Annotated in this window: 34 protein-coding genes and 7 tRNA genes (1 of these 41 running past the window's edge); 20 read left to right on the top strand and 21 right to left on the bottom strand. The window is 13.9% G+C overall.

Annotation, left to right across the window (positions count from 1 at the left end; translation table 11 throughout):
- Positions 1-9: 9 nt before the first annotated feature.
- From rpoC to N2590_RS00840, 3 genes are all read left to right on the top strand, one after another.
- Positions 10-4,095 (top strand): DNA-directed RNA polymerase subunit beta', encoded by a 4,086-nt coding sequence (gene rpoC / locus N2590_RS00850; protein ID WP_318165771.1) that lies wholly within the window; start codon positions 10-12, stop codon positions 4,093-4,095.
- Entirely contained in the window at positions 4,092-4,436 is a 345-nt protein-coding gene (gene rsfS, locus N2590_RS00845) for a ribosome silencing factor (RefSeq protein WP_318165770.1), read from the top strand. The genes rpoC and rsfS overlap by 4 nt, the downstream gene beginning before the upstream one ends.
- A gap of 83 nt (positions 4,437-4,519) precedes the next feature.
- The gene (locus N2590_RS00840; RefSeq protein ID WP_318165769.1) at positions 4,520-5,080 is read left to right on the top strand and encodes a 50S ribosomal protein L25; all 561 of its coding nucleotides are present in this window, start codon (positions 4,520-4,522) and stop codon (positions 5,078-5,080) included.
- A 10-nt stretch (positions 5,081-5,090) separates the two neighbouring features.
- Here N2590_RS00840 and rpmH read toward each other — a convergent pair whose 3' ends face one another.
- The 8 genes from rpmH to N2590_RS00800 all read right to left on the bottom strand — a co-directional run bounded on the left by rpmH (position 5,091) and on the right by N2590_RS00800 (position 12,440).
- On the bottom strand, positions 5,091-5,249 hold the full coding sequence (gene rpmH, locus N2590_RS00835; protein WP_318165768.1) for a 50S ribosomal protein L34: 159 nt from the start codon (positions 5,247-5,249) through the stop codon (positions 5,091-5,093).
- Positions 5,250-5,324: 75 nt separating this feature from the next.
- Complete coding sequence (locus tag N2590_RS00830) at positions 5,325-5,714, bottom strand: 50S ribosomal protein L19 (RefSeq protein ID WP_318165767.1); 390 nt, start codon at positions 5,712-5,714, stop codon at positions 5,325-5,327.
- A gap of 2 nt (positions 5,715-5,716) precedes the next feature.
- Positions 5,717-8,209 carry a DNA gyrase subunit A gene (gene gyrA / locus N2590_RS00825; RefSeq protein ID WP_318165766.1) on the bottom strand — a complete coding sequence of 831 codons (2,493 nt, stop codon included), beginning with the start codon at positions 8,207-8,209 and terminating at the stop codon, positions 5,717-5,719.
- Positions 8,210-8,285: 76 nt separating this feature from the next.
- Positions 8,286-9,152, bottom strand: coding sequence for a hypothetical protein (locus N2590_RS00820; RefSeq protein WP_318165765.1), 867 nt, complete (start codon positions 9,150-9,152; stop codon positions 8,286-8,288).
- 82 nt (positions 9,153-9,234) lie between these two features.
- Positions 9,235-10,242 (bottom strand): DUF933 domain-containing protein, encoded by a 1,008-nt coding sequence (locus tag N2590_RS00815; protein WP_318165764.1) that lies wholly within the window; start codon positions 10,240-10,242, stop codon positions 9,235-9,237.
- Between the two features lie 4 nt (positions 10,243-10,246).
- On the bottom strand, positions 10,247-11,548 hold the full coding sequence (hisS, locus tag N2590_RS00810) for a histidine--tRNA ligase (RefSeq protein WP_318165763.1): 1,302 nt from the start codon (positions 11,546-11,548) through the stop codon (positions 10,247-10,249).
- Between the two features lie 26 nt (positions 11,549-11,574).
- Complete coding sequence (locus N2590_RS00805; RefSeq protein WP_318165762.1) at positions 11,575-12,363, bottom strand: hypothetical protein; 789 nt, start codon at positions 12,361-12,363, stop codon at positions 11,575-11,577.
- Position 12,364: 1 nt separating this feature from the next.
- Positions 12,365-12,440, bottom strand: a tRNA-Asp gene (locus tag N2590_RS00800).
- Between the two features lie 45 nt (positions 12,441-12,485).
- On the opposite strand from N2590_RS00800, the gene N2590_RS00795 reads away from it, so the two are divergent.
- From N2590_RS00795 to N2590_RS00780, 4 genes are all read left to right on the top strand, one after another.
- A complete protein-coding gene (locus N2590_RS00795) occupies positions 12,486-13,610 on the top strand; it encodes a hypothetical protein (protein ID WP_318165761.1) in 1,125 nt (374 codons plus the stop codon).
- Complete coding sequence (locus N2590_RS00790; protein ID WP_318165760.1) at positions 13,607-15,823, top strand: phenylalanine--tRNA ligase beta subunit-related protein; 2,217 nt, start codon at positions 13,607-13,609, stop codon at positions 15,821-15,823. Before N2590_RS00795 ends, N2590_RS00790 begins: the two co-directional genes overlap by 4 nt.
- Positions 15,824-15,937: 114 nt before the next feature.
- Positions 15,938-17,044 carry a tRNA guanosine(34) transglycosylase Tgt gene (gene tgt, locus N2590_RS00785; RefSeq protein WP_318165759.1) on the top strand — a complete coding sequence of 369 codons (1,107 nt, stop codon included), beginning with the start codon at positions 15,938-15,940 and terminating at the stop codon, positions 17,042-17,044.
- Positions 17,045-17,101: 57 nt separating this feature from the next.
- A tRNA-Arg gene (locus tag N2590_RS00780) sits at positions 17,102-17,175 on the top strand.
- Positions 17,176-17,252: 77 nt separating this feature from the next.
- Here N2590_RS00780 and dnaK read toward each other — a convergent pair.
- Entirely contained in the window at positions 17,253-19,238 is a 1,986-nt protein-coding gene (gene dnaK / locus N2590_RS00775; protein WP_318165758.1) for a molecular chaperone DnaK, read from the bottom strand.
- Positions 19,239-19,286: 48 nt separating this feature from the next.
- Between dnaK and rplM the strand changes: the two genes are divergently transcribed.
- The 8 genes from rplM to trpS all read left to right on the top strand — a co-directional run bounded on the left by rplM (position 19,287) and on the right by trpS (position 24,504).
- Entirely contained in the window at positions 19,287-19,727 is a 441-nt protein-coding gene (gene rplM / locus N2590_RS00770; protein ID WP_318165757.1) for a 50S ribosomal protein L13, read from the top strand.
- Between the two features lie 2 nt (positions 19,728-19,729).
- Positions 19,730-20,131, top strand: a complete 402-nt coding sequence (gene rpsI, locus N2590_RS00765; protein WP_318165847.1) for a 30S ribosomal protein S9 — start codon at positions 19,730-19,732, stop codon at positions 20,129-20,131.
- A gap of 13 nt (positions 20,132-20,144) precedes the next feature.
- Positions 20,145-20,834 carry a 30S ribosomal protein S2 gene (gene rpsB / locus N2590_RS00760; RefSeq protein ID WP_318165756.1) on the top strand — a complete coding sequence of 230 codons (690 nt, stop codon included), beginning with the start codon at positions 20,145-20,147 and terminating at the stop codon, positions 20,832-20,834.
- A 27-nt stretch (positions 20,835-20,861) separates the two neighbouring features.
- Positions 20,862-21,611, top strand: a complete 750-nt coding sequence (locus tag N2590_RS00755) for a hypothetical protein (protein WP_318165755.1) — start codon at positions 20,862-20,864, stop codon at positions 21,609-21,611.
- Positions 21,602-21,674 (top strand) — tRNA-Phe (locus N2590_RS00750). The genes N2590_RS00755 and N2590_RS00750 overlap by 10 nt, the downstream gene beginning before the upstream one ends.
- Positions 21,675-21,687: 13 nt before the next feature.
- Positions 21,688-23,136: a glycine--tRNA ligase gene (locus tag N2590_RS00745; RefSeq protein ID WP_318165754.1), complete on the top strand. Its 1,449-nt coding sequence runs from the start codon at positions 21,688-21,690 to the stop codon at positions 23,134-23,136.
- Positions 23,137-23,153: 17 nt separating this feature from the next.
- Positions 23,154-23,474 carry a 50S ribosomal protein L21 gene (gene rplU / locus N2590_RS00740; protein ID WP_318165753.1) on the top strand — a complete coding sequence of 107 codons (321 nt, stop codon included), beginning with the start codon at positions 23,154-23,156 and terminating at the stop codon, positions 23,472-23,474.
- A 52-nt stretch (positions 23,475-23,526) separates the two neighbouring features.
- Positions 23,527-24,504 carry a tryptophan--tRNA ligase gene (gene trpS, locus N2590_RS00735; protein ID WP_318165752.1) on the top strand — a complete coding sequence of 326 codons (978 nt, stop codon included), beginning with the start codon at positions 23,527-23,529 and terminating at the stop codon, positions 24,502-24,504.
- A 19-nt stretch (positions 24,505-24,523) separates the two neighbouring features.
- Here the strand turns inward: trpS and dnaE are convergent, their stop codons facing one another.
- From dnaE to mutS, 5 genes are all read right to left on the bottom strand, one after another.
- The gene (gene dnaE, locus N2590_RS00730; RefSeq protein WP_318165751.1) at positions 24,524-27,298 is read right to left on the bottom strand and encodes a DNA polymerase III subunit alpha; all 2,775 of its coding nucleotides are present in this window, start codon (positions 27,296-27,298) and stop codon (positions 24,524-24,526) included.
- Positions 27,274-28,593: a 3'-5' exonuclease gene (locus tag N2590_RS00725; RefSeq protein WP_318165750.1), complete on the bottom strand. Its 1,320-nt coding sequence runs from the start codon at positions 28,591-28,593 to the stop codon at positions 27,274-27,276. Before N2590_RS00725 ends, dnaE begins: the two co-directional genes overlap by 25 nt.
- Positions 28,560-28,648, bottom strand: a tRNA-Leu gene (locus N2590_RS00720). Before N2590_RS00720 ends, N2590_RS00725 begins: the two co-directional genes overlap by 34 nt.
- 3 nt (positions 28,649-28,651) lie before the next feature.
- Positions 28,652-28,724 (bottom strand) — tRNA-Gly (locus N2590_RS00715).
- A 65-nt stretch (positions 28,725-28,789) separates the two neighbouring features.
- A complete protein-coding gene (mutS, locus tag N2590_RS00710; protein ID WP_318165749.1) occupies positions 28,790-31,213 on the bottom strand; it encodes a DNA mismatch repair protein MutS in 2,424 nt (807 codons plus the stop codon).
- Positions 31,214-31,258: 45 nt separating this feature from the next.
- Between mutS and N2590_RS00705 the strand changes: the two genes are divergently transcribed.
- Positions 31,259-32,176: a ribonuclease Z gene (locus tag N2590_RS00705; protein ID WP_318165748.1), complete on the top strand. Its 918-nt coding sequence runs from the start codon at positions 31,259-31,261 to the stop codon at positions 32,174-32,176.
- Here N2590_RS00705 and rplT read toward each other — a convergent pair.
- The 4 genes from rplT to tilS all read right to left on the bottom strand — a co-directional run bounded on the left by rplT (position 32,173) and on the right by tilS (position 35,744).
- A complete protein-coding gene (gene rplT, locus N2590_RS00700) occupies positions 32,173-32,514 on the bottom strand; it encodes a 50S ribosomal protein L20 (RefSeq protein ID WP_318165747.1) in 342 nt (113 codons plus the stop codon). The two genes, N2590_RS00705 and rplT, sit on opposite strands and share 4 nt — an antisense overlap.
- A gap of 47 nt (positions 32,515-32,561) precedes the next feature.
- Positions 32,562-33,038: a translation initiation factor IF-3 gene (gene infC, locus N2590_RS00695; RefSeq protein WP_420095089.1), complete on the bottom strand. Its 477-nt coding sequence runs from the start codon at positions 33,036-33,038 to the stop codon at positions 32,562-32,564.
- A gap of 121 nt (positions 33,039-33,159) precedes the next feature.
- Positions 33,160-34,401, bottom strand: a complete 1,242-nt coding sequence (gene thrS, locus N2590_RS00690; protein WP_318165746.1) for a threonine--tRNA ligase — start codon at positions 34,399-34,401, stop codon at positions 33,160-33,162.
- A 2-nt stretch (positions 34,402-34,403) separates the two neighbouring features.
- Positions 34,404-35,744 (bottom strand): tRNA lysidine(34) synthetase TilS, encoded by a 1,341-nt coding sequence (tilS, locus tag N2590_RS00685; RefSeq protein ID WP_318165745.1) that lies wholly within the window; start codon positions 35,742-35,744, stop codon positions 34,404-34,406.
- 87 nt (positions 35,745-35,831) lie between these two features.
- On the opposite strand from tilS, the gene N2590_RS00680 reads away from it, so the two are divergent.
- A tRNA-Lys gene (locus tag N2590_RS00680) sits at positions 35,832-35,904 on the top strand.
- A 23-nt stretch (positions 35,905-35,927) separates the two neighbouring features.
- The gene (locus N2590_RS00675) at positions 35,928-36,854 is read left to right on the top strand and encodes a methionyl-tRNA formyltransferase (protein ID WP_318165744.1); all 927 of its coding nucleotides are present in this window, start codon (positions 35,928-35,930) and stop codon (positions 36,852-36,854) included.
- Positions 36,855-36,859: 5 nt separating this feature from the next.
- Here the strand turns inward: N2590_RS00675 and N2590_RS00670 are convergent.
- A tRNA-Gln gene (locus tag N2590_RS00670) sits at positions 36,860-36,930 on the bottom strand.
- 41 nt (positions 36,931-36,971) lie between these two features.
- Here N2590_RS00670 and rpsP point away from each other — a divergent pair.
- Entirely contained in the window at positions 36,972-37,211 is a 240-nt protein-coding gene (rpsP, locus tag N2590_RS00665) for a 30S ribosomal protein S16 (RefSeq protein ID WP_318165743.1), read from the top strand.
- Positions 37,212-37,214: 3 nt separating this feature from the next.
- On the opposite strand, the gene N2590_RS00660 is transcribed toward rpsP, so the two are convergent.
- Positions 37,215-39,125 carry a DNA gyrase/topoisomerase IV subunit B gene (locus N2590_RS00660; RefSeq protein WP_318165742.1) on the bottom strand — a complete coding sequence of 637 codons (1,911 nt, stop codon included), beginning with the start codon at positions 39,123-39,125 and terminating at the stop codon, positions 37,215-37,217.
- 108 nt (positions 39,126-39,233) lie between these two features.
- Between N2590_RS00660 and miaA the strand changes: the two genes are divergently transcribed.
- On the top strand, positions 39,234-40,145 hold the full coding sequence (gene miaA / locus N2590_RS00655; RefSeq protein WP_318165741.1) for a tRNA (adenosine(37)-N6)-dimethylallyltransferase MiaA: 912 nt from the start codon (positions 39,234-39,236) through the stop codon (positions 40,143-40,145).
- Positions 40,146-40,165: 20 nt separating this feature from the next.
- On the opposite strand, the gene proS is transcribed toward miaA, so the two are convergent.
- On the bottom strand, positions 40,166-41,580 hold the 3' portion of the coding sequence (gene proS, locus N2590_RS00650) for a proline--tRNA ligase (RefSeq protein WP_318165740.1). It continues 16 nt past the right edge of the window; only the last 1,415 of its 1,431 coding nucleotides appear in the window; its start codon lies beyond the right edge, outside the window — the gene reads right to left on this strand; the stop codon is at positions 40,166-40,168.

The following is a 41,580-nucleotide window of genomic DNA, read 5'->3' as shown; positions in this document are numbered from 1 at the left end:
ATGAATAATATGAATAATATTAATAAAATTTATATTAAATTAGCTTCCCCTAAATATATTTTAAAACAATCATATGGGGAAGTATTATCCCCTGAAACTATAAATTATAAAACTAAAAAACCTGAAATTAATGGATTATTTTGTGAAAAAATATTTGGTCCTATAAAAAATTATGAATGTTCATGTGGAAAATATAAAAATAAATTATATAACGGAATTATATGTGATATATGTGGTATTAAAATAACTAAAAAAAATGTAAGAAGAAAAAGAATGGGACATATTAAATTATGTGTTCCTATTGTGCATATATGGTATTTTAGATGTTTACCGAATAAAATTTCTTATTTATTAAATAAATCTTCTAAGGATATAGAATCAATTATTTATTATGAAAAATATATAGTTATAAAAATAAAAAATTTAAAATTTAAAAAACAAAATGGTCATTATTTAAATAAATTAGATCTTATTAATGAAGAAGAATATTTAAATATAAAAAAATATATTTATAAAAATAAAAATAAAAAAAATATTAAATTTATTGCTACTACTGGGGGAGAAGCAATTTATAAATTATTAAAAAATATTAATATTACTAAATTATTTACAAATTTTAAAAATAATTTTGAAAAAGAAAAAAATAATATTAAAAAAATTAAATTATTAAAAAAATTAAAAATTATTGAATTATTCCATAAAGGAAAAAATAAAAATAAACCTCACTATATGATAATTAAAATTTTACCTGTTATTCCACCTGATTTAAGACCTATTATTACATTAGATGAAGGTAAATATGCTAGTTCAGATTTAAATGAATTTTATAGAAAAATTATTATTAGAAATAATAGATTAAAAAAATTAATATCTATTAATGCTCCTAATGTAATATTAAAAAATGAAAAACGTATATTACAAGAATCTATAGATTCATTATTAGATAATTCAAGAAAATTATTTGCAGTAAAATCTGACTCTAATAGAATTTTAAAATCATTATCAGATATTTTAAAAGGTAAACAAGGTAGATTTAGACAAAATTTATTAGGTAAAAGAGTTGATTATTCTGCTAGATCAGTAATTATTGTAGATCCTAAATTAAAATTATATGAATGTGGTTTACCAAAAATTATTGCTTTAGAATTATACAAACCTTTTTTAATTAATAAATTAATCAATAAAGGTTTTTCTATAAATTTTGCTAATCAAATTATTAAAAATAAAAACAGTTTTATATGGCAATATTTAAAACAGATTATTAAAGGACATCCAATTTTATTAAATAGAGCCCCTACATTACATAGATTAAGTATACAAGCTTTTCAACCAATATTAATAAACGGTAAAGCAATTAAATTACATCCTTTAGTATGTGGTGCATTTAACGCTGATTTTGATGGTGATCAAATGGCAATTCATTTACCTTTATCAACAGAATCTATAATAGAAGCTAAATTATTAATGGGGTCACCTATAAATATTATAAATATTGCTAATGGGTCACCTATCATTATTCCTTCACAAGAAATTTTATTAGGTTTATATTATTTAACTAAAAAAATTAAAAGTAATAAAAAAAAATTAAAATTATTTTCAAGTTATAAGGAAATAATTATTGCACATAATTTAAAAATATTAAATATCCATGATAATATAAAATTTAAATATAATAATGAATTTATAATTACTACAGTAGGTAGAATAATATTTAATCAACTAATACCTAATAAAAAAAAAGTAGGATTTATAAACTTATTAATAGATAATAAAAATATTAAAATATTAATTAAAAAAGTATTATATTATAACAATATATTTATAACATCAAATTTTTTAGAAAAATTAAAAAAAATAGGATTAAAATATTCTTTTTATTCTGGTACATCTTTCAATTTAAATGATATTAGACCGCCAAAAGATAAAAAACAAATAATTTATAATACTATTAAAAATATTAATGATATAATAAAGCATTATAATATGGGATTAATATCAAATAATGAAAAAGATAATAAAATAATAGATGAATGGAGTAATACTAATTCTAAAATAACTAATAAAGTAATTAATAATATTAAAAATAAAAAAAATGGTTTAAATAATTTATATATGATGTTAGATTCAGGTGCTAGAAGTTCTATTGAACAAATAAGACAATTATCAGGTATGAGAGGCTTAATGACTAAACCTCAAAAATATAATTTAGATTATACTAAAATAATAGATTTTCCTATAATATCTAATTTTTATGAAGGTTTATCTATATTAGAATATTTTATTTCTACACATGGTTCTAGAAAAGGATTAGCTGACACAGCTTTAAAAACTGCTGATGCTGGTTATTTAACTAGAAGATTAGTTGATGTTGTACAAGATGTAATAATAAAAGAAAAAGATTGTAATACATTTAATGGAATAAACATTTATAATTATAATAATAAAATAACTGAAAATGAAATATTAGGAAAAGTAGTTATATATAATATATCATTTAACAATAAAATAATAATTAAAAAAGGAGAATTAATTGATTATAATAATTTTAATACTATTAAAAAATATAAAATTAAATATATTACTGTTCGTTCACCATTTACATGTGAAAGTAAATTTGGTATATGTTCAAAATGTTATGGTTCTAATTTATCAAATGGTAAATTAATTAACATTGGTGAAACTGTTGGAGTTATTGCAGCCCAATCAATTGGTGAACCAGGTACTCAATTAACTTTAAGAACATTCCATGTAGGTGGTTCTACAAGTTATATAGCTAAAAAAACAAAATTAAAATCTAAATATAAAGGTAGAATATTATTAAATTCATTAAAATATATTAAAAAAAATAATAAATATATAGTAATTTCTAGATATACAAATATTAAAATTATTGATATTAAAAATAATAATATTTTATATAATAGTTATATTCCTTATGGTTGTACTTTATATATTAAAAATAATGATATTGTAAATATAGGAGATAAAATATATGAAATAAATCCATATTATTCTATAGTAGTATCTGAATATAATGGTATAGTAAAATATAAAAACATTTCATATAAATCAAAAAATAGTGAAAAATTTATAATTAAAAGTAAAAATAGAAATCCGACTTTATTAATTTTAGATAATAATGGTAAATTATTAAAAAATTATAATTTATCTATAGGTTCATATTTAAATGTAAAAAATAATGAAAAAATAAAAAAAGGTAAAATATTAATAAAAATTCCTAGATTAAATAATAATTATAAAGATATTACTGGTGGATTACCTAAGTTATCTGAAATATTTGAAGCTAGAAATCCTATTAATAAATCAATAATTTCTGAAATTGATGGAATAGTAAGTAATATAGTATATAAAAAAAATTATGTAAAAATTTATATTACTAATAATTTAAAAAAAAAAATAATATATGTAATTAAAAATAATAAACAAATAATAGTTCAAAAAAATGATATTATTAAACATGGGGATAAATTAACTGAAGGTATAAAAAATTTTAATGATATACTTAATATTAATGGTTTAAATAAAATTCAAAATTATTTAATTAATAATTTACAAAATATTTATAAATCTCAAGGAGTACAAATTAATAATAAACATTTTGAAATAATTATTAATCAAATGCTTAAAAAAGTAATTATTATTGATGGGGGAGATACTAATTTAATAAAAGGTAATATTATTAATAAAGAAGATTTTTTAAAAATTAATAAAAAAATTAAAAATATGGTAATTATTACTAAAAGTAATAATAAAAAATATTATATAGGTAAAATAATTAATAAAAATAAAATAGATTTATATAATGAATATTTAAAATTTAATAATCTTAAACTAATAATTACTAAAAAATTATTACCTGCAATTGGAAAACCAATATTATTAGGAATTACTAAATCTTCTTTACTTACTAACTCTTTTATTTCTTCTGCTTCTTTTCAAGAAACTACTAAAATATTAAGTGAAGCTGCTATTAGTGCTAAATATGATAATTTAAAAGGATTAAAAGAAAATATTATAATTGGTAACCAAATACCTGCTGGAACTGGTTATTATTATAATAAAATTAAAAAATGAAATTAAATAAAAAAAAATTTATAATTACTATTATTAATATTATTAATAATAATAAAATAAAAATTATAGATAATAGAAAAACAATAAATAATTTATTTGATTTTTTTATCATATGTGAAGGTAAATCTTATTTACATGTAAAATCAATTTATAATAAAATAGAAAATACTATATATAATATTTTTAAAATTAAACCTTTTAATATAGAGGGAAAAAATAATAATAAATGGATATTAATTGATTATAGATTTATTATTATTAATATATTTTTAAAAAAAATAAGAAAATATTATATGATTGATAAATTATTTAAAAATTTACCTATTTTATATATTAATTAAATATTAAATATTTAAATTAAATAATTTAATTAAAAATAAATTTATTATTTGTTTTTAATTAAATTATTAATTTAATTATAAAGATGAAAATAAATAAATTATTAAATATCAATTGTAAAAATAAAATTAAAAAATATAAAAATAATAATTATATTCCTGGAGTTATATATAATAAAAATTTAAATTTCCCATTTTATATATCTTTATCTGAAATTAATAAATTAATTAATAAAAAAAAATATATTATTTATTTAACTATAAATAATAATAAAAAAAAACATATATGTTTAATTAAAGATATACAATATAATGTTTTTAGAAATAAAATTCTGCATATTGATTTATATAAAATTAACGTAAATAAACCATTTATTGCTTTTATAAATATAAAAATTATAGGTAATTCAATAGGTGTTTCAAAAGGTGGAATATGTAATAATCCATTAAAAAAAATTAAAATAAAAACTTTATTAAAATATTATCCTAAATATTTTAAAATTGATATTACTAATTTAGATATTGGTGATAAAATATATATAAAAGATATTTTAGAAAATAATAAAAATATAAAATTTTTACATCCAATTAATCAAATTATAGTATCAATTAAAATGTTAAAAATAACTAAAGAAGATGTAAAATAAAGATTAAATTTTAATATTTATATTTATTTTTATTACTTATTGTTAAAAATTTTCTTTTTTTTAATCTTCTTCTTTGTAATATTTTTTTTCCATTTTTACTATTATTTCTTTTTAGATATCCAAATTTTCTTAATCTTTTTATTTTTGATGGATTATAAGTTCTTTTCATATTATTTATATTATGTTAATTTTAAATTAAATCAAAGTAAGGTTTTGTTAAATATTTATTACATTTAATAGAAATTTAAATTTTATTTAAATTTCTATTAATTTTTAAATTTTTTATTTTATTAAAATTATATTTTCTTATATAATATATTTTAGATTTTCTTACTTTACCTTTTTTATTAATTTTTATATTTTTTATATATGGACTATATAAAAAAAATGTTATTTCTACTCCTATATTATAAATTGTATTTCTTATTATAAATGTTTTATTAAATTTATTATTACCTTTTTTACTTATTACATATCCTGTAAAAAATAAAATTTTTTTTTTATTTTTTTTATTTATTGTACTATAATAATATACTGTTATATTATCCCCTACATTAAATTTATAATGTTTATTTTTATTTTTAATTAATTCTTTTTCTAACATTTTTATAATATTATTACTATTATTTTTCATTTTTATTTATCTTTATTTATTATTATAATATCAGCAATTTTATCATTTTTATTTATTTTTATTAATTTTACTCCTTGTGAATTTCTTCCAGTAATTCTTATAGTATTTATATTAAATCTTATAATATTACCATATTTTTTAATTATTATTATTTCATCCTCATTACTTACTTTTTTTATTGCTATTAAATTTCCTGTTTTTTTAGTTATATTAATAGTTTTTATTCCTTTTCCCCCTCTATTAGTAATTTTATAATTTTTTATTATTGAACGTTTTCCATAACCATTTTCAGTAACTACTAAAATATATTTATTATTTTCATTTTTTTTAATACATAATATACCTATTACTTTATCCTTTTTGTTTTTTATTTTAATTGCTTTTACACCTACCGAATATCTTTCAGTTAATTTTATATTATTTTCTTTAAATATTATTAATTTACCACTTTTTATAGCTATTAATATTTGACCATTAAAATTATTTAATTTAGCATCTATTAAACTATCGTTTTTTTTTAATTTTATTGATTTTATTCCATTTATTCTAGGTTTATAATATTTTATTAAAAGTGTTTTTTTTACAATTCCTTTTTTAGTAGAAATTATTATATAATTATTTTTTAAGTAATTAATATTTTTTAATTTATTATTATCAATTAATATTGAAGATTTTATTATTTCATTATTTTTTATGTCAATAAAATTTTGTATTGGTCTTCCTTTAAATATTTTATTTCCTTGAGGTATTATTAACATTTTAATTAAATAACATTTTCCTAATTTTGTAAATAATAATATATAATTATTAATATTACCTATTTTAATATTTTTTATATAATCATTATCATTTACTATAATTCCTTTATAACCTTTCCCACCTCTTTTTTGATTTTTAAATTCTTCTAATAATGTTTTTTTTATATAACCATTATGAGTAATAAACAATAAATATTTTTTATTTTCTATTTTTATTTTATTATCATTATCATTATCATTATCATTATCATTATCATTATCATTATCATTATTATCGTTATCGTTGTTATCATTATAATTAATTAATGTTTTTCTTTTATCTCCATATAATTTTTTTATTTGATACAATTCTTTTTTTATTATATTCATTCTAATTTTTCTTAAATTAATTATTTTTTTATTTTTTATAATTTTTTTTTTTAATTTTTTATATTTATTTATTAAATTTTTAATTTCTTTATTTGTAAATTTATATAATTTAATATTTAAAATAAACTTTATTTGTTTTTTCGTTAAATCATAATTTTTTTTTATTTTATTATATGATTCTATATAAGATGAAGATTTTTTAATTAAATTAAATAATTTTTCAATACTATTGGAAATTTTTATAAATCCTTTTAATACATGTATATTGTTTTTTAATTTTTCTAAATTATATTTTGATTTATTTATTATTACTTTATTTCTATGTTCAATAAAATAATATATTATTTTTTTTAACTTTAATCTTTTTGGTTTTCCATTTACTAGTGCTATATTATTTATATGATAACTAATTTGTAAATCAGTATATTTTAATAATTTATTAATTACTATTTTAGTATCACAATCTTTTTTTAAAGTTAATAATATTCTTATTCCTTTTTTATTAGATTCATCCTTAATATTTTCTATTTCATTAATTTTATTATTTTTTATTAAATAAAATATTTTTTTTATTAAATTACTTTTAATTACTTGAAAAGGTATTTCATTAATTATTATATATTTTTTATTTTTTTTTTCTATTACAGAATATTTTGATTTTATTATTATTTTACCTTTTCCTTTTTTATAAGCATCTTTAACTCCTTTATATAAATCTATTATTCCCCCAGTTGGAAAATCAGGTGCTTTTATAGTTTTTATTAATTTTTCTGTACTTATTTTTTCATCATCTATATATTTACATATTGTATTTATAGTATCCTTTATATTATGTGGGGGCATATTTGTTGCCATTCCTACCGCAATTCCAGATATCCCATTAATTAATAAATTTGGTATTTTAGTAGGAAAAATAACCGGTTCTTTTAATGTATTATCAAAATTTGATCTCATTTCAATGGTTTTTTGGTTTATATCTTTTAACATTTCTTCGGTAATTTTAGCTAATTTAATTTCTGTATATCTCATAGCAGCTGGTGGATCATCATCTATAGATCCAAAGTTTCCTTGACCACTTATTAAAGTATATCTTAAATTCCATGGTTGAGCCATTCTTACAATACTATCATATACTGATTTATCTCCGTGAGGATGATATTTACCTAATACTTCTCCTACTATACGAGCAGATTTTTTATAACCTTTTGTAATACCTAATTTATACATTGAATATAATATTCTTCTATGTACAGGTTTTAAACCATCTCTAACATCTGGTAAAGATCTTGAAATTATTACCGACATAGCATAATCAATATAAGATTTTTTAATTGCCTCATTAATATTGATTATTTTAATTTTGTTCATTTATTAACTTTATTTTGTTATAATATTAAAAATAATTTTTTATTTTATTAAAATTATAATTAATTTAATTAAATATTTAATTATAAATAATATTAAATATATTTACAATTTTATTATATAATTTTATATTATCAATTTTATTACATGGTAATTTAATAAAAAATTTACAAATTTTTATGTAATTTAATAAATATTTAACGCCTGAAATAGGATTAATTTTATTATATAAAATATTAATTAATTCAATAAATTTATAATATTTTTCATCATATTCTATATATTGATTATTATTAATTTTTATAATAATTTTATTATAAATAAAATTAAATATAATATTTAATAATGGTGAAATAATACCATCTATATTATTAAATATTTTATTATTTAAAAATAACTCTATATCATTATTTATAAAAATTTTTATTTTATTAATTAATTCATAATTTTTTATTAAATTATTATTAATTATTCCTATAAAATTATTATTTTTATTTTTTATTTTTAATAATATATCATCATTAATTTTTTTTTTTATATTAATAATAAAAAATAAATATTTAAATTTATTAAATATTTTATTAAAATTATTTATTATTTCTTCTTTGTATATATTATTAATATTTGGATAATCAATTATTATATAATTTATATTATTATATATATTTTGACTTAATTGCTCTTCAATATCCTTATAATTATAAATATTGTTAATTTTTAATATTATTTTTATATTTTTATTATTATTTTTAATACAATTTATTATGTCTATTTTTTCATTATTAGAAATAAAACTATATTCTGAAAAATTACTAAATAATATTATATAGTTTATATATTTTAAATTGTTTATATATAATATCAATTTTTCTAAAGAAAAAAAATCAATATTATTATTATTATCAAATGGTGTTATTAAAGGAATAAAAAGTTTTAATTTTTTCATTTTAATATATGTTAAATTTAATTAATATAATTATTTTAATTTTAAAAATATTTTTTATATTTAAAATTATTTACTAATAAATTTATTTTTTTAATTTAAAATATAATATATCCCCATCTTTTACGATATAATTTTTATTTTTTATAGATAAATATTTTTTATAATTTATTATTTTATTATTTATTATTTTTTTACTATTAATTACTTCTACTTTAATAATTTTCTTACTAAATGTTGAATGTATTTTTTCTGATGCTTTATAGGCATATGAATTTTTTTTTATTTTCCAAGAACATATAATTTTTTTATTATTATCAATAGTAAAATATGTGTTATAATTCAATTTATAATATATTTTATTTATTAATTTATTAATTATTTTTTTATTCTTATTTTTATTTTTTATTATATCTTTAATATTTAAAAATAAAATATTTTCTTTTTTATTATTAAAATATTCTTTAATATACGATATTTCATCAATTTTAGTATTTTTATCAATATTACATATATAATATATTGGTTTTAAACATAAAAAATTAAATTTTTTTATTATTTTTTTTTCCTCATTACATATTTTTATTATATCATTTTTATTTTTTTTTTTAAAAATATTTAATATTTTGTTTAATTTATTAATATTATTTTTTTTAATTTTTATATTTTTTTCTATTATTTCAATATCTTTCATTATTAATTCATTAAATATTATTTTTTTCTCATATATTGGATCAATAATTTTATTAATATTAATAATTTTATTATTATAAAAAAATCTTAATATATTAATTAATATTTTTGTTTCTCTTATATATGATAAAAATAAATTTCCTAAACCTTTACCTTTATAAGAATTTTTTATTATTCCTGCTATATCTATTAAATTAATATTATTATATTGCAATTTATTATAATTTAATAATTTTGATAATTTTATCAATCTATCATCATATACATTAATTTTTGATTTATTTGGGGAAATTGTACTAAAAGGATAATTTTTTATAATATCTTTTACATTTGAATTAGATAATAACTTAAATAACGAAGATTTTCCAACATTTGGTAAACCTATAATTCCACAATCCATAATTTTAATAATTTATATATTTTATTAAATCTTTTATATTATAAAATATATTTTCTTTTTTATTCTTTAAATTTTTTATTTTTATTATATTTTTATTTATTTCTTTTTCCCCTATTATTATTAAATAATTAAATTTATTTCTTATTGCATATTTTATTTGTTTTTTTATTTTTTCTTTATATAAAAAAATTTCAGTAATTATATTATTATTTCTTAATATATTTGCATATTTATTTATTAACACATAATTTTTTATATCAAAATTTAAAATTATTACTTTTTTATTTTTATTTTTTGTAAATACATTATTATTATATAACTTTAATGTATTATATATTCTATATAATCCTAACGAAATTCCTATTCCATGTATCTTTTTATTATTTATTTTTATTATATTATCATATCTTCCTCCTCCACCTAATGATAAATCATTTTTTTTATTCATTAATTTAATTTCAAATATTGTTTTTGAATAATAATTTAACCCTCTTGAGAGACTTAAATTAAATTTTACTTTTATTCTTTTTAATTTTATTTTCTTTATTATTTTAAATATATTTAATAATTTTTTTATTCCATATTTACCATATAATTTATTTTTATTAAATTTTTTTTTTAAATATAATAAATAATTAATATTATTTTTTTTTATTTCAAATATTTTAAATATTTTTTTTATATATTTTTTATCTATTTTTTTTATTAAAATATTTTTAACATTTTCTTTACCAATTTTATTTAATTTATCTATTGTCTTTATTATAAATTCCCATTTATTTTTATGAATTAATAAATATTCACATAATCCATATAATATATCTTTATGATTAATTAAAAAATCTATATTTAATTTAATATCATTAAATATTTTATCACAAAGTGATATAATTTCTATTTCTTCTAGGTTATATTTATAACTTATTATGTCTACATCGCATTGATAAAATTCTCTATATCTATTATTTTGTGGTTTTTCACCTCTCCATACTTTTTGTATTTGATATCTTTTAAACGGAAAATTAATATTATTAGTATTAGTTAATAAAAATCTAATTAATGAAATAGTTAAATCAAAAATTAAAAATTTATTATTTTTTTTTTCTAAAATAGAATAATATAAAGGAATATTTAAATTTTTTTTAATTAATTTAATTATATTTTTATTTTCTATAGATGGAGTTTCTATATTTTTAAATCCATATAATATAAAATTATTTTTTATTATATTTTTTAATTTATTAATATTATCAATATCATTATTAAATAAATCTAAAGTTCCTTTAATTTTTTTTATATTATTCATTTTATTTTTATTATTTTATTATTTTATTATTTTATTATTTTCTTTATTAATTTATTTACTCTTTTATTTATTTTATTTGCTAAATAAGTATCAATTAATATTTTTCCTGTATATATATCATAATTAATATATTCATAATTTAATAAATCTATATATTTTTGTATCGGTATTTTCAAGTTTACATTATTTACTACTCTATTATAATCTACCGATAATATTCCTTTTTTATCTTTTGAATTATTTTTTATATAATTATAAATTTTATAAATTTCTAATTTTTTTACTTTTTTTTTATTTAAAATAATATTTAAAATAAATTTTAATTTATATTTTATTTTATTTAATTTTTTTTTTAATTTATTATTTTTTTTTTTATAAAATATTAAAAATATTATAATATTATTTTTTTTTTTATTTATTATTTTTTTTTGTTTATTTAAATATTTTAATATCTTATTATATTTATTATTTATTTTATTATTTATTTTTTTTTTTATTTTAAAATATTTTATTTCTTTTTTTATTATTATTAATTCAATATTATTTTTAATATTTAATATTTGTTTTTTATATTTTTTTATTAATTTATTATAATAATTGTTTTTTTTTATTTTTTTTTTTATTTTTTTTAATATTATTTTTTTTTTATTTTTAATTGATATTAATAATTTATATAATTTTTTAAATAACTTATTTGTTAAATATTTATAATTATTATTTAATTTATAATTTATTAGTTTATTAATATTTTTAATTTTATTCTCTATAATACTTATTGTATATATTTTAGCTATAGTTTTTTTTATCTTTTTCATACGGTTTGGACGGGATTTGAACCCGTAACCTCGTGCGTGACAGGCACGTATTCTTACCAAATTTGAACTACCAAACCAAAAATATATTTATAATATTAATATAATTAATAATTAATAATTATATGAATATTATTATTAATATTAAATACTTTAAAAAATTAAAATACTTTATATCATTTTTTAATTATAATTTAAAAAAAATTAATATTATTTTATATAAAAAAAAAATTTTTTTTTTATTTATAAATAATTATTACATTCTTAATTGTAATTTTAAAATTAATAAATATATTAAAAAAAAAAAATTTTTTATTATTAAAAATTTTAATAATTTAATAAATTTTTTATATTTTTTTTTTAATAAACAATATATTAATAATTTATTATTAATATTAAATGAAAAATATTTAATTTTACAAAATTATAATTTTTTATTTAAATTTAAACTATATAAAAATAATAATCTTAATATTTTAAAAATTAGAAAAGAAAATAAAATATTAAGTTTAAAATTAACAAAAAAAAAAATATTAAAGTTAATCAATTATTTTAATTTTAATAAAAAAGATAATTATAATTATATTAAAATTTATAATAATATTATTATATTCTATTTGACTGATTACAAACAATATTTAATAAAAAAAAAAATATTAATTAATAATAAAATAAACATTAATAAGAAATATTATTTAAAAATTAATAATGAATTTTTTAAAATTTTAAATAAAATAATATTATTAATTTCTAATAATAAAATTATTAATTTAAAGATATATAATAATCTAATTTTAATTAAAAAATATAATTTTTTTTATTATTTTAAAATAGATACTGTTAATAATATTAATAATTTATTAAAAAAAATTAATAAATATAATAAAAACAAATTAATTAAATTATTAATTGATAAAAAAAAATTTTTTAATTCTTTAACAGTATTTTATAATTTAATAAATTATAATTCTTTAAATAAAATATTAAATATACATATAAGTAATAATAATATAATTTTAATATTTAAAAATTATATTAATAATTTATTATTTTATAAAAAAATTAAAATTAATAATAATATAAATAAAAATATTATTAAATTTAAAATTAATTTATTTTTATTATTTAAATTTATTAAATATATAAATACTAAATTAATTGTTATTAAACTTTCTATTGACCTTAATTATATTATTATTACAAATTTTAAAAATAAATATATATATATCATTATAATGAATATAATATGATATTTTTATTAAGTTGGATAAAAGAATTTATTAATTTTAATTATAATATTAGTAAATTATTTAATGAAATAGGAATAGAAATTATTTCTATTAAAAAAGTTTATCCTATTAAATATAATTATAATAATAATATAATTTTAGGTAATATAATAAAAATTAAAAAAATTAATAATATTTATAAAATTAAAATAAAAACTATTAATAATGATATATTTAATATATATAATAAACACTATATTAAAAAGAATATTAAAATATTAGTAGAAAAAATTAATAAAAAATATTTTATAGTATGTAAAGAATATGATTATGATTATATTATTAATACTAATATTACTCATAATATTAGTTATCTATCATATTATTATTATTTAAGTAGAGAATTATATTCCTATTTAAAATATAAAAATATTAATACTAAATTAATTAGTATTAAAAATATTAATATTAAAAAATTAAACAAAATAAATTTAAAAATAAAAAGTAAAAATATTATATATTATAATACATTTTTAATAAATAATTTTAAATTTAAATATTCTAATTATTTTATTCAAAAAAAATTAGTTTTGTCTAATATAAAACCTATTAATAATATTATAGATATTAAAAATATTATTATTAAAGAAATTGGTATTCCGATAGAAATTATAAATTTTAAATATAGTAAAAGTAATTTAATAATAAAAGAAAATAATAAAAATATTAATTTCATTACGGAAAATAAAAATAAATATTTATTAAAAAAAAATAAAAACATAATACTATTTTATAATAATTATCCTATTTATTTATCAAACATTATAAATAGTAATAAAAATAAAATTAATAATAAAACTAAAAATTTATTGATTTCATTTTCATTATATAAAAAAAATAAAATAAGATATATAATAAATAAATATAATATTAATAATAATATTACTAAATTATATAATAATATTATTATATTACCTAAATATAATATATATATATATTTTCTAAATAAATATTTAAATATAAATAATATAAATAATATAAAATATGTTTATTATTATAAAAATTATAAAATTCATAATAATCTTATAAAACTGAAATTTAGTGAGGTAAATAAATTAATAGGTAAAAAAATTTCAATAAAAAAAATATTAAAAATTTTGTTAGTTTTAAATTATAAAATTAAATATTATAATAAAAAATATATTATATTAATAAATAAAAATTTATTTAAATATAATATTAATAAAAAAATTAATATAATAAACGATATAATAAGATTTTATGGAATTAATAATATAAAATTTAAAAATAATAAATATAATATTTTAATTAAGAACAATAATTATATAAATAATAATTATTTAAATATTGAAAATATTGAAAATAAAATAATAAATTTATTAATAGATTATGGTTTTTTTCAAGTTATTAATTCACCATTTGTAAAAAATAATTATTATTTAAATTTTATTAATAATAATTATATTTCGTTTAAAGATAAAATTATTAATAAATTAACCTATTTAAGGAATAATTTATTTATAAATATGATGAATAATATAATTTATAATATTAATAGAAAAATTAATACTATAAAAATTTTTGAAATAGGTAATATTTATATAAAAAAAAATAATAAAATAATAGAAAAAAAAAATATAGAAATATTATTAACTAATAAAAATAATAATTATTTTAATAATTTACATTATTTATATAATATTTTAAATTTAATTATAGAAAAAGTAGGAATTAAAAAATATAATAAATTAATTATATATAATAGTAAAATATTTGAAACTAAAATAATTTTTAAATACAAAAATATACCAATTATAAAATTTGGTAAATTAAATAATTTTTATATTAATAAAAATATATATTTAGCAATAATTAATATTAATAATTTATTTAAAATTATAAATAATAAAAATATAAAATATAAAAAAATTAATAAGTTTCAATATTTTGTAAAAGATTTATCATTTATTATTGATAAAAATATATATTTTAATAATTTTTATTTATTAGCTAAAAAGAAATTAAAAAATAAATTAATTAATATATATTTATTTGATATATATAAAAATAATCTACCAAAAAATAAAAAATCTTATACTCTTCGTTTTATTATAAAAAATAAATATGGGAAAAAAAAAAAATATATTAACAATATATTATTAGTATTAATAAATTTATTTAAAAACAAATTAAATGCTGAAATAAAAAAATAACTTTACTCATTAAAAAATTATATTTTTTATGAATTAATAAAATATAAAATATATTGCAATGTTTTAAAATAATATTTAATTTTGTTAGTAAATTTATGTTTAAAATTAATAATTATGTATTTTAAAATATTACATAAAGATAAAAAATCAAAAGCAAAAGTAGGATATTTTTTAACTGATCATGGAAAAGTAAAAACGCCTATTTTTATGCCAATTGCAACAAAAGGATATATAAAAACTATAAATAAAGAATATTTAGACATTATAAATCCTGAAATAATATTAAGTAATACTTTTCATTTAAATATAGAACCTGGTATTAAAATAATTTATAAATCTGGAGGTTTACATTCCTTTATGAAATGGAATAATCCTATTATTACTGATAGTGGAGGTTTTCAAGTATATTCATTATGTAATCCTAAAAAAATTAATAAATATGGAGCTAATATAAAAAGTTATAAAAATGGTAAAAATTATTTTTTTACTCCTAAAAAATCAATTAATATACAAAAATATATAGGGTCTGATATAATAACATCATTTGATGAATGTATAATATATAATACAAGTAAAAATTATGTTAAAATTGCTACTGAAAGATCTTATAATTGGTTAATAAAATGTTTATATTATTTTAATAAAATAAAAAATATTTATAATCATAATCAATATATATTTGGTATAATACAAGGAGGATTATATAAAGATATAAGAATTAAATATACTATTAAAACATCTGAATTAAAATTAGATGGATATGCTATAGGAGGTTTACAAGTTGGTGAAACTAAACAAAAAATGTATAAAATTATTAAATATGTAATAAATGAATTACCTAATAATAAACCAATATATTTAATGGGTGTTGGAATGCCTTGGGATATATTAAATTCTATTTCTTTAGGAGTGGATATGTTTGATTGTGTAATCCCTACTAGAAATGGTAGAAATGGAATGTTATTTACTTGGAATGGAATAATAAATATAAAAAACAAAAAATGGAAATATGATTTTTCAACTATATATAATAATTTATATAGTAAAGCATATTTAAGACATTTATTTAAATGTAATGAATATTCTGCTAAATTAATTGCTTCTATTAATAATTTATATTTTTATAAATCTTTAATTAAAAAAGCAAGACATCATATAAAAAATGATACCTTTTTACAATGGAAAAATTATATTATTCCTATAATTTCAAAAAAATTATAATTTATTTATTTTTTTTATTTAATATTAAATTAAATATTAAATAAAATATTATTTATTAACCCCGTAGTTTAATTGGATAAAATATCTGATTACGAATCAGAAGATTAAAGGTTCAAATCCTTTCGGGGTTATATTATTTAAAATAAAATTATTTAAAAGCATAATAATAATTATGCTTTTAAATAAATTTTATATTTTATTGACTATTTTAAGTAGTTTTATCTTCAGTAGTTTTATCTTCAGTAGTATTATCTTCAGTAGTATTATCTTCAGTAGTTTTATCTTCAGTAGTATTATCTTCAGTAGTTTTATCTTCAGTAGTATTATCTTCAGTAGTTTTATCTTCAGTAGTATTATCTTCAGTAGTTTTATCTTCAGTAGTATTATCTTGTGTTGTATTATATATATCTCTTGATATTTTACTCCATTTTTTATTTAATTTATTAGTATATTTTTCAATATCTTTAAAGTCTTTTGATACATGAGCAGATTTTAATTTATTTAAAATATCATTAATTTTTTTAACGTTTTCTTTAGATATTTTTTTCTTATTATTTTCTAATTCTTTTTCTATTTGAAATATTAAAGAATCAGTCATATTTAATTTTTCTATTTCTTCTTTTACTTTAAGATCTTTATCAAAATTTATTTCTGCTTCTTTTTTCATTTTTTCAATATCTTCTTTGTTTAAACCTGAAGATGGTTGAATTTTAATTGATTGTTGTTTTCCTGTTCCTTTGTCAGTTGCTGATACATTTAAAATACCATTAGCATCTATATCAAAAGTAACTTCTATTTGAGGAACTCCTCTAGGAGCTAATGGAATATTAATTAAATCAAATCTTCCTATTTCTTTATTATCTTTAAACATTGGTCTTTCCCCTTGACCTACTTTTATTGTAACTACTGATTGATTATCAGTTGCTGTTGAAAATATTTCAGATTTTTTAGTTGGTATAGTAGTATTAGCTTCTATTAATTTAGTGAATACTCCACCTAATGTTTCTATACCTAATGATAACGGTGTAACATCTAATAATAAAACATCTTTTACATCCCCTGTTAATACTCCGCCTTGTATTGCTGCTCCTATAGCTACTACTTCATCTGGATTAACACCTTTTGAAGGTTTTTTATTAAAGAATTCTTCTACTTTTTCTTGTATTTTAGGTATTCTTGTTGATCCCCCAACTAATATAATTTCATCTATATCATTAATATTTAATTTTGCATCTTTTAATGCTTTTTTACAAGGTAATAATGTTTTTTCTATTAAATTATATGATAATTTTTCAAATTTAGATCTTGTTATATTTTTTACTAAATGTTTAGGTTCTTTATTTATAGAAGTAATATATGGTAAATTAATTTCAGTTTGTAAACTTGATGATAATTCTATTTTTGCTTTTTCTGCCGCTTCTTTTAATCTTTGATAAGCTATTGAATCTTCTTTTAAATTTATTTTTTCTTTTTTATAATAATCATCTACTAACCAATCTATTAATATTTGATCAAAATCATCACCTCCTAAATATGTATCTCCATTAGTTGATAATACTTCAAATACTCCATCTCCTAATTCTAAAATTGAAATATCAAATGTACCACCACCTAAATCATATACTGCTATTTTTTTATTTATATTATTTTTATCGATTCCATATGCTAATGAAGCTGCTGTAGGTTCATTAATAATTCTTTCAACCTTTAAACCTGCTATTTCACCAGCTTCTTTTGTAGCTTGTCTTTGTGCATCATTAAAATAAGCAGGTACTGTAATTACTGCTTTATTAATTTTTATTCCTAAATAATCCTCAGCATTTTTTTTTAATTGTTGTAATATCATAGATGATATTTCTTGAGGCGTATATAATTTATTATCTATTTCTACGCAAGGTGTGTTATATTTACCTTTTTTAATTATATATGGGAAATTTTTTATTTCATTTTTAATTTCATCATATTTTCTTCCTATAAATCTTTTTATTGAATAAATAGTATTTTTAGGATTAGTTACTGATTGTCTTTTTGCTGGATCACCTATTTTTTTTGTATTATTTTCAGTAAAAGCTACTATTGATGGAGTTGTTCTTTTACCCTCAGAATTAGGTATTACTACTGGATTATTACCTTCCATTACTGCTAAACATGAATTAGTAGTACCTAAATCAATACCTATTATTTTATTATTCATAATTATATTTTTATTATTAATAATAATTTAATAAAATAAAAAAAAATTATGAAGTATTTAACTTTAAAAACTAAATATTATTTTAATAATAAAAAAAAAATATTTTTAATAGATGCTAATAATAAAATATTAGGTAGATTATGTTCACAAATTATTAAATTAATAATGGGAAAAAATTCGCCTAAATATACACCTAATAATAGTTTTACAAATAAAATAATTATTATAAATGCTAAAAAAATAAAAGTTGATTATAATAAATTTAAAAATAAAATATATTATAAATATACTGGCTATATAGGAAATAAAAAACAATATACAATGTATAATTTATTTAAAAAAAATCCTAGTATTTTAATAAAAAAATCTATATATAGAATGTTACCTAAAAATTTATTAGGTAAATATGTTAAAAAAAATATATTTATATTTAATAATAGTAATCATAATTTTAATATAAAAATTAAAAAAATAAAAATTTTAAAATAATGATTAAATATTATCATGCTATAGGAAAAAGAAAAACATCAGTAGCTTTAATATATGTAAATGTAAAAAAAAATAAAATTAATAAATTTATTATTAATAATAAAGATATAAATATTTATTTTAAAAATAATAATTATATAAAATATAAAATATTATATCCTTTATTATTAACTAAGCTAATTAATAAATTTAATAATATTAAAATAAATGTTAAAGGAGGAGGATTTACTGGACAATCTGAAGCAATTATTTTAGCAATTTCTAGAGTTATTTGTAAAATAAATAATAAATATAAAAAACTTTTAAAACAAAATAATCTTTTTACTAGAGATTCAAGAATAGTAGAAAGAAAAAAATATGGAAGAAAAAAAGCTAGAAAAAAATTTCAATTTTCTAAACGTTAAAATAAAATTAATAATGATTAAAAATAAAAAATTATTAAATAAAATATTTAAATATAATATATTATTAGGTCATAAATCTACTTATAGACATCCTAAAATGTCTAAATATATATTATTAAAAAAAAATAATATAGACGTTTTTAATCCGATTAAGTTTATTAAAAATATAAAAATTGCTAAACAAATTTTAAAAAAATGTATAAACATTGGGGGTAGTATATTATTTGTAGGAACTAAAAAAATAATTAAAGAGGTAATTAAAAAATATGCACTTAAAATTAATATGCCTTATATAAACTACAAATGGCCAGCAGGTTTATTAACTAATATTAATATTACTAAATTATCTATAAAAAAAATTAATAAAATAGATAATAAAATAAAAAAAAAATATAAATATTTATCAAAAAAAGAAATTAAATATATACAAAGAAAATATAAAATAATAGATAAAAAATTTGGTTCTATATATAATATGAATCAAATTCCTTTATTAGTAATTATTGTAGATGTAAAAAAAGAAAATATAGCAGTTAAAGAAGCAAATAAAAAATCATTATATATAATTGGAATTGTTGATAGTGATTCTTCCCCTGAAAATGTTAATTTACCTATACCATCAAATGATGATTCCTCAAAAGCAATAAAATTGATATTTAAAATATTATTAAATTCAATAATTAAAATAAAAAATAAAAAATAATAATTAGTATAATAATTATATATATTAATGATAAAACAAAATAAAATAATATTAAAATTAAGAAAATTAACTAAATTTAGTATTTTACTTTGTAAAGAAGCTTTAACCATTAATAAATGGGATATAAAAAAATCAATAGAATATTTAAGAAATAAATTTAAATCAAAATTAAAAAATAATAATTATAAAATTAATAACGGAATAGTAATATCAAAAATTAATAATGAAAAAAATATTGGTGTTATTATTAAAATTAATGTTAATTCTGATTATATAATCAATAATATTTATTTTAAAAATTTTATAAAAAAAATAATTAAAATTTCTTTTAAATCAAACATTAATAATATTAAAGATTTACTTAATAATAGTATTGTAAATAATGAAATATTAGATAAAAATATAATGTTTAAAGAGAAAATAATAATTTCAAATTTTTATAAAATTAATTGTGATTATATCAATAATTATAATCATCACAATTATAAATTTTCTTCTATTGTTGGTTTTAAAATAAATTATAAAATTATTTCAAATTTAAATTATAAATTTATTTATTATATAAGTAAAAATATTTCTATTTATATTATTATTAATAATTTAATAATTAATAATAAAAAATATTTAATTAAATTAAATAAATATTTATTTAGTAAAGATTTTTTTATTAATAATAAAAAAATATTTTATAAATTTAAATATAATCATAAAAAATTTTTATATATTTTTAAAAATAATATTAAAATTAAATATTTTAAATATTATTTGGTATCTTAGCTCAGTTGGTAGAGCAACGGACTGAAAATCCGTGTGTCCCCGGTTCAATTCCGGGAGATACCGTTTTTATGAATTTATGAATTACAATAAGAAACTTAAATTAATAATTAATCATGCTAAAATATATGGTTTTATATTTAAATCAAGTGAAATTTATAATGGTATAAAATCAATATATGATTATGGACCACAAGGAATAGAAATGAAAAATAATATTAAAAAATTTTGGTGGAATTATATGGTAAAATATAGAAATAATATAGTTGGAATAGACTCATCTATATTAATGAATAATAAAGTATGGAAAGCTTCTGGACATATTAAAAACTTTAATGAATTATTTATTATAAATAATATTGATAATAAAATCTATATAATTGATCAATTAATTAATAATATAATTGATAATAAATTAATAAAAATTAAAAATAAAAATAAAATTAAATTAATATTTAATTATTATTTAATAAATAAAAATATAAATAAATTAAATTTGTTTTTAAAAAAAATAATAAAAAAATATAATTTATCTAAATTATTTAAATGGGAAAATATAAATAATATTAATTTAATGTTTAAAACAAAATTAAATTCATTTGATAATGATCAAGAAAAATATACTTATTTAAGACCTGAAACAGCTCAAGGAATTTTTGTAAATATTAAAAATGTAAAATTATCTAATAGATTGAAATTTCCTTTTGGAATAGCACAAATTGGAAAATCTTTTAGAAATGAAATAATATCTAAACAATTTATTTTTAGAACTAGAGAATTTGAACAAATGGAAATGCAATATTTTTTTTATCCTGGTCAAGAAAAAAAATGGTATAAATATTGGATAAAATCTAGATTAAAATGGTTTTATTATTTAATTAATAAAAAAAAAAAATATAAATTAAAAATTCATAACAAATTATCGCATTATTGTAAATTTGCTATTGATATAGAATTTAAAATATTAAATAAATTTAAAGAATTAGAAGGTATTCATTTTAGAAAAAATTATGATTTAAAAAATCATAATAATTTATCTAAAAAAAAATTATATTTTTATGATAATAAAGCAAAAAAAAATTATATACCATATGTTATAGAAACCTCTTTAGGATTAGATAGATTATTTTATTCAATATTAACTAATTCATTAAAAATAGAAAATATTAATAATAAAAAAAGAATATATTTAAAATTACCTAAATTTATTTCTCCTATTAAAATAGCTATATTTCCAATTATAAAAAACAATAAAATTATTAAAATTTCAAAAAATATTTTTAATAGTTTAAAATATAAATTTACTACTATTTATGATGAAAATAAATCAATTGGAAAAAGATATAAAATTCAAGATTCATTTGGTACTCCATATTGTATAACTATTGATTTTCTTACATTAAATAATAAAACAGTTTCAATAAGATTTAGAGATAATATGAAACAAATAAGATGTAAAATAAAAAATTTAATAAAATATTTTAAAAAAAAGTTTGATATTTCATTATTTTTTAAAAAAAATATTTAAATTAATTTAATAATTATATGGAAGCAGTAATTAAAATTGGTAATATTCAATATTTAATATTTCCTAATAAATTTATTTATTTAAATAAATTAAATTATAAAATTAATAAAATTATTAAATTTAAAAATAATATTTTATTGATAAAAGATAAAAATAATAAAATATTAATTGGAAATCCAATAATTAAAAATTTTATTATTAAAGCTATAGTAATAAATCATATTAAAACTAATAAAATTATTATTTTTAAAAAAAAAAAAAGAAAAGGATATAAAAAAAAAATTGGACATAGACAAATATTAACTAAATTAAAAATTATTAAAATAAAACATATTTAAATTGTAAGTAGGATAGGATAAATAATAATTTATCCATTACCTATATTATATAATGAATAAAAAAATTATTACAGGGATACAAAGTTCAGGAATTCCACATATAGCTAATATTTATAGTATTATTTTACCTACTTTATCATATATTAAATCAAAAAAAAATTATTTATTTTTTATTTTTATAGCTGATTTACATTCTATTACTAATTATAAAAATAATAATACTTTAAAAAATAATATATATAAAAATGCTGCTACTTGGTTATCATTTTTAAAATTTACTAAAAATGTATTTTTTTATAGACAATCTGATATTAAAGAAATAAATGAATTATTTTGGTATTTAAATTGTTTTTATCCATTTAATAGATTAAAATTATGTCATGTTTTTAAAAGTAATAAAAACAATTTAAATACTGGAATAATTAATTATCCAATATTAATGGCATCTGATATTTTATTATATGACATTAATAAAGTAATTATTGGAAAAGATCAAAAACAACATATAGAAATTACTAGAAAAATAGCAAAAATAATAAATAACAAATTAAAATATAATTTGTTTATTATACCTAAATATAAAATTAAATATAATTATATAATACCAGGTATAGATGGTAATAAAATGAGTAAATCAAAAAATAATATTATTAATATTTTTGATGATAAAGATAATTTAAATAAACAAATAATGAGTATAAAAACTACTAATAAATCAATAAAATCAATTAATTATGAGGAAATTAAAAATACTATATTATTAAAATTATATAAAATAATTACAAATAAAGAAGAATTTACATCTTTAAAAGAAAAAATTAAAAATAATAAAATAGGATTTTATAATATTAAAAAAAAATTATATAAATATATATTATATTTTTACGAAAAAGAAAGAAAAAAATATTATTATTATATTAATAATAAAAATATTATAAAAAATATTTTATATAATGGTTATAAAAAGGTTAATAAAATAGCTAAAAAAAAAATTTTTTTAATTAAAAAAAAATTAGGTTTAATAATATAATTTATAAATATTTTAATTATTATAATAATGAATATTTAATATTTTTATGTTTATTTAAAAATATTAAAATATTTCTATTAATTTTTATATTATTTATAATAATTTTTTTATATATATTATTAAAATAATAAATTAGAATATATATTTTTTGTTTTCCTTTATATATTTTTTTAAAATATAAAAATTTTTTTATTATCTTCTTATAGTTAATAATAATATTAATATTAATGGTTAATAACATTAATTTATAATAATTAAAAATATCATTTATATCTAAAATATTTAATATTTTTATATTATTGTATATAAAATAACATTTAATAACTATTATATTATATAATTTAATTATATTTTTATTATATAAATTATTATTAATAAATAATTTTTTTTTTTGATATAAATTATCTTCGATTAATATATAATAATTATTATTATTATTATAAATTTTTTTTATTATTCCATAAAAATAATAAAATTTATTATTTTTATAATATTTTTGTTTTAAATTATTTAATTTTAAATATATTATTTCCAATTTATAATAATATAAAGGATGTAATTTTACATAATAACCTAATATCTTTTTTTGTTTATTTATATAATATAATTTAATATATTGTTTATTAATTTTATTTTTAATTTTTAATATTTTATTAATTATTTTATCAATTTTTTTATTCTTTTTTTTTTTTAATAACAAATAATTAATTACATTTAAATCATTTTTATATTTTAAAAAATATATATATCTCTTTATTTTAAAACTATCAAAAGCACCTGATAATATTAATGATTTTATTACTTTTTTATTAATTATTTTAATTTTTATTTTATTTAAAAAATCGGTTAAAGATTTAAATGGTTTATTTTTGGCTATTTTTTTAACTGTTTTTTCTCCTAAATTATTAATTATTCCTAAACCTGATCTAATATATATTTTTTTTTCTATAATAAAATTATATTTACTAATATTTATATCAGGTGGTAAAATTTTTATTTTTAATCTTTTTGCCTCATTTATAAAACTTTCAATTTTGTTTTTGTTTTTTATATTATTATTTAATAAAGTACACATAAATTCTATTGGATAATTAATTTTTAAATATCCTGTTTGATAAGAAATATATGAATAACAAGTTGCATGTGCTTTATTAAAAGCATATAAAACAAAATTTTCCCAAGATCTCCATATTTTATTTAATTTATTTAATAAATAACCTTTTTTAATTGCTTTTTTAAAAAAATTTTTTTTAATTAAATTTAATTTATTAATATTTTTTTTTCCTATTGCTTCTCTTAAAAGATCTGCATCAGTATTACTAATACCTGATAATTTTCTAGCAATTAATATTACTTGTTCTTGATAAAGTGTTAGTCCATATGTTTCAATTAAATATTTTTTTATATCTTTAATTTCATAATGTATAATTTTTTTATTTTTTTTTCTTAATAAATATTCATATAAATTATTTATTGTACCAGGTCTATACAATGCATTAATAGCAATTAAATCTTTAAACCAATTAGGTTTCATAATATTTAATATTATTCTTATATTATCTGAATCAAATTGAAATATTCCTATTGTTTTTGAACTATTAAATAATTTATATGTATTATAATCATATAAATTAAAATTAATTGATTTTTTGTTATTTCTAATTTCTAATAAACTATTTTTAATTATATTTAATGTTTTTAACGCTAATAAATCAATTTTTAATAATCCAATATTTTCTATACATTTTTTATCATATTGTGTTAATAACAAATTATTATTTTTATTATTATACATTAATGGGATATAATTAAATAATTTTTTACTAGTTATTATGATCCCACAAGCATGTATTCCAATACATCTTATTAATCCTTCTAAGTGTTTTGCGTATTTTAAAATTTTACTTTTTATAGAATTTTTATCATTATATATCTTTCTAATTTTTAAAATATTATTAAATTTACTTAATGATAATTTTTTTTTAAATACTAAAATATTATTTTTTTTTGATAAAATTTGTTTTAATGTAAAATTATTATTTATCATTTTAGATAATTTATTAGCTTCTTTAAACGATAAATAAAATACTCTAGATACATCTTTAATTGCAGTTTTTGCACCTATTTTATTATAAGTTATAATATTTGCTACATTACCTCCATATTTGTAATAAATATATAATAATAATTTTTTTCTTCCTTTATCTTCTAAATCAATATCTATATCAGGTAATTTAATTCTTTCATTATTTAAAAATCTTTCAAATATTAATTTAAATTTTATAGGATCAATTTTAGTAATATTTAAACAATATGCTATTATAGAACCAGCCACTGAACCTCTACCAGGACCAACGTAAATATCTAATTTTTTAGCTGTTTTAATTAAATCATAAACAATTAAAAAATAATTTACAAATTTTTTATATTTTATTATTTTTAATTCTTTTATAATTCTTTTCTTTATTATATCATTAATTTTTATATATTTTTTTTTAGCCCCTTTATAAATTAAATATTTTAAATATAAATAATTAACGTTTTTTTTATTAATTTTTAATTTAAATAATTTATTAATTTTATTATAATTTCTTTTTGAAATTTTATAAATTGGTAATAAAATATTATATTTAAGATTTATATTTTTTACTTTTTTAAATAAAATATTTAAATTTTTGAAACCTTTTTTAAAATTTTTAAATTTATTTTTTATTTTTGAATATTTTTTTAAATAAAAAATATTTTTAGGAAATGTATCATTATTATTATTTATATTTTTTTTTTTTTTATACATAATAAAATTTTATAGATTTTATAATCTGATTTATTAAGATAAAAAGTTTCTTGTTGATTAATATATTTAATATTATATTTTTTAGATAAAAAAATTAAATATTTATTAACTTTTTTTTCATTTTTCAAACCATATCTAAAAATTTCAATAAATAGATTATTTTTAAATATTTTTTTCCAATATAATAATATTTTTATTGCTTTCTTAATTTTATTTTTTTTTATATAATAAGAAATTTCAGATTTTAAAGTCCCTGTTAAAAATATTAAACCTTTTGAATATTTTTTAATAATTTTTCTATCTATATAATTAATATTTTTTGTTTTTATATAACTATAAGAATTAATTTTTATTAAATTATAATAACCTTTTATATTTTTTATTATTAAAATATAAGGATATAATTTATTTTTTATTTTTATATTTATTTCACATCCTACTATACCTTTTATAAATTTTTTTTTATTTATTTTATTAATTTTATTAATTTTATTAATTTCATAATAAAAATTATATACTCCCATCATATTATTATCGGTTATGCCTACTGCTTTCATATTATATTTTATTGATTTATTAATTAAATTTTTAAATTTTATAGTAGAATTAAATATTGAATAATATGAGTGATTATGTATATTAAAATAATTTATTTTATTCTTTAATTTTATATTCTTATTATTATAAATTGGTATATTAACTAAAAACTTTTTTATATTAAATTTAAAATTAAATTTTATTAATTTATAATATATTAATTTTAGAAATACGAAAATATTAATATATATATCATATAATGAATTATGAAATAAATAATTTTTTTTTTCTTTATATAATAAATTAAAAGTATTTTTTAAACTTAAATAGTAATTATTATTTTTTATTTTTATTGTATTTATTCTTTTTTTATTTATAAAAATATTTTTAAATTTATAATTTAATCTATAATATTCTCCTATAATTATATTACAATCAAAATTAATATTATGTCCTATTATAAAATAGGATTTTTTTAAAATTTTATAAAATTCTTTTAATATTTCTTTAATTGTTCTTTTTTTTCCATATATTATATATCTATTGTTTTTATTTAATTTTATATTTTTTATATAATAATTTTTTATATCTATTAAATTATATTTATTATTATATAATTGCCATGATATTTGTATTAAACGAGGCCATTGTAAAATTTTTTCTACAATAAATTTATTATCTTTTGGTAAACCAGTTGTTTCTACATCAAAAAAAAAAACATATATGCCTAGAGCGGGACTTGAACCCGCAAAATTCATTAATTGAATAACAGGATTTTAAGTCCTGCGTGTTTACCAATTTCACCATCTAGGCGTTAGCGATAGACGGGGATCGAACCCGTTACCTTAACCTTGGCAAAGTTATGTTCTACCAATTGAACTACTATCGCTATAGTTATATTAATTAATATAATATAAAATATAATATAAAATAATTAAATAATTTTAATAATTTTTATTTATTTTTTAATAATAAATTAATTTTTTTTGTTTCTTTAATTACTTGATTAGGTATACCCGCAATTTTAGCAATATAATAACCAAAACTATTATTACTTAAACCTTCTTGTAATTTTCTAATAAATATAAAATTATTATTTTTTTTTTTTATTGTAAAATAATAATATTTTATATAATTTTTATAATTTAATAATTTATTTAATTCATGATAATGTGTTGCAAATAATACTCTAGGTTTTAATTTATTATTAATAAAATATTTTATTATTGAATAAGATAAAGATATTCCTTCATATGTACTTGTACCTCTTCCAATTTCATCCATTATAATTAAACTATTTTTTGAAAAATTATTTAATATATTAGCTGTTTCATTCATTTCTACCATAAATGTAGATTCACCCATTGATATATTATCAGATGCTCCTATTCTACTAAATATTTTATCTATTATATTAATTTCTACTTTTTTAGCAGGTACAAAACTACCAATTTGTACCATTATTACTATTAAAGCAGTTTGTCTTAATATAGCTGATTTACCTGACATATTAGGTCCAGTAATAATTAATATTTGATTATTAAAATTATCTAAATATATATTATTAGGTATATAATTATTTGTAATTTCCATAGTTTTTTCTATTACTGGATGTCTACCTTTTATTATATTAATGCTATTTAATTTGTTTTTTATTATTTTTGGTTTAGTATAATTATTTTCTTTAGCTGCTAAATAAAAAGATAATAAAACATCTAATTTAGCAATATAATATGAAATTTTTTTTAAAACTATTATTTTTTTATTTAAATAATTAATTATTTTATTGAAAATAATATTTTCATATGAAAATATTAATTTTTTAATATTATAAATGTTATATTCAAATTTATTAATTAATTTAGTAGTATATCTAATATGTAAAGATAATTTTTGTTTTTTTATCCAACTTTTAGGAATTTTTTTGTTATCACTTTTTTTAATTTCTATATAATAACCTAAAATATCATTATTTTTAATAATTAAATAATCTATATTTAATTTTTTTTTTAATTTATTATAATAATTGAATATATATTTTTTATTATTTTTTAATTTTTTTTTATATAAATCTAATTTTTTAGAAATATTTTTATTAATAAAAAATAATTTATTAAATTTATTAATTGGATTTTCTATTAAAACATTATTAATATTATTATATATTTTATTTAATTTTTTAATATATTTATATTTAAAATTAAATATTTTATTATTATTATTAATTTTTAATAATTTAAATATAATTTTAATTCTATTTATTGAATTTATTAATTTATATAATTGATTTGGATTAATTTTATTATTTGATATTTTAGATAATAATCTTTCTATATCATAAATAAATTTTAAATTATAAATAATATTAAATTTAATATTTTCTTTAATTTTAAAATAATTATCTATTATTTTTTGTCTATTATAAATTTTTTTTTTATCTTTTAAAGGAAATATTAACCAATTATTTAAAAGACGATAACCCATTGATGTATATGTATTATCTAATATATCTAATAAAGATTTTCCTGTTTTATTAATAGATTTTATAATTTCTAAATTTTTTAATGTTGAATCATCTATCCAAACATATTTATTAATTTGTATTTTTTTAATTCTATTAACATGATTTAAATTTAAATTATAATAATTATTTATATAAAATATTAATATACCAGATGATATAATACTTAATCTCATATCTTTTAAACCAAAACCATTTAAAGAAAAAACTTTAAAATGTTCTAATAATTTATTATATAAATTATTATAATTAAAAATATTATCGTCTAATAAATTAATATTTTTAATATTATTAAAGTAATTATTAAATATTTTTTTTTTACTTTTTTGTATTAAATATTCTATTGGTTTATAACAATTTATTATATGTTTAATATATTTTAAATTTCCTTCTGTAGTTAATAATTCTCCAGTTGAAAAATCAATTAATGATATACCAATTTGTTTATTATTTTTTTCAATATATAATGAAGCTACAAATTTTTTTATTTTTTTTGTTTTTGTTATATCTTCATATATAGAAATTCCAGATGTTACAATATTAGTAATTTTTCTATCTATTAAATTATCTTTTTCTATCTCGTTTTTAGTTTGATTACAAATTGCCACTTTAATATTATTTTTTATTAATTTTTTTAAATAAGTATTTAATGCTTTACATGGAAAGCCTATTAAATAAATACTATTATTATTTTTTTTATTTCTTTTGGTTAAAGTAATATCTAGTATTTTTGAACAATATATTGCATCATAACCAAATATTTCATAAAAATCACCTACTTGAAATAATAATATATTATCAGGATATTGTTTTTTTAAATTATAATATTGTTTTATTAAAGGGGTTTCTTTATACATTATTAATTATTTATTTTAATAAATAATTAATAATAATATAATATAATGATAAAATCAAACATAACAATATTAGGTTGTAATTCATCATTACCTACTAATAATTATTATCCTACTTCACAAATATTATATATGAGAGAAAATTATTTTTTAATTGATTGTGGAGAAGGCACTCAAGTACAATTAATAAAATCTAAAATAAAAATTAATAAAATAAATAATATATTTATTTCTCATCTACATGGAGATCATTATTATGGTATTATGGGAATTTTAGCAACTTATCAATTATTAGGTAGAAAAAACCCATTAAATATTTATACTCCTAATGGATTAAATAAAATAATTTATGAAAATTTTAAATGGTCTAAATCAAATATTACATATAAGTTAAATTTTATAATATTAAATTCTAAAAAATTTAAAAAAATATTTGATAATGATACTGTAAAAATATATATAATTCCTTTAAAACATAAAATATATACAAATGGTTTTTTATTTAAAGAAAAAAAAAGATTAAAAAATTTAAATATTAATAATGTAAAAAAAATAAAAGAAATTAAAATTTCTGATTATTTAAATATTAAAAAAGGTAAAGATTTTATTAAAAAAAATGGTCAAATAATACCTAATAGTTATTTAACATTTAAACCAAAAAAACCATTATCATATGCATTTTGTACAGATACTTCATATTCTCCTGAAATTACTAAATATTTAAATAAAGTAGATTTATTATACCATGAATCAACATATTTACATAATTTTAATAATACTGCTAAATTCAGAGGTCACTCAACTACTATACAAGCTGCAAATATTGCTAAGTTATCGAATGTTAAAAAATTATTATTAGGACATTATTCATGTAGATATCGTAATATTAAAGAGTTAGAAAAAGAGGCACAAAAAATATTTCCTAATACTGAAGCTTCAAAAAATTTAAAAACATATTATATTTAATTTAATAATTGATTAATTAAATCTTTATTTTTATTTTCTGAAAAATAATAAGCTATGATTTTTCTATTTAAATCTATTTTTTTTTTTTTTAATTTAAAAATAAATTTAGAATAAGAAATATTAAATTTTCTAACATATGCATTAATTCTTTGTATCCATAATTTTCTATAAAATTTTTTTTTATTTTTTCTTCCAATATAAGAATTTAACCATGATTTTTCTACTTTATTTTTAGCGATTGTATAACATCTTTTTTTAGCCCCATAAAATCCTCTTGCATATTTTAAATATTTTTTTCTTCTTTTTTTTGAAGCTACTATATTTTTTGATCTTGGCATATCCTAATTATTATTTATAATATTATTAAAATTATAAATATTTTTTTTTATTTTTTTAATGTTTCTTTTTTTTTATCTATTTTAATTGTTTTTAAAGGTAACATTATCATATAATATTTATTATTTTCTAAAACTGGATATTTTTGAATTGATCCATAATTTTTTAAATTTTCAGCGATATTTATTAAAAATTTTTTAACTAAATATTTATTATTTTTATTATTTAAATATATAATAAATTTAATTTTATATTTTTTTAAAAATAGTTTTTTAGCATTTTTTAATTTAAAATATTTATCATGATCACTAATTTTAATTGTTAATCTAATAATTTTCATATTATCTTTTTTTGAAAAATTTTTTTTATATTTTTTTTTTAATTTATAAATAAATTTATTATAATTTATTATTTTTACTATAGAAGGATTATTTTTAGAATTAATTTCAATTAGATCTAAATCTAGATTAGAATTTTTTATTATTTTTAATAAATTATCTGTTTTATATATTTTATTTTCAAATATTTTATCATTTACTAATCTAACATATTTAGATTCTATATTTTTATTAATTTTATATTTTGATAAAAAATTATAAAAATTATTATTTTTTTTTATAATATTATTAATTTATTAATTAATATAATTAATTTATATTAATATTTTTTTTTCTTATTATATTTAAAATAATATTTATAGCTTTTTTAAATTTTAAATTTCCTAATTTACCAATTTTTTTTATTCTTATAAATATTGTTTTATTTTTTTCTTCTTTATTACCTATTATTAAAATAATAGGTATATTAGTTTTTTCATAAAATTTTATTTTATCATTTAATTGTTTTTTTTTTTTATCTATTATAATTCTTATCTTTTTTTTTATTAATATATTATATATTTTTATTGAATATTTTAAATTACTATTATTAATTGGTATAATTACTAATTGATTTTTTAATAACCATATTGGTATATTACCTTTTGTATGTTCTATTAATATTCCTATAAATCTTTCTATTGATCCTAATAATGCTCTATGTATAATTATCGGATATTTACATTTGTTATTTTTATCTATATATTTTATATTTAATCTAATTGGTGTATTATAATCAATTTGTATAGTTCCTAATTGCCATTTTCTATTTAAAGAATCTTTTATAATAAAATCTATTTTAGGTCCATAAAATGCTGCTTCATTATATTTTATATAAGTATTATTATTCAATTCTATTTTTTTTTTAATTTTAATAATTATTTTTTGAGATTTTTTCCATATTTTTTTATCTCCTATATATTTATTATTATTTTTATCTTTTAAAGAAAATCTAATATAAATTTTTTTAAAATTAAAATAACTATATATAGATTTTATAGTATCTATTATATTATATATAATTTTATAAATTTTTTTTTCTATACAAAAAATATGAGCATCATCTTGAGTAAATATTCTAGTTCTAAATAAACCATTAATTTCACCACTTTTTTCATTTCTATAAACAGTACCAAATTCAAAATATTTTTTAGGCAAATCTTTATAAGTTATATTTTTATAAAATTTATATATTTCACAATGAAATGGACAATTCATTGGTTTTAATAAATAATAAATTTTATTATTTTTAGTAATTTTAAACATATTATTGTTATATTTATTTAAATGTCCTGATTTATTAAACAATTTTTGTTTAGCTATATGTGGTGTTAAGATTTCTTCATATTTTTGTCTTATATTAATATTTCTAATAAAATTTTTTATTTTTTTATATAAAAATAAACCATTAGGCAACCATATAGGTAAACCAGAACCTATATTATTTGAAAAAAAAAACAATTTTAATTTTTTTCCTAAATATTTATGATCTTTTATATTATTTTTTTTCATAATTAATTTAATTTTAAAATTAAAATATTATTATTATTAAAATTATTTAAATAATAATTATTAATAATTTTTATTTTATTAATTGTACAAATTATTTCTTTATTATTATTTAATAATAAATAAATAAAATTTTTTTCAAATGAAGTAATTTTATTTTTTTTTAATATTTTATTAATTACTATTTTTTTTTTATTTTTTAAAAAATAATCACCTTTTCTCCAATTTCTAATATATAATGGAAATTTTATTTTTTTTATATTTAAATATATATATTTATTTTTATTATTATTAATATTTTTATTATTAATAAGTTTTAAATTAATTAATAAATTATCTTCTATTTTATAGTTTCCTATTTTAGGTATTAAAATATTAATATTATTTTTTACATTATAAATTAATATTATATATTTTCTATTTCTTATTAGTTTATATTTTTTATTATTTGATAAAAAATATTTACCAGTATTAATATTTAATAAATTATTAAATATTCTTATATCTTTAAAACCAAATTTATAAAATATTTTATATAATAAATAATTATTATAATTTATTTTTAATTTTAATAATTTATTAATATTAATTTTAAATATAAAATTTTTATTTTTATTATATATTATTATTTTTTTTTTAAAATAATTAATAGATTCTTTAATAAAATTATATTCTAATTGTAAATTCTTTATTGTATTATTAATATTTTTTTTAATATTATATTTATATAATATTTTTAATATATTAGGTATAATATTATTCCTAATTATATTTCTTAAATATATATTTTTAAAATTACTTATATCATTTATCCATTTTATTTTGTTTTTAATCGCATAATTTATAATATCCTTTTTAGATATACTTATTAAAGGTCTTAATAAATTTTTAGATATTTTATTAATTGATTTTAATCCATATAATCCAGTTTTTCTGAATAAATTAATAAAAAATGTTTCTATATTATCTTCTAAATTATGTGCTAATATTATATAATTATAATTATATTTTTTTTTTAAATTCATAAACCATTTATATCTCAATATTCTAGCCGATAATTGAATAGAAACTTTTTTTTTTTTACTAAATTTTTTAGTTTTAAAATTTTTATAAAAAAATTTTATTTTATTTTGATTACATATTTTATAAATTAAATTATAATTATAATTAATATTTGATTTATTAATATTAAAATTACAATGAGCTACTGAAATATTTTTTTTATTTAATATTTTATTTAAAATATTTAATAATACCATACTATCCACACCCCCACTTATAGCTAATAAAAATTTATTATTTAATAAGTTTTTTAATAAAAAAAAATTTTTTATTTTATCAATCATATAAAATACTTATAAAGTTTTAATATTATTTAAATTTTATTATTTTAATTATATTTATTATTATATTATAATTTTTATATAATTATTGACTTGGTAGCTCAGCTGGTAGAGCATTACACTTTTAATGTAAGGGTCCTGGGTTCGAATCCCAGCCATGTCATATAATAAATAAATTAAATAGGAATGAAAAAAAAAATAATATTTTTAAGTAATGGAAATTTTAGTGTACCAACATTAAAATATTTAATAAATAATCAAAATAAATATAATTTAATTATTAAAACTATAATAACATCAAAAAAAAATATTATTAATAATGAAAATAATTATATTAAACAAATAGCATTAAAAAATAATATTAATATAATATATAGTGAACATATATATATTAAAAAAAATATTAAAACAATTATTAATTTAAAACCTGATTTATTAATTGTTATATCATTTAAATATTTAAAACAAATAATATGGAAAATACCTAAATTAGGTACAATTAACATACATCCTTCATTATTACCTCAATATAAAGGTGCAAATCCAATTAATTGGGTAATTATAAATGGAGAACAAAAAACAGGTTTAACTAGTTTTTTTATAAATAAAATAATAGATAGTGGTAATATAATATTACAAAAAATAGTAAAAATTAATAATATAATAACATATAAAAAATTATATAAATTATTATCTAAAAAAACTAAATTATTTTTAATAAAAACTATTAAAAAAATATTAAATCTAAAAAAAAAGAAATTTAAACTAGCTCCAAAAATAAATAATTATTATTCTAAAATTTATTTTAATTATTCAATAAATAAAATATCTAATTTAATTAGAGGATTACCATATAATAAACCTGCTTGGTGTTTTCTAAATACTAATAATAAAATTAAAATATTAAATATTTATAAAATAAAAATAATTAATTATAAACATAATTATTTTAATGGTAAAATCTTATTAAAGAATAAAAATGTTTATATAAGTGTTAAAAATGGATACATAAAATTATTAAAATGTAATATTGCTAATTCTAATAAAAAAATTATAAAAGATATTGAAATTTATAATGGTTTAATAAATTATAAAAATTTATTTGTATTTTAAAACAATAGACTCGTAAGGATTTGAACCTTAACTATCAGAACCAAAATCTGATGTGCTACCATTACACAACGAGTCTAATTATATTATAATAATATAATATAATATAATTAATTTAATATGTTAAAAATAAGATTACAAAGAAAAGGAAAAAAACATTATCCAATATATTCTATTGTAGTTACTAATTCGGATTCACCAAGAAATGGAAAAATAATAGAAAAATTAGGTATTTATAATCCTATAAAAAAAATTATTAATATTAATAAAAAAAAAACTATTAAATGGTTAAATAATGGTGCAAGAACAACTAATACAGTAAATTATATAATTAAATTAAAAAATATAAAATTAAAATAATTATTAAATATCTAAATTTGCTAATAAAGAATATTTTTTAATAAATTTTTTTCTAGGTTTTACTTTATCCCCCATTAAAATATTAAACAATTTATTACTTTTTTTATAATTTTTTATTATTACTTTTTTTAAAATTCTTTTTTTAGGATTCATAGTAGTTTCCCATAATTGATCTGAATTCATTTCTCCTAAACCTTTATATCTTTGAATATAAATTTTTTTATTTTTATTATTTTTAATATATTTTATTTTATCTTTTTCATTCCATATATATATTTTACTCTTATATTTTTTAATTATATATAAAGGTGGTTTTGCTATATATATATAACCTTTATTAATTAAAATTTTCATATATCTAAATATAAATGTTAAAATTAAAGCCGTAATATGTTTTCCATCAACATCAGCATCAGTCATTATTATAATCTTTTTGTATTTTAATTTTTTAATATTCAAAGTAATTTTATTATTTTTATTTTCTAAATATATTCCTAAAGCTAAAAATATATTTTTTATTTCGTTATTTTTTAATATTTTATTAATTTTAGATTTTTCTACATTTATTATTTTTCCTTTTAACGGTAATATTGCTTGAAATTTTCTATTACGTCCTTGTTTAGCAGTTCCACCTGCAGAATCACCTTCAACTAAAAATATTTCACATTTATTAGGATCATTATATGTACAATCTGATAATTTTCCTGGAATACCACTAATATTTTTATATTTATTATTATTTTTATATAATAATTTTCTAGCTTCTAAAGCAGATTTTCTATATTTAAAGGATATTATTACTTTATCTATTAATTTTTTACGATTTTTAGGATTTTCTTCTAAATATTTATTAAAATAGTAAAATATTATTTTTTCTACTATTCCTATTATTTCTTTATTTACTAAACTAGTTTTTGTTTGTCCTTGAAATTGAGGATTTATCATTTTTATTGATATTATTGATATTATCCCTTCTCTTATATCTTTTCCACTAATGTTTAAATTATATAATTTTTTATTATATTTTTTTATATAATTTTTAAAAGATTTTGTTAATCCTTTTTTAAAACCTATTATATGAGTTCCCCCATTTATAGTTTTAATATTATTAATATATGATATTATGTTTTCTTTATTAGATAAATTATATCTTATAATAATTTCAATATAAAAATTATTTAATTTTTTATTAATATAAATATCTTTATTTAAAATTAGTTTGTATTTTTTATTATCAATATAATTTATATAATCTATTAAACCATTTATATAATAAAAATGTTTTTTTATATTATATCTTTTATCACATAAAAATATTTTAATTTTTTTATTTATAAAGGATATTTCTTTTAAATGTTTATAAATTATATTATAATTATATTTTTTATATATAAATATTTCATCATCAATTATATATTTTATTTTTGTTCCTCTTTTATTAGTTTTTCCTTTTATTTTAATATTATATAAAGGGTAACCTTTAGAATATTGTTGTTCATATATTAAATTATTTCTATAAATTTCTACTATAATTTTTTTTGATAATGCATTTACACATGATAATCCAACTCCATGTAAACCACTTGAATATTTATATGAAGAATTATCAAATTTACCTCCAGCTCCTATTTTAGTCATTACTATTTCTAATGCAGTTTTTTTAGATTTTTTATAAATATCTATAGGTATTCCTCTTCCATCATCCTCAATAGTAATAGTAGTATCATTATTTATAGTGACATATATATTATTACAATAACCTTCTAAAAATTCATCTAATGAATTATCTAATAATTCAAAAAATAAATGATGTAAACCATTAATATTTACATCCCCAATATACATAGAAGGTCTTTTTCTAATATGATCAATACTATTAAAATATTTAATATTTTTTGCAGTATATTTAATCATAAATTATTTAACTATTATTAAAAATAATAAAGATTAAATATAAAATGAGGATATGGAGAATATACGAGATTGCATAAATATAAAATATATAATAATTAATATATTTAAATGAATACACTAATTTCTATAGTAGGTCCTACCGGAATTGGAAAAACTAAATTATCTATATATTTAGCAAAAAAATTTAAAACTGAAATAATATCATGTGATTCAAGACAATTTTATAAACAATTAAATATTGGTACTTCAAAACCATCAAAAAAACAATTAAAACAAATAAAACATCATTTTATAGGACATTTAAATATTAAAAATAATTATAATATTAGTTTATTTGAAAAAGAGGTAATTAAAAAATTAATAAAATTATTTAAAAAATATAAAATTATAATAATGGTAGGTGGATCAGGGTTATATGAAAAAACTATTATAGAAGGGATTAATATAATTCCAAATATAAATAAAAAAAAAAAATTAAAAATAAGAAAAATATTAAATAAAAAAAATTTAGAATATTTATTAAATAAATTAAAAAAAAAAGATATTAATTATTATTATTTGTTAAAAAATAAAAAAGATAAAAGAAAAATAATTAAAGCTTTAGAATTTAAATATTGTACAAATAAAACTATTTCATCTTTTTATTATAAAAAAAAAATTAAAAGACCATTTAAAAGATATATTAGAATAGGGTTAATAAAAAATAGAAAAAAAATTTATAATAAAATTAATAAAAAAGTTGATTTAATGATAAAAAAAGGATTAATTAATGAAGCAAAAAAATATTATAAATATAAAAAATTTAATTCATTAAATACTATAGGATATAAAGAAATATTTAAATATTTAAATAATAAATTTGATAAACATTCTTGTATTGAACTAATAAAACAAAAAACAAGAAATTATGCTAAAAAACAAATAATATGGTTTAAAAGATATAATAATATTAAATGGTTTAAACATAATAATTATAAAAAGATTTATATATATTTAAATAATAAATTAAAAAAAAAATAACTATAAAATTAAATAAATTATTAATAAGATTTACCAAATACTACTTTATTATATGATTTATTTCCTGTATATATACATTTTCCTTTTATTTTTTTATTTATTATACATCTAATAGTTGCTTTAGTTTCATTTTTTATTTTTAATTCAGTACTTTTTTTATTATCCCAATTAGATATAATAAATCCTCCTTTATTATTAATAATTTTTTTAAAAGTATTATAATTATTTGTTGTAAAAGTATTTTGTTTCATTCTATTTTTAGCTATTTTATATATATTTTTTTGTATATTATTTAAAATCTTTGAAATGTTTTTGTATAATTTATTATTAATTTTAAAATAATATTTTTTAAAATTATCTCTTCTAGTAATTTCTATATTTTTATTCTTTATTTCTTTTTTTCCTATAGTAATTCTTATAGGTATACCTAGATTTTCATATTTATAATATTTATTCCCTGGAGTTTTACCTAAATTATTATCATACTTAATATTAAATTTATTTAAATATTTTTTAATTTTTTTTACAATATTATTAATTATTTTAATATTTTTTTTATTTTTAATTATTGGTATAATAACTATATGAATAGGTGAAATTTTTGGTGGTAATATTAATCCATTTTTATCTGAATGAATCATAATTATGGCACCTATTAATCTAGTTGAAACACCCCATGAAGTAGACCATACATATTTTCTTATACCTTTTTTGTTAGTAAAAGTTACATTAAAAGCTTTTGAAAAATTTTTAGCTAAAAAATGTATAGTGGCTAATTGTAAACATTTTCCATTATTAGTTAAAGATTCAAATGAATATGTATATTCTGCACCAGAAAATTTTTGATAATTACTTTTTATACCAGAAATATATGGAATAGATAAATAATTTTTTATTAATTTTTTATATATTTTTTTTATTTTATTAATTTCTTTAATTGCATCTTTTTTATTTTTATGTGCAGTATGTCCTTCTTGTAAAAAAAATTCAGAATTTCTTATAAATATTTTATTTTTTAATTCTAATCTGACTACATTAGACCATTGATTAATTAATATTGGTAAATCTCTATATGAATGTATCCATTTTTTATATGTATTCCATATTATAGTTTCAGATGTAGGTCTTATTATTAATTCTTCTTTTAATTTTGAAGTAGGATCAACAATTATTTTATTTTTTTTTATTAAAAATTTTGAATGAGTTACAATTGCACATTCTTTAGAAAAATTTTTTATATGATTAGTTTCAATAAAAAATAATTTTTTAGGTATTAATAAAGGAAAATAAACATTTTGATGTTTAGTTTTTATTAACATTTTATTTAATTTATTTTTTATATTTTCCCATATTTTATAACCATAAGGTCTAAGTATCATAAAACCTTTAATATTAGAAAAATCAGCTAATTTAGATTTTAATATTAATTTTATAT

This window comes from Candidatus Shikimatogenerans bostrichidophilus (assembly GCF_033372575.1).
Taxonomy (GTDB): Bacteria; Bacteroidota; Bacteroidia; order Flavobacteriales; family Blattabacteriaceae; genus Shikimatogenerans; species Shikimatogenerans bostrichidophilus_L.
This window is presented reverse-complemented; position numbering and strand designations above follow the sequence as displayed.

Coding starts and splice junctions, on each gene's coding strand:
- rpoC (WP_318165771.1), top strand. CDS start 10: ATGAATAATATTAATAAAATTTATATTAAATTAGCTTCCCCTAAATAT.
- rsfS (WP_318165770.1), top strand. CDS start 4,092: ATGAAATTAAATAAAAAAAAATTTATAATTACTATTATTAATATTATT.
- N2590_RS00840 (WP_318165769.1), top strand. CDS start 4,520: ATGAAAATAAATAAATTATTAAATATCAATTGTAAAAATAAAATTAAA.
- rpmH (WP_318165768.1), bottom strand. CDS start 5,249: ATGAAAAGAACTTATAATCCATCAAAAATAAAAAGATTAAGAAAATTT.
- N2590_RS00830 (WP_318165767.1), bottom strand. CDS start 5,714: ATGAAAAATAATAGTAATAATATTATAAAAATGTTAGAAAAAGAATTA.
- gyrA (WP_318165766.1), bottom strand. CDS start 8,209: ATGAACAAAATTAAAATAATCAATATTAATGAGGCAATTAAAAAATCT.
- N2590_RS00820 (WP_318165765.1), bottom strand. CDS start 9,152: ATGAAAAAATTAAAACTTTTTATTCCTTTAATAACACCATTTGATAAT.
- N2590_RS00815 (WP_318165764.1), bottom strand. CDS start 10,242: ATGGATTGTGGAATTATAGGTTTACCAAATGTTGGAAAATCTTCGTTA.
- hisS (WP_318165763.1), bottom strand. CDS start 11,548: ATGAATAATATAAAAAAAATTAAAGGAACTTTAGATTTATTTAATAAT.
- N2590_RS00805 (WP_318165762.1), bottom strand. CDS start 12,363: ATGAAAAAGATAAAAAAAACTATAGCTAAAATATATACAATAAGTATT.
- N2590_RS00795 (WP_318165761.1), top strand. CDS start 12,486: ATGAATATTATTATTAATATTAAATACTTTAAAAAATTAAAATACTTT.
- N2590_RS00790 (WP_318165760.1), top strand. CDS start 13,607: ATGATATTTTTATTAAGTTGGATAAAAGAATTTATTAATTTTAATTAT.
- tgt (WP_318165759.1), top strand. CDS start 15,938: ATGTATTTTAAAATATTACATAAAGATAAAAAATCAAAAGCAAAAGTA.
- dnaK (WP_318165758.1), bottom strand. CDS start 19,238: ATGAATAATAAAATAATAGGTATTGATTTAGGTACTACTAATTCATGT.
- rplM (WP_318165757.1), top strand. CDS start 19,287: ATGAAGTATTTAACTTTAAAAACTAAATATTATTTTAATAATAAAAAA.
- rpsB (WP_318165756.1), top strand. CDS start 20,145: ATGATTAAAAATAAAAAATTATTAAATAAAATATTTAAATATAATATA.
- N2590_RS00755 (WP_318165755.1), top strand. CDS start 20,862: ATGATAAAACAAAATAAAATAATATTAAAATTAAGAAAATTAACTAAA.
- N2590_RS00745 (WP_318165754.1), top strand. CDS start 21,688: ATGAATTACAATAAGAAACTTAAATTAATAATTAATCATGCTAAAATA.
- rplU (WP_318165753.1), top strand. CDS start 23,154: ATGGAAGCAGTAATTAAAATTGGTAATATTCAATATTTAATATTTCCT.
- trpS (WP_318165752.1), top strand. CDS start 23,527: ATGAATAAAAAAATTATTACAGGGATACAAAGTTCAGGAATTCCACAT.
- dnaE (WP_318165751.1), bottom strand. CDS start 27,298: ATGTATAAAAAAAAAAAAAATATAAATAATAATAATGATACATTTCCT.
- N2590_RS00725 (WP_318165750.1), bottom strand. CDS start 28,593: ATGAATTTTGCGGGTTCAAGTCCCGCTCTAGGCATATATGTTTTTTTT.
- mutS (WP_318165749.1), bottom strand. CDS start 31,213: ATGTATAAAGAAACCCCTTTAATAAAACAATATTATAATTTAAAAAAA.
- N2590_RS00705 (WP_318165748.1), top strand. CDS start 31,259: ATGATAAAATCAAACATAACAATATTAGGTTGTAATTCATCATTACCT.
- rplT (WP_318165747.1), bottom strand. CDS start 32,514: ATGCCAAGATCAAAAAATATAGTAGCTTCAAAAAAAAGAAGAAAAAAA.
- thrS (WP_318165746.1), bottom strand. CDS start 34,401: ATGAAAAAAAATAATATAAAAGATCATAAATATTTAGGAAAAAAATTA.
- tilS (WP_318165745.1), bottom strand. CDS start 35,744: ATGATTGATAAAATAAAAAATTTTTTTTTATTAAAAAACTTATTAAAT.
- N2590_RS00675 (WP_318165744.1), top strand. CDS start 35,928: ATGAAAAAAAAAATAATATTTTTAAGTAATGGAAATTTTAGTGTACCA.
- rpsP (WP_318165743.1), top strand. CDS start 36,972: ATGTTAAAAATAAGATTACAAAGAAAAGGAAAAAAACATTATCCAATA.
- N2590_RS00660 (WP_318165742.1), bottom strand. CDS start 39,125: ATGATTAAATATACTGCAAAAAATATTAAATATTTTAATAGTATTGAT.
- miaA (WP_318165741.1), top strand. CDS start 39,234: ATGAATACACTAATTTCTATAGTAGGTCCTACCGGAATTGGAAAAACT.